Origin of the sequence: Roseovarius sp. MS2 (assembly GCF_051447875.1) — a bacterium.
Classification (GTDB): Bacteria; Pseudomonadota; Alphaproteobacteria; order Rhodobacterales; family Rhodobacteraceae; genus Roseovarius; species Roseovarius mucosus_A.
Map to the genome: position 1 here is coordinate 3,766,890 of NZ_JBKHVF010000001.1, position 57,671 is coordinate 3,824,560.

The following is a 57,671-nucleotide window of genomic DNA, read 5'->3' on the forward strand; positions in this document are numbered from 1 at the left end:
ATCCGAACCGACAGCGGGCGACAGCGCAACCGTCTACGTCTTTGACGAGGCCACCGGCACCGTGCGGGCGCGCCAAGTGCGCATCGACGGGGTGGTCGGCACTGACCTGCTGGTGACAGAGGGGCTATCGCCCGGCGAACACGTCGTGACCGCCGGAGTTGCTCTTTTGAGCGATGGTGAACCCGTGCGCCTCTGGAGCCTGCCGGAATGACAGGCTTGACCCGCGCCGCGCTGGATCGCTGGCGGCTGGTGCTGGCGGTGACGCTGGTGCTGATTGTGACCGGGGTGATGACCTATTTCACCCATCCCAGCCAAGAAGATCCAGAAATCACCATTCGCACCGCGGTGGTGACGGCCCGCTTTCCCGGTATGTCAGCAGAGCGCGTCGAACAGCTTTTGGTCAAACCCATCGAAGAGGCCGCGCGCCAGATTGCCGAGGTCGACACCATCGAGAGTGCCGCACAGACCGGCTTTGCGACCGTCAAGGTCGAGCTGCGATCTGAGGTGACGCTGGTCAAGCCGGTCTGGACCACGCTGCGCAACCGGATGGACGATCTCGCCCCCTCTTTGCCCGAGGGGACGGTGGGCCCGCAGGTCAATGATGACTATGGGCGCGTGGCCGTGACCACGCTCGCGCTGCATGGTGCGGATTTCTCTGCAGCTGAATTACGCGCAACGGCCAGATGGCTGCGTGATCGCCTGGCGACGGTGCCCCTGATTGGGCGCATTGACCTTTACGGCGTGCAGGACGAGCGGATCTGGATCGAGTTCGACCGCGCCCGTCTCGATCAGGCCGGACTAACGGTTGAGAGAATGCTCGATGCTGTAGCAGATCAGAACCTCATCCTTTCGGCGGGCGCGCTTCAGACCGAGGCAGGGTTTCGCTATGCGCTGAGCACCGATGGGGCCTTTGAGGATTGGCGTGCCATTGGTGACGTGCCAGTGCCTCTGCCTTCAGGTGGCACCACAGTCTTGCGCGACCTTGCGCAGATTTCGCGCGGCTATATCGAGCCGGTGCGCAATCCGGTGTTCTTCAACGGCAATCCAGCGGTGACGCTTGGGGTGTCGATGGTGGAAGGTGGCGCAATCCAAACCTTCGGTGCGGGCCTTGAGGCCGCGCTCACAGACCTGCGCAGCGCCCTGCCCCTTGGCCTTTCCCTTGATCTTGTGACCCATCAGCCGCCCATTGTGGCCGCCTCTGTTGCCGATGCCACCGAGAACCTGTTGCAAACCATCGCCACTGTGATGGCGGTGGTGATCCTCTTTCTGGGGATGCGCGCCGGGCTGATCGTCGGGGCAATCGTGCCGCTCAGTATCGTGCTGGCGCTGGTGGGCATGGCGCTCTGGGGTATTCCGCTGCACCGCATTTCGATTGCGGCGGTGATCATCGCGCTCGGCCTTTTGGTGGATAACGGCGTGGTCATGGCCGAGGATATAAAACGGCGCATCGACGGCGGCACCACACCGCGCGACGCCGCGCTCGAGGCCAGCCGCACGCTTGCGATTCCGCTTTTGACCTCGTCATTGACCACAATCCTTGCCTTTCTTCCTTTGATGCTGGCCAGCGACGCGACGGGCGAATTCCTGCGCGCCTTGGCACAAGTGCTGGCGCTGACATTGATGGCAAGCTGGCTTTTGTCGGTGACAGTCACGCCCCTTTTATGCGTGCGCTTTTTGCGATCCACGCAGGGCCCAACAGAAGCGGCGCCGGGTCGCGGTACGCGGCTTTATCAGGCGGCGCTGCGCCGGGCCTTGGGGGCGCGGGCACTTGTGCTTCTTGCCACGCTTTTCGCCTTTGCCGTGGCGCTTGCGGCGCTAGGCCGTGTGCCCACCGGCCTTTTGCCCCCCTCGGAGCGGGCACAATTCGTGCTGAGCCTTGAATTGCCCGCTGGCATCTCCGAAGACGAAACCGCGCGTGTCGCGCGCCGCCTCGCAGGCTTTCTTGGCGACACCACCGCCAACCCCGAAATCGTTGGCAATGTGGTCTATGTGGGGGCTGGCGGACCGCGCTTCTTTCTCGCGCTCTCCCCCCTAGACCCTGCGCCACATATTGCCTTTGCCGTTGTGAACATTGCTGATGCCACGTCCGTGTCTGTCGTGCGTGAACGTGTCGAGAACTGGATGGCCGCCAATCTACCCGAAGCGCGCGGCTGGACAGAGCTGCTATTCCTTGGAAAAACACCGCCCGGAACGGTCGAAATACGCCTCATTGGCGGCGATGCCGACGCCTTGTTCTCGACGGGTCGGGTGGTCGAGGGGGTCTTTCGCGACATAGACGGCACGCGGCAGATCCGTGGTGACTGGGCCAATCCCGTTCTGCAACTGACGGTCCTGATCGACGAGGCGCGTGCCCGGCGCGCGGGCGTCGCACCATCGGCCGTTGCCCGCACCCTCGCGGCGCGTTTTGACGGGGCGCATGTGACGGATTACCGCGAAGGCGACCGTGTAATTCCAGTGGTGATCCGCGCCGAACAAGAGGCGCGCAACAGTCTGGATGCGCTCGCCGATGTGACGGTGTTGTCAGGGGATGGCGTGGCGGTGCCCCTCTTGCAGATCGCCGACTACGGCGGAGAGTTGCAGCCTTGGGTGATCCGACGTGTGCAACAAGAGCGCGCCCTGACCATCTCGGCCCTGCGCCCCGGCCTATCAGCCGCAGAGTTGCTCGCCGAGGTCGCGCCAAGGCTTGAGGCGCTGGACCTGCCACAGGGCATCCGCTGGGAGCCGGATGGCGAAGTCGTCGCAAAGGCGGACGCCAATGCCGCGCTTTTTGCGACACTGCCACAGTGCCTGCTGGGCATCGTTTTATTGTTGATCTGGCAGTTCGCCAGCTTCCGCCGCCCGGCGATCATCTTTGCCACGATTCCGCTCGTGCTGGTGGGGGTGGCCCCCGGCATGTTGCTGATGAAGGGAACCTTGGATTTCAATGCGCTTCTTGGTGTGCTGTCACTCGCGGGGATCATCATCAATAACGGCATTGTCCTGATCGAGCGCATAGATGCCGAGCGGGCCCACAATGATGACCTTGGGCAAGCACTGGTCACGGCCTGTGCGGCGCGCCTGCGCCCTATTGTGATGACAACGCTTACCACCATCCTCGGACTGCTGCCGCTGCATCTCTTTGGTGGGGAACTATGGCGCGGCATGACCATCGTGATGATGTACGGTCTGGGCGTGGGCACGCTCTTGACCCTTTTCGTCGTGCCTTGCCTCTATGCAACGATCTTTGCCGACCAGCGACGCAGTCGTCACCGGCCTGCGGTGCCATAGACCCGCTGGACCGCAACAAAGATCATTGCCGTCGTCCAACCAACGATAATCGTGCCATTGGTCGCCGCAAAGGCACCCAGCAATCGCCAATCCGGTCCCAGAACCACATCGCCATAGCCAAGCGTGGTGAATGTGACGGTTGTGAAATAAAGCGCCTCTTCGACACCGCCAAGAGCGCCCAATCCGATCAGCAACATGGCCCAGAACCAGCACTGCGCGCAGATGGACAGAAAGAACCACATCACAACAGAGATCACGGCCAAGGCCTTGGTCACGGCTCTCTTTGGCATACGCGACGCCCTGCGCCCGAACCGCGCTGCCACCACCATAAACCCTGCATGAATGGCGACAGTGACCGAAATCGCCAACATTCCAATCGCAAGTTGGGGCAAGATCATGCTTGGGTCCAGATACTATGGCAGTCGCGGGCTTTCCCCCGCCGTGTCACAGGTTAGGGAGCACAGATTGCTTATGCGGCCCGCATCATAGGGCGGTCAATGCCCTTCTGATCACAAGGCCTTAGCGCGCCAAAGCTGCCTTGCGCGTGACGCGGCTGGCGTCCCACCCTTTGTGATGTCAGGCGCGGGCGTCCTCTAGAATCATCTGTGCTGCCTTTTCGGCGATCATCACGGTCGGCGAATTTGTATTGCCAGAGGTGATGGTGGGCATGATCGACGCATCGGCGATGCGCAGGCGCCTGAGCTGTTTCAGCCGCAGGCGTGGATCGACCACCGCAGCCTCATCCGCCCCCATCCGGCAGGTGCCGACCGGGTGAAAGATCGTGGTGCCGATATCACCTGCGGCGCGGATTAGGTCATCGCGGCTCTGATACGTGGGGCCGGGCCGATATTCCTCGGGGTGATACTGCGCGAAGGCGGGTTGCGCGACAATCCTGCGCGTCAATTGGATGGCGCGGGCCGCGACATCGCGGTCTGCCTCTGCAGACAGGTAATTTGGGCGAATAGAGGGGGCCGCACGGAAATCAGGGCCGGTCACATGCACACTGCCTCGGCTCTCGGGGCGCAGGTTGCAGACGCTGGCCGTCATCGCGGGAAAGGGGTGTACCGGATCGCCGAACTTATCAAGGCTGACGGGCTGCACATGGTATTGCAGGTCTGGCGTTTCTTTTTCCGGACCCGATCGGGTAAAGATACCCAATTGGCTGGGAGCCATCGACATTGGCCCCGAGCGGGACAGAAGATACTCCAACCCGATCCCCAGCTTGCCGCGCAGGCTGCTGGCCTTTTCGTTCAATGTCGGCACTCCGTGAACCTTGTAGACAAGACGCAATTGCAGATGGTCCTGCAGATTGCCCCCCACCTGCGGCACCTCGACCACGGGCGCGATACCTGCGTTCTGCAGCACCGCACCACCACCGATGCCCGACAGCTCCAACAAGGCCGGAGAGCCGATAGCGCCCGCGCATAGCACGGTTTCGCGGGCGGCGTGGGCGGTGATGCTGCGGCCCTCGTGGTGATAGACCACGCCCTTGACCTCGCCCTCTGCAATGATCAGCCGTTCCGCCTGTGCGCCGGTTAAAATATGCAGGTTCTTGCGCGCCTTGGCCGGGCGAAGAAAAGCCTTGGACGTGTTCCAGCGAATGCCAGCCCGTTGATTGACCTCGAAATAGCCGCCGCCCTCATTATCGCCGGAATTGAAATCGTCGGTACGCGGGATGCCCGCCTGTTCGGCCGCCTCAAGGAAACTATCCAGCACCTGCCACCGCACGCGGGTCTTTTCCACCCGCCATTCGCCCCCTGCCCCGTGCAAATCGCTGTCACCTGCGTGATGATCCTCGGCGCAGCGAAAAAGCGGCAGCACATCGTCCCATCCCCAGCCGGTGCAGCCCATCTGCGCCCATTGGTCATAGTCGCGCGCCTGACCGCGCATGTAGATCATGCCGTTGATCGAAGAGCAGCCCCCCAACACTTTGCCGCGCGGATAAAGCAGCGAGCGGCCATTCAAACCCGGCTCTGGCTGAGTGCGAAACCGCCAGTCGGTGCGGGGATTGTCGATACAATAGAGGTATCCGACCGGGATGTGAATCCAGTGGTAATTGTCGCTCCCTCCTGCCTCGAGCAAGAGCACACGGGTTGCCGGGTCTGCCGATAGCCGGTTGGCAAGCACGCAGCCCGCACTGCCCGCCCCAATCACGATGTAATCATATTGATCCATACGCCTACTCCATTCCCTGCCGCATGACGACACGAGTCACCGAACCGGACATGACCGGTCGTTCTTAGATCAGAAATGGGCCGGGCTGTTCAACGCAGCCCGGCCAATGGGTCAGTTTTCAGGATTGAATCCCAGACGCCGCCCCAGACGCGAGGCGTAGAATTCACCCACAAGACCCCGGCGGAACAGCAGCACGCAGACCATGAACACGACGCCCGTGATGATCGTCACCGGAAAGTCAGAGGTGGCGAGATAGTTCTGCAAGGTGACGACAATGCCCGCGCCAAAGATCGGCCCGATCAGCGTGCCGATGCCGCCCAGCAAGGTCATCAGGATGACTTCGCCCGACATTTGCCATGTGACATCGGTCAGCGTGGCGAATTGAAACACCAGCGCCTTGATCCCACCCGCAAGGCCGGTCAATGCCGCTGACATCACAAAGGCCGCCAGTTTGTAACGCGCCACCGAATAGCCAAGCGAGGTTGCGCGGCTCTCATTCTCGCGGATCGACTTGAGGATCATGCCAAACGGTGAATTGACGATCCGCCAGATGATCAACATGCCCAAGAGGAACACACCCAACACAAAGTAATACATGTTGGTGGCCTCTGAGAGGTCGATGAAGCCAAACAGCACTCCGCGTGGTACGGATTGGATACCGTCCTCACCCTTGGTAAAGCCCGCCTGCAAGCAGAAGAAAAAGAACATTTGACTGAGGGCAAGCGTGATCATCGCGAAATAGATACCCTGACGACGAATGGCGATGGCACCCATAATCAGCCCCAGAACTGCAGCCCCCACAACGCCCAAAAGGATGCCAAACTCCGGCGACCAGCCCCATTCCTTGACCGCATGGGCGGTGAAATACGCAGCCCCGCCGAAAAACGCGGAATGCCCAAAGCTGAGCAGCCCGGTGTAGCCCAAGAGCAGGTTGAAGGCAGCTGCGAAGAGAGCGAAACACAGGAGTTTCATCACGAAGATCGGGTAGAGATAAAACGGAGCCACCAGCAGAAAGGCCAAGGCAATCAAAAGCAGCACGATCCGCACCGTCCCTGCATTGGGCAAGGTGGCAATGGTTTCGTTTGCAACGGGTTCAGATTTGCCTGCCATGTCACGCATCCTTTCCGAACAGACCTGCGGGACGCAGGATGAGGACAATCGCCATGATGACGAAAACCACGATGTTTGAAGCCTCGGGGTAAAAGACCTTGGTCAAGCCCTCAGCGATGCCCAGCATATAGCCCGTCACAATTGCGCCGAGGATGGACCCCATACCGCCCACAACCACGACCGCAAAGACGATGATGATGATGTTGGATCCCATCAGCGGGCTGACCTGATAGATGGGCGCCGCCAGAACTCCGGCAAAAGCTGCAAGGCTCGCACCCAGACCATAGGTGAAGGTCAGCAACAGCGGCACATTGACCCCAAAGCTCTGAACAAGCGTCGGATTCTCTGTCGCGGCCCTCAGGTAAGAGCCGAGTTTCGTCTTTTCGATCAAAAGCCAGACAGCGATACAGACGATCAGCGAGGCGACAACGACCCAGCCACGATAGATCGGCAGGAACATGAAGCCGAGGTTCACGCCGCCCGAAAGGGCCGCCGGGGTTGCATAGGGCTGGCCCGCCGCCCCATAGAAATAGCGGAACGTACCTTCGATCGTCAGGGCAAGGCCAAACGTAAAGAGCAGGCCATAAAGGTGATCCAGCTTGTAGAGGCGCGACAGCATCGTGCGCTCGACCAGAGCCCCCAACAGGCCCACGATCACAGGGGCAAGGATCAGCGCCGACCAATAACCCAGACCAAGCCAGAGCGACAGCAGATAGGCCGCAAAGGCACCCAGCATATATTGCGCCCCATGGGCAAAGTTGATCACCCGCAAGAGACCAAAGATCACCGCAAGGCCCAGGCTGAGCAGCGCGTAGAACGAGCCATTGATGAGCCCAACCAGAAGCTGCCCAAAGAGGGCGGCTGTGGGCACTCCGAATATCGTTATCATCTCACACTCCCAGAGCTTGGTTCAGGTCTTCACGGCGCGCCTCAAGGTCGCCCACCGGGAATTCCATCGCCATCTGTCCGTGATCCATCAGGTAAAAACGGTCCGCGACCCGGCTGGCAAAGCGAAAATTCTGCTCGACCAGTACAACCGTCATACCCCGGCTCTTGAGTTCGGTCAGCACCTCGCCAATGGCGTCGATGATGACCGGGGCAAGGCCCTCTGTCGGCTCGTCCAAAAGCAGACAGCGCGCGCCCGTGCGCAGAATCCGGGCCATCGCCAACATCTGCTGTTCGCCACCCGAGAGTTTCGTGCCGGGGCTGTTGCGCCGCTCTTTGAGATTGGGGAAGAGGCGAAAGATCTCCTCGACCGTCATGCCACCTTCGGCCACCTTTGGCGGTAGCATAAGGTTTTCCTCGACGTTCAGCGTCGCGAATATCCCACGTTCTTCGGGGACAAATCCCAATCCGGTATGCGCTGTGCGATGCAGGGGCATGGTCATCAGATCCTGCCCGGCAAACCGCATCTGGCCCGTGCGCTTGCGCAAGATACCCATGATGGTGCGCAGCGTCGTGGTCTTGCCCATGCCATTGCGGCCAAGAATACAGATGGTCTCGCCTTCGTTCACATGCAGGTTGACGCCATGCAGAATATGGCTTTCGCCATACCACGCATGCAGGTCCGTGACCTTCAAAAGCGGTTCGCTCATGCCTCGCTCCCCATATACGCGCTGCGCACGACCGGGTCTTTCGAGACGCTATCGTAATCGCCCTCAGCGATGATCTCGCCCCGTTGCAAAACGGTGACATGGTGGCAAATGTCGGCCACAACCGACAGGTTATGTTCAACCATCAGCACGGCGCGGTGCTGCGCGACATCGCGTATGATATTCGCCACAAGCTTCACATCCTCGCGCCCCATCCCCGCCATCGGCTCGTCCAGCAACAGGACTTCGGGGTCGAGGGCCAGCGTGGTTGCGATTTCCAGCACACGTTTGCGGCCATAAGACAGATCAGACGCGCGGGTATCGCGGTATTCGCGTAGCCCCAGATCATCAATCAAAACATCCGCCCGCGCATTCAGACGGTCCAGCGCCGACATCGGCAGCCAGAATTGGGTTGCCAGATTGTTGGGGCGTTGCAGCGCAACGCGCACGTTTTCCAGCACCGTCAGATGCGGAAACACGGCGGAAATCTGAAAAGACCGGACAAGGCCCATCCGGGCGACACGGTCAGGCTTCATCTTTGTTATATCCGCCCCAAGCAAGGTGATCTTGCCCCGGGTGGGTTGCAGGAACTTGGTCAGCAGGTTGAACACCGTCGTCTTGCCCGCGCCATTCGGGCCGATCAGCGCGTGGATGCGCGCGTGCTGCACGTCAAGATCGACGTTGTTCACAGCGGTGAAACCCGAGAAGTCCTTACCAAGACCGCGGGCGGAAAGTACCACCCGCGGTTGGTCCTGCTTGCTCACAGGATGTGCGGTCATCAGCCTGAGATGCCTTACTGCGTCACGAGCGGGCAACCGCTCTCGGCAGGTTTGATATAGGCCACATCGCCGGGGATCGTGGAGAGGACGTTATAGTAATCCCACGGCTCGGTGATCTGATCGGGCGCTTTGACTTCCATCAGGTAGACGTCCTTGATCATGCGACCGTTCGCAGCGACAACACCGTTCTCAGCAAAAAGGTCCTGCACGGGCAGTTCTTTCAGCTTGGCGGCGACCGCTTCGGTCTCATCCGTACCGGCAGCTTCAATCGCCTTGAGATACGATGTCACGGCCGAATAGGTCGCGGCATGGATCATGTTGGGCATCGCCTGCGTGCGCTCAAGGAAACGCTTGCCGAATTCGCGCGAAGCGTCGGTGCGGTTCCAGTAGAAGCTCTCGGTCAGGGTCAGACCCTGTGCTGCCTCTGCACCCAGACCATTCACCTCGGACAGCGTGAACAACAGCGCAGCGAGACGCTGGCCCCCTTGCACGATCCCGAATTCAGCAGCTTGCTTGATAGCGTTCTGCGTATCGGCCCCGGCATTCGCCAGACCGATCACCTTGGCACCAGAAGCCTGCGCCTGAAGCAGGAAGGACGAGAAATCTGTAGACGCCAGCGGGTGGCGGACTGCGCCGACAACTTCACCGCCGTTCGCCTTGACGAAATTGCCGGTGTTCTCTTCCAGCGAATAGCCAAAGGCATAGTCAGCAGTCAGGAAATACCAGGTATCGCCGCCCTGCTCGACCAGTGCGCCACCGGTACCCACAGCCAGAGCGTGGGTGTCATAAGCCCAATGAAAGCCGTAAGGCGAACACTGAGCGCCGGTCAGTTCGGTGGTGGCAGCGCCAGTTGTGATGGTGATCTTGTTGGCCTCTTTCGAGAGCGCCTGAACAGCAAGAGCGACCGAAGATGTGGTCAGCTCCATGATGCTGTCGACCTGCTCGGTGTCATACCACTGACGCGCGATGTTCGAGGCGATATCGGCCTTGTTCTGGTGGTCGGCGGTGGTCACTTCGACCGGCGCGCCCAAAACGGTGCCACCAAAATCCTCGACCGCCATCAGGGCGGCTTCATAGGAATAGCGGCCGCCAAAGTTCGCATAGACGCCGGACTGATCGTTCAGGATGCCGATCTTGACCTTGTCGTCGCTGACCTGTGCCAGCGCAGGCGCGGCCAAAAGGCCGATGGCCGCCACGGATGTAAGCAGTTTACGCATGAGTATCCTCCCAAACCAACCTTCGGCTGCAACTCCCGTTCACCGGGCGCCCAAAGGTTGTGTCATCATTTCAATTCTAGTCCCCGACCGCCTCCCCAGACGCATCGGTGCCCTAGTGATACAGGTTTTAAAGTTTGACACAACAGTTCACTTTTATCTAATTTCATACACTATCTGTACGAAAATGAACAGGCTGGCGATATGGCGCATCTGACATGGGATGATCTGCAATTCTTTTTGGCAGTTGCGCGCGAAGGTCAGCTCTCGCGCGCAGCGCGGCAATTGCAAACCAGCCATGTGACCGTTTCCCGCCGGATAGACCGGCTAGAGGCGGGTCTTGACCTGCGCCTCTTTGAACGAAATCCACGCGGTTATGAACTGACCAGCAATGGGCGGCGGCTGGTTGAAACCGCCGAGCGCATGGAGGAAGAAGCAGAGCGTCTTTTGCTGGATCTTACGGGAGACATCAGCGCGCAGCGGGGCCTGCTGCGTGTGGCCATGCCCGAGGGCTTCGCCAGCTTCTTCAGCGAAAGCCTGCTGCCGGGGTTCATGGACAAATTTCCCAACATCGCGCTAGAGCTGATCACACTTCCGCAGGTCATGTCCCTGTCGCGCCGCGAGGCTGATCTGTCGGTCACCCTTGATCCGACAAAGGCGTCACCCTACCATTCCGAAAAGATCGTGGACTACGCGCTCAGGGTCTATGGCACCCGCCAGTATTTGGGCAACCACATCCCCATCACCACGCCCGATCATCTGCTCGACCATCCCTTTGCCGGATATATCGAGGATATGATCTTTGCCCGCGGCCTCGATTATCTGGGGGATGTCCACCCCAAGATCAGGCCAGTGTTCAAAAGCTCTTCGATCTTCAATCAACTGGCGGCCGTGCGGGCGGGTCTCTGCCTCTGCGTGCTGCCCTGCTATATCGCGCGGCATTATGACGATCTGGTGCCGGTCCTGCCGTCAGAGATCACCATCCTGCGCAGCTATTGGCTGACCTGTCACCGGGATGTACGCGCCATGCTGCGCGAGCGTGCGGTGATGGAGTTCATCAAGACGCATATGCAAATCCATCGCGATCATCTTTTGCCTTGGCCGGTAGTTTAACCGGGATTAGCCCAGCAAAACAATCAGATGCCCTCGGAGGCGCAGAGCGTCGCGTGATCTGCCCATATCCAAGACGTCACGCCACGCGCGAGGTTGAGCCTTGCATCAAGCGCAAAGAACTTGCTTGCGCATGTCTGGGCCAAGCTGCTTTTCAGCGGTCAGATAAAGGTGAAATCATCCACGGTAAGCTGCGCGGCGGTGATCCCCTCGACGAGAATGGTATTGCCATTCACCGTCATCTGCGCGCCCGCAGCTGAATTGACGATATTCATCGCCACCACGAACCCGGCAAGCCCATTGCCGCCGTTGTTGATATTCTCGACGCCAGTATCGGGATCAAAGCGGCGGATCAGGAAGCTGTCGATCCCATCTTCGAAATCTGTGATGACATCCGCCTCGCCGTCGAAAAAGGACGAAAAGACGAACTGATCTGCGCCCGTTCCACCGGTGATCACGTCATTTCCTGCACCTGCGTTGATCGTGTCATTGCCCGCGCCGCCGTCGATGGTGTCGTTACGGCCGCCACCAGCAAGGAAATCATTGCCCTCGCCGCCGAGGATGCTGTCGTCGCCTTCACCGCCGCCGACGCGGTCATCCCCCGCACCGGCATCAATCGTGTCGCGCCCGGTGCCACCGCCGATGTCATCCGCGCCGTTGCCTGCGTCAATCAGGTCGTTGCCAAAGCTGCCCGACATGCTGTCATTGCCATCGCCGCCGGACAGGGTGTCATTTCCTGCGCCACCAGCCACCACGTCATTGCCAGTGCCGCCGGACACGGAGTCGTCTCCGAACCCGGCCCCGATGATGTCATCGCCTTCACCGCCGCGAAGCGTATCATTGCCCAGCCCACCGCCCATACTGTCATCACCGGGGCCGCCGCTTACGTCGTCGTCACCATCCGCACCGGCGAGCGTGTCATTGCCCTCACCCCCCGACAGAGTGTCGTTTCCATCTTCGCCAAAGACGCCGTCATTTCCGCCAAGTCCATTGATCGAGTCGTTGCCGCCCTGTGCGCTCAACGTATCGTCACCAGAGCTGCCGATGATCGTATCGTCACCCACTGTTCCCGTCTCTAGCCGTCCGGCGGGCGGTAAGGTTAACACTTGCGCAAGGGTGAGCGTGCCATCCGAAAAGCGGAACTGCTCGATGCCATCGACCGTGTCCCGGCCTTCGGAAGAGACAAGCGACAAAGAGGTGCCCTCTTGAGCTATCCTGACCTCGGTTGAGGGGATTGTGAACACCGCCACATCAAAGCCTGCGCCCCCAATAAGGCGGTCATTGCCAAGGCCGCCCTCCAACGTATCATTGCCCTCCCCCGCGCTCAGCGTATCATCGCCCTCTCCACCGCTCAGCACGTCGTTCCCGGCTAAACCTGAAAGGCTGTCACGCCCGGCCCCACCCAAGATTTGATCGCCTTCGGATGTGCCCGAAACGGTGTCATTCCCATCCCCGCCGATCACGCGTTCAAACCCCGCAAAACTGCCCGATGTGGCAACTGCAACATCCACCAAGGCGATCTGAAACGCCGCAAAGCTGCTGTCTTGCAGCGTAGGCAAGACCCTGCTCAGGTCATCGGCGCTATTGGCTTGGCTCGGGTTGGCCTCGAACACGTCCAAAGGCGTCAGGGCGACACCACCAAAGATACGGGCCTCGGTGCCATCGCTCTCGGCGATGCCATCACCATTCGGGTCTAGCTCTGCCCAACGTGGGGCGCGGTCAATCAGCGTGCCGCTATAGATACCGGTGGCGAGGTTCAGGTTGATCGCGCCGGATGATGTGCCAAAGTCCAGCGTGTCAAAGCCAGAACCCCCATCAAGGGTCTTGCTGCCAAGTCCGACGACGACCGTATCATCCCCTGCCCCTGCAACGACGGTATCATCCCCTGCACCCGTGATGAGAATATCGTCACCATCTCCGCCCTCAAGGCTGTCATGGCCCGCACCGCCCGACAGCATGTTGTTCAGCGCATTGCCGATCAGACGGTCATCCGCGCCGGTGCCGATCACATTCTCTATGGAAATCAAAACATCAGTGCCAAAGGCACCTGTTGCGCTGCCGGTTTCCAGATTGACCGTCACAGCCCCGAAACTATCCGCAATAATCGCGCCGTCCAGACCGCCGGGACGGGCCCATGTGTAAGACGCGGTATCATTGCCTGCGCCCCCGTCAAGACGGTCATTCCCGGGACCGCCATGCAGCAAATCCTCGTCAGCGCCACCTTCGAGCGTGTCATTGCCCGCACCGCCATAAAGCTTGTCCCGGCCCTCTGCGCCGCGCAACGTGTCATTGCCGCCACGCCCGAGGATCTGCTCGGATCGGCTGCTGCCGTCTATCAGGTCGTTGAACTCTGTCGCGATGACCACCTCGAAGTTTTCCAAGGTCATATCGACCTGTTCCGAGTTGTTGACCGCCAGACCATTGAACGAAACTACCGTGCCCGCTGCAAGATTTGCGACGATCCGCGAGTTGAAATTCACATCGAAGGCAATCGTGTCATAGCCCGTGCCACCGTCAGCAGTGCCGCGAAACCGCTCGATCCGGACCACATCGTTATCCGCGCCCATGATCGCCGCATTGTCCCTACCGGCGTCGTCAAACACGGCAAAGTCATCCCCCGCACCACCCCGGAAAATACCGCCACCACCAGTGTTGAAATTGCCAATGTCATTGCCAAGCCCGGCATGCACATCGGCAAAGCCATTTTGCCCATCGAACCGATCGTTCCCGTCTTGCAAGAAGAAGAACGCCGTCGCACTGCCACCCGGGGCATAGATGGCGTGGTCGTCGAAATTACCGAGCGAGATTTCCTCAACCTCTCTGGGGCGCAGGGAAAAGAAAACATCCCCAGCATTGCGCAGGTCTTCGCCTTGAACGGTGGTTTTATGGGCCCGTAGGGTAAGGGAAATCGCGCTTTCCACACGGTAGAACCAACGCGCATCACCAACACCATCAAGTTGCAAGCGGTCAAAGCCACTGCCCCCCTTGACCTGAAGTGCCGTCGATCCGCCCTCAACCTCTTCGATCAGGATGAGGTCATCGCCTTCTCCGCCGTCGATGTTTTCCGTGCCCCCTGTGTGGATCACGTCATCGCCGCCCGCACCATGCAGCAGACGGGCGGTCGGCGCACCAAAGAGCGTATCCGCAAGATCCGACCCCATGAACCCTTCGACACCGTCAGTCGTATCCGTGGTGACGAGATTTCCCGCCAGATCAAACCGGCTGATGCGACCGGTGCCCGCATCAATCCGCACCGGGCCGCTGGCCTCGATCCCATCCATGTAGCTAAGAAGTTGTTGAAGGATCGACGGATCATCAGTCTGATCATTGATATCGAAACGGATCGTATTCGACGAGCTGGTGTAGGACACCACGTCAAAGCCGTCGCCGCCTATATAGTGATCGCTGATCCCAGCCTGTGCCGCGCTGCCCGAAATCATCACATCGGTATTGCCTGCGCCAGCATTGATCACATCCGCACCGCGCCCACCGATGATGTAATCATCCTCGCCGCCAGCGTCGATCGTGTCATTGCCGTCCAGACCCGTGATCACGTCGATCCCATCGCCTGTGTAGATCACGTTAGCCCCATCGGTCCCGCGGATCTTGTGATCCTGATCCGGAGAGGCAATGACATTTTCCACCGAACTCAGCGTGTCCTGCCCCTGCCCAAACGAAGTCCCCGCAATAAGATCGACTGTCAGTCTGGAATTGGCCCCTCTGAGCACCTGAAACGTATCCGTGCCCGCGCCGCCATTGGCTTGGTCGTCGCCACGCCCCGGCACCAGCACATCGTCGCCCGAACCGCCGTTGAGCTGATCGTTGAGGGTCGAGCCAAAGATCCGATCATTGCCACCAAGGCCATTCGCCACATGAAATCCGTTTACCGGAGTTCCCGTTGAATTGAGAAACAGAAGATCATCCTCGGCAAACCCATTTCGGTCACCATTCAGGACCGAACCGCCGATGAGCGCATTATTAAGGTCGGCCCCGCTAAAGGAGATATCCGTAAACACCACGTGGTCGCCATCCTGAAGGGCGACAAGAACGTCGATGCCGGTGTTGACCGCAGTTTGCGGCGCAAGATGGCTTACGATGATATCGCCGGTATCGGGATCACGGGCCAATTCGTACTCGGTGAAACTTGCCCCGAAATAGAACAGATCGTTGCCCGCGCCCCCCTCAAGCAGGTCAGAGCCAGCCCCGGCGATAAGCACGTCATTGCCGCCGCCGCCCAAGATCGTATCGCTTCCATCAAGACCATCAAGGATGTCATCGCCGCTGTCTCCGGCGAGCAGGTTCGCAACATCATTGCCCCAGCCGGTTGGCCCCTGATCGGCATTCCCCACGACGCCACCAAAAAAGGCATCCTCCACCGTGTCCAACAAGGGGATCGTGCCCAGCCCGTCAACGATGTATTCCAACAGGAAATCCTGAAGGGGCTGGATCAGCTGTTCGAAGGCATCCAACAGGTTGATCGAGGGAATAAGCGCATCAATCGCCGCTTCGGTGGCCTCGAGGATGCTGTCGAGGTTCAGGGTTTCGATGACGAAATCAATGATCGGATTGACGATCAGCCCAACCAGAAAATCGACCGCGTTCAACAGCGGTTGAATGGGGGCGAGAAGGGTTTCGGCGGCGCTGAGAGGGGCCTTGAGGAAATCAAACACCTTTCCGATTTCTTCAAGATCGACAAGCTCGCCAAGAATGCTTTCAAAATCAATGTCCACCAAGACAGCAAGAAACGCGTCCACCTCGGCCTTGACGTTGGTGTAGAGGGTCTGGACACCTTGGATCAGGTCGTTCCGCGCGGCCATTTGTGCTTCGACTGCCGCGTTCAATGCCGTGAAATTACCGCTCCAGCCTTCGGAGCCGCGGGTGGCCGCGTCAAGCGCGTCTGAAAAGTTTCCCGTCGCGGCAGAGGCGATTTCAAGTTGCCGCACGCGTAGGGTCAGCAAATCTGCCACGATGCTGAACGTGACCGCAGCACCTGTCAGCCCGGTCTCGATGGTCTCAACAAACTGGCCATCCGCTTCGGTCTCTGGGGTGGCCGTATTATCCTTGCCGCTGATTTGATCGAATTTGTCGTCGATCCTGTCAACGACCGGCTCGATGCGATTCAGCACTGTCTTGAGGGCCGTCACCGGCGTTTTGAGCGGAGAAACGAACCCGGCGACGGTCAAAAGATTGTTCACCGTGAAAAGGGAATCGTCGATATTCTCTGCTGTCTTATCCGCAGTCTTGTATTTCGTGACGCCGAACTGGGCTGCGGATATCAGCGTGCCAATGCGGAACGTCACATCCTGAAGCGCTTGTAATCTTAGGATTGTCTGATCTGTACGCGCCTTATAGGCGTCAAGTTCCAAGCCCATGAAAACGATCCTTTTGTCTCAGAGCCGAGAGAAATTCATCCCGGCAGAAACTGATATCATTGAAGAAAGGCGCAGATAATAATGACTGAGAATAGCATTTTGCACCCTTTCGGGCAAGCAAACCCCTCAGGGCTGCAGTCTGCTGATCGGAAATGGTCAGGGAGGCCGGCGTGGGGTGCCGTCGGTGCCTTGCCGCTCTGATTGTTGCCTCGAACCGAATTCATGTGACTTCCTTGCGACTAAATGTCTTGGACAGCTGCGGCATAAATGTCGTGGCAACATATCAACGGCAGAACAAAAGTGGGCCAAAGGCAGCGGAAAATGTTGCCACTTTTGGGCGTGCGAGATTGCGGCATAAGCGTGCGCCACCATCCGGGCGACCGCTCTTATCACAGAGCTGGTGGTTGCCCGGATGCTTTGGCCTGTCAGGGCAAATCTGTGCTAATTGAGGTTTAGGTTTTGGGCGTTGCCTGACGCGCTTTATTTTGCCCAGGTGTCCGGTCGAAAAAGGGGCCAGTTCAGCCGGGCAGAATAAGTTCATGATATTTTTTTTCCTATGCGCAGTGCTTTCACCTCAAAGACATTCGTTCAGAGCCTTGCGAAGCATGATAATAGTTGAAAAGCTCGACATCATGCGCGGTCATATCCCTGACGCGTAGGAGATGCTTTGCTAACGTGATAAGCTGTGCCTTGTGCTCTTTCATCAGAGCAAGAGCGTTTCGTTCAGCTTCCATCAGATGCTGTTCTGCACGCCGTCTCACATACCCGGGTACGCTCCAGATATTTGTTGCAGCTTCTCCGTCCCAAAGCAGGCCTGTTTCCCCAAAGCCCCATTGTCGCTCTATGAACATTGCGACAGAAGTAGCTTTCGCCAAATCACTTTTCTCACCAATACCAGCGCCCGAGCTCGGTGCCCCAAGCACACATATTTCTGCCGCCCTTCCCGCCAAGAGGACGACCAATCGTTCTCGAGCTTTACAGGGCGTCAGGAAGTTAAACGGTTCGTGCTCAACTTTTCCCCCCTCGCCGGTCAGACACACACGTTTTGGCAAGGGCCATCCGAGCTGTGTCATGGCGACCACATGTCCAGCTTCGTGTATTGCCGTCCGACGCAGAATTTCCTGGTCCAATTTGGGCACAATCTGGTCTGCTGCGCTTTCGAGGTGGTTTTGTCGAATGGTCGTTCGGTCCTCCCGTGCGCGTCCCAAAGCATCACGAACGATTGCCTCCGCCACGGCTCCGGACTGCCCCAGTAGTCTGGCGGCAAGATTGGCGAGATCGAGCCTTATGGCAGTCTCGGATCCGAGTTTTGCCGTCAGAATTGCCTCAAGCCCCTTCTTGTCAGGGAGCGGCAGATGCAGCTTGAGATCGAATCGACCGCTGCGAATGACTGCGGGATCGACAGATTCTAGCGAGTTTGTCGCCCCAAGCAGAACCAGCCCCTCAACATCTTTCGCTCGGTTGATCTGTTCGAGCAAGCCGTTGACGACACCGCGCATGTAACTTGAGTTGTACTCCGGTGTGTCTCGTTGCGTGAAGCTGTCCAACTCGTCGATGAACAACACAGCCGGTGCGGCCTCTTTCGCCGTGGCAAAGGCTTCGTCCAAGGCGCGCAGCATATCGCCTTGGTGGCCGTGCTTCTGGCAATCCGCGTAAGAGGTGGAGATAATTGGGATACCAGCTGAGCCCGCAAAGGCGTTCGCGAGCGTTGTTTTTCCGGTCCCCGGCGGGCCATAGAGTACGGCGCTTGACGTCACTTCAGCCCACGCAAGGTCCCCCGTTCGCCACGCGTTCAGATCATTGAGCACTCGGTTCAGATAGGTTCGCACCTCGCCCACGCCATGCACCGCATCGAGGGTCAGGTCTGGCTGCCCTTGCGTCATTTTCCGGGCGATTTCAGCGAGCCGATCTGCGACGTTCAACGTTGTTGATGCTGCGAAGGCTGCATCAATCTGGGCTGGCGTCACCCTTTTCAGAAGCGGCTCAGACGGCAACCTATTGCGAATGTCGGTCTCCGCAAGCTGTCCAGTTGTGCTGTGAGTCAAACGCAGGGTCTCGATCACGATATCCGATGTGGGCCCTCGCCAGTCGACCCGGCGCGTAACCAGTGCGCGCGTTGCAGCGGATAGCTGAGTTTCCGCCGTCGTTACGAGCAGAACGGAGGCCCCCAGGGACATGCTGCGTTCGATCTTTGCGTCCAACGGACCACGCTTTTGCCGCGCGGACTTGCCTGCTGTCCCTGCATCCGTGCCGACAGCGATGCTCTCGATCTGTGCCGTGTCGGAAGACGGCAGCAGACCGCGCCAATATATAGTGACGTTTGGTAGGATCTGTTCCATCACGTGCAGGAAGGTCAGGGAATGACAGCAAAAGTGCGTGATCTGCCCCGGGCTGAAAAGAGCTTGGAGGTGATCCTCGCTGTCAACCATCTGCGCCATGGCAAAAGCCGAGACGATGAGTGACGGCGGTGGGTTGCCTCTGCGCCATGAACGATCTTCATCCGGGGATGATCGGGCCCAAGGATCCACGCCATCCCGGATAAAGGCCGCGATTTCGGCGGCCCCCATACTGTCGGCCATCGGCGATCGCGGCCCAACTTCTGACATCTGACGGGAAGGTGATGGCGCATCAATCACGACGCCTTCATCGAAATCCGGGGCGTCTGGCTCGTCATAGTCTTCGCGGATTTCGATAGTTCCGTTCCAGATCGCGCTGAAGAGACTGCGGACCGTGGTGCTGGCGAGCGCAGAGGCAAAATCACTCGCGCTCGCGGTCTCGAAGATTGGTTGTGGGCTCATCGGCAACCTCCTCCAACCAAAATCGGCAACAGGCTGGAACCGGCGACTTTACCTACTGCAAAGCCCAACTCGCCAACAGCACGATCAAGGCTGGCGCAGGGATCCGCGCGCAAAGTTTCAATTTCGGAGATTGCAATCCTCTGCGACCCCTGCCGGTCCGCAGAGAACTTAACTGCGTTTTCGGACAATGCGACCAGCGCCACGAGATCGAAGTCGCTTTCCTGATAGCGTTTAACCCCCGCTGGGGAACGGTGGTAGCCTTTGGTCAAACTATAGTGAAAGTATCCGTCACGGGCCCGACAGCACGTCTTGATCTGCAGCCGCAAGTCTGCGGCTGGATGATAGACGATTCGATCTGCTGGCAGCATTTCAGGCAACTGCGATGTGTAGATACCAAAGCGCAATAAAATACTGTCGACCAGATACTCACCTGCGAGGCCAAACCATTTTGCGTTTCGGGTCATAGTGTCCCGCGACAGGTTCGGGAAATCGCGGATATCGTGGGTGGGGGTGCTGTCGATTTGAGACGCGCACAGCGTTTCAAATCCGCTCAATAGCGGTTGTTTACTCATGCTTTATTCCTTTTTGAGTTATGAGTTGAGCCGGACGGCGCTGGCGCGCCGACGGAAAAAATGACATTTCTGAAAATTCTGAAAATCAGGCAGCAAGGGGCAAGCGACGCGTCGACTTATCGTCGCAAGAACGAGCGGAGGCATGTTCAAGCATTTGCTCAATGCCGTCGCGCGCTTCACCTGCGAGGTCACGCACCGCCGGTGAAATGTCTTTATCCGCTTTTTGCATGTACCGCACCGCATGGGCCCGGGAAGCCTCGAGCACCTTCATGCAGTCGGCAGTGACGGCACATGACATGAGGACAGCCATACGATGCAGCAGCTTTTCATTTGCAGAGCGCGGTTTAAGGGCTGCGATCACATCGGCCTGAAGTGCGACCAGTTTCCAGGCCGCGTCGACTTCTGCACAATACGGCTGGTGGCAAATCATATGCCAACCTGCATTTGCAGCGAGTTCTTCTTCTTCAAGCGCGAGCAGCACCCGAAGCATCAGTTCGCAAAAGTGATCGAACAAATTGTCTTCTTGTTTTGCTGCGGCTTTCGCCGTCAGCGTGTGAGTGGTAGTAAAATTATTAGACATGATGATCTCCTTCATAGATCTTTGTGTTTAGAGCGAGGTAAGAGCGGCAACTCTTGTCTCGCTTGATATATTATGATATTATTTAATATATGTCAACGGGAAAATGGATATACTTGAAATGACACAACGTGGACGCCCCAAAACCGATTCTTCGGCAATTTTGGTTCGCCTAAATGGAAGTATGCTTGAAGCAATTGATGCAGAATGTGAAAAGCGTGCTGACCGGCCTTCAAGGCCTGAAATGATCCGCCGAATCCTTGCCGATTGGCTTGAGCAGAAGTCGCAATCCCAAAGATAGAAACGTTGCACCAATTGTTGAAACCAAGGGCAACATGTATTTGGAGCGAATATTTCCCCTTGCCTGAATATTCGCACGGCTCCCAAGGGCTTAGAAGCCAGATACTGCCCCTTGGCCCTTCGCGGATCATCTGTCCGCCCGCTTAGCGGTGACAACATGCCTTTGTCTGTCCTGCATCTGCGTTCTCCCGCTCGCAATTTGGCGGTCCGCAGGCAGGTGGCTTCAATGTCAGCGCAAGGCGGCGGATCAATTTTTCCTTTGAACTGGCGCGATCACGCCAGTTCCGAAGTTCCCGATTTGCCTTTTGCTAGGCGCGGCCTGTCAGGCGCACCTAGATGTGGACAGCGTTCTGGTCTGCGCACCGGGCTGAGCGCCGACACCTGAGTGATCTGCTCCGCCCTGTTGCCCGCCAGACCTCGAGAGGTGTTCGCACTGCCGTAATTTGATTGTGTGCGGGTACTTTGATGCCCAAGCATAACCGCGATTTTCTCAGTGCTCCACCGGCCTCCCCCAGATCGGAGGTCAGACGATAAGGCGTGCCGAAATACGTACGGCGACAATCTTTGCTGTAGACGCGGAAACGCTATCCGGCCAAGCCTCTCAGTCAGTTTGCCGAGCCTGTTCGTCACGCGACGCTGTCGCTCGGTCGGCATGAGTTGCATCCCAGTTTGGCTGTGAAACGGTGCAGCTAGCTTGATGAGCATTTGACCGCCGGAGTGATCTGAGACATGCGTAAAGAGCCAGTGTGCTTCAGGAGTTTGACAGCAAATCTCGATCTTACGCAGATCTTGCCCTTTTCCATGTCCCCCGGCATCATCCTCGGCGAGTTTTGCGCCGGAAATCTCAAATGCGAGGTGATCCAGGTCACCCCGCTCAAAAGCCATGATGAAAACGCCCAGGTCATCGGAAAGCTCGGACGGGCGGCATCCCGTGAGCATGAGCACCGCTATCGCCGCTCGCGCTTTATCATCTATATATCGATCTGGCAGTACCGCCCTAGCCCACAGGTGACTGCGCCAGTCGTATCCCGGGCTCTCCTTGGCGCGGCGTCGTTGATGTTGATTGAGCGCGTAGAGTGTTTGTTTCTTTGAGTTTTCTGTCCGAGGTTTCGGCGATCTATCTTGGCCGTTGTTTGAAGCCTGCCGAATCGCAGTGTGCTCAGGATCTGGCCGCACTTGAAACAAGAACGCGACAGCGCCCCTAAACATCTTGAGCTCAGCACGCGAAATTAAATGAGTGGCCGATTTGATTTGACACCACGTCTCTTCATCAAGATGACGAACAAGCACCCCGTGAGCCTCGGTGTCGGTGGTCTTCGCAAGCATGTGCCGCCAGTACCCAGGGGCAAGTTCGAGGACCGTTTGGGCTGCTAACCGCACAAGCGCTGAGCGATAACTTTGACGACTGTTTGCGCCTGCCCAGCCGCCATGCTCGGTCCAAGATAGATAGGCCGCAAAGGGATCCCGGGAGGGATGCTTGCGAGCCAACGCTGCCGCCCGCTGCTCGTATTTTTGCCAAGTCCCCGAGTGATAAAGCTCTGAAATCGAATACTTTACGTTCGAAATAAGGGCCAGGTGATAGGCTTCTATACTCTTCTGGAGAAAATCGGTTTCGAACCGGTCATAATCAGATACCTTTTGCAAGTCTGTGAATCGTTCTTCCATTTTCCTCTCGCAAAAGCTGCCTTCAAAATATGTCATTTTAGAAATCCCCTTGTTGTAAAAATTCGTGTGCGAATACCTCCTGCGACCAGCGGGTTCGAAATTGAACATCCCAGAAGCCTCCGTAGTGTTCCCCCTCTCCGTCCCGGGGAGGATGGTTATAAGCAGCCATTGACCAGTCATGAATTTGAACTGTCACGCGAGCGCCAAAGATGGCGGCGCAGTAATGAAAGCCCAGAACCCAGTCCCAAAAATATAAAGAATAGTAACAGATTTGTTGAAACATAAGCGCACCCCTAAGCCCCAACTGAACCGTCACGCCGGACCACTCGGAGGTGGCAAAAATGAGTTTTGCTTTTCCCACCGTAGGGTGCAGAAAACACATTGATGATCATGCGGGCGTCTTGCAGCTCGACGATCCCGTGGAACCATTCGTCGCTTTCGGGCATTGCGATCAAATCAAACGACCGCTTCTCGAGCTTTAACGGCAGACCCTGCAGCAACCCAAGGCGGCGGATATTGCCAGCCCTGTCGCGGGAACTCCATAATTTGACAAAAAGGCTCCGCTGAAATCCATCGAGCTTGATCTCTGCAAGCCATGCAGGTCGGTCGTGCCCCTCGATTTTCTGAAACACCGCAGCGTAATCAGATTTTCGAAGCCCCGCGAGGGCGTATTCTGTGAACTGCGCCCTAAGTTTGGTGCCGTGGCCCACATGTTGCTTGCGTGCAAAATTCCTATGTTCGTCCATAACTTTCTCCTGTTAATAAAAGTTACTTATGGCAGGAGCCTTATGGAAAATTAAAAATTGGAGTGATTTAGCGTTTCATTGCTTCTAGGCGTCGGAACTGGTTGGGCTAGAGTGGTCAGATGTCGGGAAAGTGCATGAGGTGCGGGTCCTGCAATTGTCACAGTCTAAAACCGGCCAGACAAACAAAGGCTGAAACATCGACGTCCCCATTGGTCATAAACCCATGCTGTCCAGTTGCCGCGCTGGCTGAGTTTCAGAAACCCAACTATTGCGAATGCGGCACGATCTTCCGCCTATTAGATTGCCACGGCGATTGCCAGCATCAAAGCCTGCGGGCCGATGGCGTTTCCACCATCCTGCAAGACCGCTTCACCGGAGCGGCGATCGAACCTGAATGGCACACTGGCCATTCCCTGCGGGCAATCCTTGCAAACAATAAGATCAAGGCCGGGGTTTGCCGACCCAAAAGGTAAGAGCACAGACTATATATGCCTCAGATCTGTCACGCGTCAGGTATGTACGGGATGAGACGACGTTCAACGACAGGGCTGCCGAGGCGCTGTTTTAGGCGATGTTACATTGCATTTATGGGCGAGGTTCGCGGAGCAATAGTGCCAAGGATCGGCGTAAAGCCAAATGAAAATGCGCTGGTGCATCAAAAAGAAGCCACGGAGTGCAGTCTTAACGCTTTGTTAGCAAACACAACCCTAACAATTAAAAGAAAGATAAAATTCTACTTTTAGATTCTGGGGGAAACATGGACAAGCTGGACGCGCACGTTTGGGTTTTGGATACCGTTTTGGACATGATCATCTACGCGGGGGTGAATGGGCTCCACCGGTCCAGTGAGGCTCTTCTTGCAATTTATCCAGAGCTTGAGCAAGAAGTGGAAGCGATGAAACCGAAGAATGTAGTTCGGTTCCCAACCCGTCAATTGCGTTGAGCATGGGTGTCCTGATCCGTGAATGCTTGGAGACGTCTTGTTTTTTGGTGTGCGCCAGATTGGGACATTAGGGATGGAGTTTTCGGCTTGGTAGCCATGTTGAATCAAAACCTTCCCGCCTTGTGCCACTTCACAAGAAGATGAAATCGTAATGCGACAGGCTGGCTGCCGTCACATCATCGAGCAGGATCTCATGGCCCGCATGGCGCAGGAGCGCGCCTTCGTCCGTATCCTGAATGGTGAGCGCTAGAAAGCGCCCGTTCAACCCCTGCCCCTCGATCCCAGCCAATCGCAGGTGATCCTCCCCGACCTGAAAATCAACAATCACGTCGCGCTCACCTGCAGTAAATTCGTTGAATATGAAGACGTCAGCCCCCTCTCTGCCGATCAGACGGTCATTACCTAGGCCGCCATTTAGGGTGTCGTCGCCCGTGCCGCCATCCAACAGGTCCTCGCGCCCGCCGCCGGCCAGAAAATCATCCCCGGCACCGCCTGTAACGATATCGTCGCCCTCTCCTCCACCAAGTTCATCATTGCCCTCTCCTCCTTCAAGAATATCACGCCCCGGCCCGCCTCCGATGCGGTCATTGCCGTTTCCGCCACGCAACGTGTCATGGCCGAAGCTGCCTGCAAGCCGGTCATTGCCCTCGCCTCCTGCGAGCAGGTCGTTGCCTTCCCCACCACTCAACACATCCGCACCGTTACCGCCAAAAAGGATGTCATTGCCGCCGCCGCCGCCAATTGTATCATTCCCGGCCTGCCCCTCAAGATGATCAGCCCCTAACCCGCCACCAAGATTATCATCCCCCTCCCCCCCCTCGATCAGATCATCTCCATCTCCCCCGGCCAGACGGTCGTTGCCCGAGTGGCCGAGTAGCGTGTCAGCACCAGTGTTGCCCGCAAGCGCGTCTGCTCCGGTTCCACCCTCAAGCAGGTCATCTTCTGTGCCGCCCACCTGCAAAACCGATGCGGCCCCAGGCATAATGGGTGTCGGCGGATGGAGTGATGCTGCAGGCGGCGAAACAGAAGGCGCAAGGGTGTTGTTTTCAACAGAACCAATGTGCTCGTCATCGGCATTAAGAATGAAGTTGTCGACGGAAAGTGACTCTCCTTCGCCCCGGCTCAAGTTGTCAATGAAGAAGAAACTGCCGACGGCGTCCTGAACAAAGGTCTGACCATCAATCCAGGAAATGATGATTTCTGAGAAGGCTTCTAACTGCCAGCGCGACAGATCGATCCTATCTACACCAATGGTGAAATCCGCGATGATATCACTGCTCATCGATGCGGGGTCGATTACGAAGATATCTGCGCCGTCACCCCCAATAAGCGTGTCGGCCCCCTCACCACCGTGCAGCACATCATCGGCGCTCCCTCCGGACAGGTAATCTGCCTGGTCGCCACCGCGCAGAGTGTCATGCCCATCCCCACCAAAAAGGTGATCGAACCCGCGCCCCCCAATCAAGAGATCATCGCCCACCTCCCCGACCAGCGTATCATTGCCGTCCTCCCCGCTCACGGTATCGTCACCCCAGACACCACTGAGATGATTGTTTCCGGAGTTGCCTAGAAGAGTATTATCCGCCGCATTGCCGATTCCGGTGAGATCATCAGAGCCGACAAAGTGCAGGTTCTCGATGTCCCGTCCAGCCGAAGCATGGCGGAGCACAAAGTCAACGGAACTTTGTACAGTGTCATTTCCCAAGCCGGCGTCAAACACTTGATCCTCACGATGATTTATGCGGAAGAGATCATCACCATCCGTACCCTGGAATGCGTCAACAACGCTCCGGTCCAGCGTGACACGGATAACCTCGAAATCATGGTGGAAGGAGAGGTCCAGGCGGGACCCGCTTCCGGTCACGCTCAAAGGGACATCTGCCTCATGGGCCATTTGCCCAATATGACCGATCCGTTCGTCAGTGCGGGGATGTAAGAATTGATTATCATCGTCCCAAAGCCTTGAGATACTGACAGTCTCGAAGGCCTCATCAAATTGGAGGGAATACTCAAGCGTCTCGGCCGCGAAATCCTTCGCGACCAAAAAGATGACAACCAGATCTTCGTTCTCGAACACATAGGAATTGACGCTATCATCGACGCGCAGAAACTCGTCCACGATCCGCCCATCTTGCCAGACAGAGTCGACCGGCGAGGTATTGTTTTGAAACCCATCATGGACAGCCAGTCCCGGTAGGCTCTCCACCATCATCCCGTAGAGTTGCCCGCCTAGAAAAACCTCGCTCCGAAATCCCAATGATCCATCCGTGCCAAAGCCCAGACCGAAGATGGTGCCATGATCCATGCCATTGGCAAGTAAGGCGGTCGTGAGCTGGAGAATGCTGGTGAGGCTGGGGGCATGGAATTCAATATCGTCGTCACCCTGTGCTGCAGGCGCAAGATGTCCCCCGACCAGCCCAAGGTCACGGCCTGCAGCACTTTCCCATTGATCGATCACCGTCTCAAGCGTGACCCCGCCCACAGGTGTCCAGAGGCCGCGTTCGATTCCCCAGAAGTTTGGCACATAGCGGTGGAAGATGACCGAATCCACCGCATCCAGCGCGCCGATGTCCTGCAAAGCCGTGATGAAGTCCTGATTGTCCGCGTGTTCGCCCCAGCCGCCGTTGATGTCGCCGTTGGCATCGAACCCCCGGCTGGGATCGTCATCTCTGGAAAAGGAACGCCCGAGTTGCACAGCAATATTGATGTCATAGCCCGTCGGGTTCAGGGTCGGATCGCGCAGCACTTTGTCAAGCTCATCCACCATGGCGGCAAAGACCTCGCCCGCCGTTCTCGCAATATCGATGCCGGGTCTTGAGAAGTGTTCGCGCCAAAGGTTAGCCACGGAATAGTATTCAGTTCCAACCTCAAGGATGAACTCCTTGGGCAAATCACCAAACTCACCGTTCAAGAGGCGGGTTGCAAAGACGCGAATGTCGTTGCGCGCCTGCTCCAAGGCCGATACCGGGTCGTCGAAGGCCACATCGATGTAACGCACCGTGGGCGCGATCATTGCGAAACTGGCATTATGCTCGACCGCGAATTGCATCATCTCCCGAATGCCTTCGCGCGGAACCGGATCATCAGAATAGCCATTTGAGACATTGCGGTCCCAGTCGACAATGTTTTCGAAGGTCAGGTCAAATACGACTTCGCGGGATCCATCCGGGCTTTCGTCTGTATTGATCCCCTCTTCGACGGGCAGCCCACCAGCCCAACGTACATGATCAAATCCCACTTGCTGCTGTCTGTTCTCGAACCCGGAAAAGAACTCCCAGCCCAGAAATTCTGCACCAAGCGCTGAAGAGGAAATCTGCCGTCCTTCATTTGCGAAGTTTTCCGAACCAAGCGCGATAGACAGGTTATTTCTCATGAAACGCTCCCACAGCTCACAAATGCCCATCGGGCAACTCAGAGAGAGGAGCAGGTCCTTGAGATGACCGCTTTGGTCCTTCAGGCGTCCCTGAAATCTCGGTCATTCTCAATTTTTGCAGTCGACGACCCGAAGTGCTGATGCCTCAGCCCTTCGGTTACTCATCTCTCACCCGAGATAGAGACTGCCAAAACAGGATTTATCTTATCTTAATGTTTACAAAGGAAATATTTAGGATTTTAATCTTCATGTGCCCCCAGGCTGCGCGGCTCTCGGTCTGATTGCGCTACTAAGTCCAAAAGCCACACATGAAAGTGGTTTAAGAGTGCAAATTATTGATATAATTTATTTATTCTTAATACTCTTTGGACCAAATGAAAGTATTGAGGCACCTAGTTTGTGTGAGTGAGCCACTAAACTTATCAAACCACCGAAACTGAGAAACAAGGATGTGGGGCAGAACCCACATCCTGGCTTCTACAGCCGGGATTGCCAATTTGTTTGCCCGCCGGCTTTTGCATAGGCAACCGGGATGATGATACCCTGCACGATGGCTGACCCGAAAGGCTACCGTTTTTTTCGCGAAGTCGTCGCTTATTCGGTCTGGGCGTATCATCGCTTTGCGCTCAGCGTGGCGGATGTTGAGGATCTGTTGGTCGAACGCGGCGTGATGGTCAGCCGGGAAGCCGTCTGGAACTGAGTGAACCGGTTTGGCCGCCATTTCTCCGAGTGCATCAAGCGAGACAGGCCGGGCACCAATAACAAATGGCACCTGGATGAAGTCGTCGTTCCGACTAATGGCGTGAAGTTCTGGCCCTAGCGGGTAGTCGACGCGAACGGGAATGTGCTCGACATGCGTGTGCAAAAGCAACGTAATGCGAAGGCCGTGAGACGGTTCCTGAAAAGGCTGATCGACCGGTTTGGCGCGTCGTGGGTCGTAATCACCGACAAGCTGCCGAGCTACATCCGGCCGATCTGCAATCTTGGCCCGCACGCTAATCATAGGGCGCACAAGGGCCTCAACGGTCGGATCGAAGGATCTCATCGGCCGACCCGAAAGCGAGAGAATCTCATGGGGCGGTTCAATTCACCCGGACAGGCGCAGAGATTTTTGGCCGCCAATGACCAGATCAACACCATCTTCCGCCCCCACCGCTACCGTCTCACTGCCACTTCGTACCGCCACACCAGAGCCGATGCCTTCGACCTTTGGAACGACTAAGCTCTCGAGACGACCGCCTGACGTTCTCGGATCAGGCCGCGTTCGGACAGGTGAAAATAAGTTGGCAATACCCGTAACGAAGATCGGGGATAGATCTATCCTGCTAAAATGAAGTTCTGAGCGCCAGATGACGTGCATAATCCAGCCACGGCCGCAATCAACTACGAGGATCCCCATGTTTTTTCCATTCCCGAGGCGTAAACCCGGTCCACTTTCTGAAGGCGCGCTGGAAAGCGTTTGGGTCGCGATAACCTACTAAGTGTGCGATCTGCTGGTTGTTTAGGTCGCTCTTGACCAGATAGCGGATCGCCAGTTCCTTTCGCGTTGCGTCCAGCAATGACTGGAATGTGACTCTCTCGTCGCCAAGACGCCGGAGAAGTGTGCTTCGGCTGAGTTTTAAGCGCCCGCAAACATGGGCGATCGTGGGTTCGGTGACCGAGAACGCCTCCATCATCGTTGCGCGAACCCGTTCCGACAGCGGCAGGCCCCTAGACTGGATCATGGCCTGGCTTTTCAGATCCGCCTCTGTGGCCTCCCAAAGCTCGGGATTGTCGGAGATGAACGGCATGCGCGCATCGGCGCGGGCATAAGTCAGCGTTGCGCCGCCATGCTCTGGGACTTGGCCGAAGGTCTCGGCCAGACGCTCGCGCTCGTCCTGCGGCAGCGGCAGGCACACCCGAAGCGGGCGGATCGAATGACGCGTCAGCGCATTGGCCTGAGCATGAAGATAGATGATCTGGGGACTGCTGAACGATCCGGGCAAAGGGGCGGTGGCCACGTCCGAGATGACACGCACGGTGAACTCGGACGGGCTGCGCGACACGACGAATTGCATCGGTCCGAACAGGCTCTTGAATTGGGCCATGCGCGTGATGCCGGTCTCGAAATCCGGAGCGGTGGACAGCGCGAAAAGAATCGGGATCGCCGGGCCGCCCGCCATCCGCAATCCGAGAAGCTTTGAGACGTCCTGCTGCCCCGAGAGATCCATCATAGCATTCCAGAGGCGCAGGTATTCGTCTGCGGTCGCCAGAAAGGCCCGGTCCTTGCGCGCGGTCGCCTCGATGCCTGCACGGGTCAGAACCGCGTCCCAGCCGACGCAAAGCATCCCGCAGATCGGGCCCGACAGGACGGCGGATGTGTAGATCGGGGATCGCTCTTGCGACTGCATTCGGGAGGCCTTTCGCGCGGGAATGCCGCTCATTCCACTAGAACCGCTCGTCCCGTCCCGCGCAACAGCCATGAGCCATGAGCCATGAGCCATGAGCCATGAGCCATGAGCCATGAGCCATGAGCCATGAGCCATGAGCCATGAGCCATGAGCCATGAGCCATGAGCCATGAGCCATGAGCCATGAGCCAATCTGCAAGTTATTGATACGATCTGCAAGTCCCAAACGGTGGTAGACGACCGTCCTCAAAGCCTAGCTTTGCCGTGACACTATCGCTTGGAGAGACCGGCTTGGACCTGACATCGAAGATCGTACTCGTCACCGGCGGCGGTTCGGGTATCGGCCTTGAACTGACCCGGCAGCTTGTAGCGCTCGGCAACACGGTCATCATCTGCGGTCGCGAAGCGGGCAAGCTTGCCGAGGCCGCGCGCCTGACCGGGGCGCAGGCGATCCCGGGGGATGTGACGGTTGCGGAGGATCAGGAGCGGATCCTGTCGGAAATCAAGGCGCAGCATAGCCGCCTCGATCTGCTGATCAACAATGCCGGCATCTTCCTGGCCTACGACTTCAAAATCGATCCAGACACGCTGCAAAAAATCGAGCGCGAGATCGCGATCAACGCGACGGCACCGCTGACCCTGACGCGGCGCGCCTTGCCGCTGCTGGAGCAGAGCGCGCAGCCCGGGGTGCTGTTCATCGGTTCGGGCATCGCCTTTGTCGCCTCGCCCGGAACGCCGGTTTATTCCGGGACCAAGGCGCTGATCCACCACTGCGCGCAGACCCTGCGCCACCAGTTGCAACCTCACGGGATCACGGTGTTCGAGGCCATGCCCCCCGTCGTCGACACCGACATGGCCAAGGTTCTGAAGTCCAGCAATTTCAAGCTGATGAAGCCCGAGGACCTAGTGCGCGAGATCCTCGACGGCATGCGCCGCAGCCAGACCGAGATGCTGCTGGGCCAATCGCGCCAGATCAAGTGGATGAGCCGGATCGCTCCCGCCTTCCTGTTCCGCCAGTTCGCAAAGACCGAGTTTCATTGACCTCCAAAGACAGGGCGACCCTAATGCCATCTGATACCTACCGCGCCCGCGTCAACGCGCTGGCGGTCATCACCTCGGCCGCCTTCTTCGGCGCCAATCTCTTTATCGGGCTGTCGATGGGGGTCTACTGGCTCAGTCTCTCGCCTGCTGATTTTGTCGCGCAATTCTTTCCCCAGTTCAGCAATTTCCTCTACACGATCATGCCACTGTTCCTGCTGATGCCGGTGGGCCTGATCCTGTCGGCCCGGCTCGATTGGGATAGCGCCCTGGCACGGCGGAACTGGGTGATCGCGCTGTGGTTTTACCTGGCCGTATCGCTGATCACGATTTTCTTCCACATGCCGCTCAACGTGCGACTTGCGGCGGCGATCGGGTCGCCTGTGGGGGACGCGCTGGATTTCTACAAGAGCATCGCCCTTGTCGGTAACGTGACAGAGGAGAACGCGGGCACAATCCGCGCCACTTGGCTGCTTGGTCACATCCCCCGCGTCCTGATCACCCTTGCAACTCCCGTCTATGTGCTGCGCGCGATGGGCGCGCGATCAGCTTAGGCCTACCCCCCTACAACAAGGAACGAAACTCCATGAACAACACCCCAACGATCCGCAATCTTATGACTCGCGCTGCGCTTGCCCTGACGCTCGCCACCGCAGCGCACGCGCAGGACCCGCAAGTGCCAGAAGCAAGCATCCGCGTTCCCGCCGATCAGGTCGCCTTCGCCCCGTTTCCCGCCCCCGGCGTTCAGAGCGTCGCGCTCTATGGTGGGGTCGGGACAGGGCAGCCCACGGCCATGACATCGCTGCTTGATCCCGAAACTTACGAAGTGCTGCCGCATACCCACGAACATGGATACTGGGCTATGGTCGTGAAGGGGCGGATGCAGCACTGGGAATTGTCCGAGCCGGACCGTGGGCCGGACCTCTTGCCCGGCTCCTACTGGTTCCAGCCCGGCGGCGTGCCTCATGCCGAGGATTGTCTGGGGCCGGAAATCTGCCAAGTCTTCGTCGTCTTCGACGAGCCTGCAGATTTCACGCCGGTTCAGTAAGCCAAAGCCGATAGCAGGGGGTTCCTCATGAAACCAGCTACCCGATGGGCCATCGCCACACTGATGGGCATTACGATCTTTCGCGCGCAAACCATCCTGTTCCTGCCGCAGGTGCAGATGTTCGGCGGCCCCGCGCCCGACGGCTGGTTCGGCCCCTGGCTCAGCGACACGATCATCGGCTTTGCCGTGCCAATGATGCTCTACCTGTTCTGGACCCGGCGCGGCATGGCGGTCTGGGGCGCACTCGTCGCCTACAACGCCGTTGGGGCGTTCGACTATTCGCAAGGCCTGATAACGCAAATAATCAGCCCCATGCCGGTCGAAATGGCCTCGGCCGCAACGGTCTATGTTGGGATTGGCCTGTTCATGTTCGCGCAGATCGTAGCGCTCGGGCTGCTGTTCAGCCGCGAGGTCATCACGGAATTCAAGGTCTGGGAATGATGCGCGATCACCCGCTTTCGCGCTTTGGGGCCACGCTGGCGGTCGACGGCATTTCCATAGAAAGCTCCGCGAAGGCTATTCATTCACTCTCGCCCGATGCGGATGGACGGTTGTCCACCTGCCGGAACGCCAACGGCGAAAGGCCCGTCCATCTGCGGAAGCTTCTCGAAAAGCTGTTGGCATCGCGGTAGGCGAGCACGCTTGCGATCTCGTCGGCTCGCAGGGTAGTCTTGGTCAGATACCGGATCGCCATATCGCGCCGCATGACGTCGAGGACCGCCTGATACGACGTACCTTCCTCGCGCAATCGCCGCTGGAGTGTGCTGCGGCTGATCCGGGAGTGGGCAAAACTTGGGGGTGTCTGTGTATGTTGGTGGTTCATTGAGAAGGGAACTGCCATGGAAGTGCGTAGAATAGTCGAGACGACCCTTGAGAACGGAACAACAAAGAGGCATCATCTCGGCCGTTTGTTCGGCCCGTTTCGACGCACGCAGCCTGAGGGGTTCGGGTTGTTGCTCGAAGATGCAAAGAAAATCCTCGGGCAATTGCAGAAGAAAGCGATCCTGCTCGACCAAATCGAGGAGGTCGAGGAGATTTCTCAAGCAAGCAGGATCTGTCCCGACTGCGACGGGGTCCGGGCCATGCATTATTATCGGTCTCGGGTGCTCGACACGCTCTTCACCAGGTTCGAGGTCAAGGTGCCGCGCATTCGCCGCTGTGCCTGCAATGCAAAATCCGATGTTGCGTTGGGCGGACCGCTTTCGCCTCTGGTGCACTTTTTTCCGGATCGATCGACCTCGGAACTGCGACGCCTTCAAGCCGAATTTGCGGCGCGTCATTCCTTCCGGGAAGCGGCGCGTATCCTGGATACCTTTCTGCCTTGCGCGAAGCAGGTGCACACATCGGTGCGCAATCGACTGGGTAAAGTTGCCCGGGAGATCTGCGACAGCGAGCAAACTGAGCCGCTGGTTCCTTAAGCCGCCGAAGAGGCGCCTGCGCTGACGGTTTTCCTGGACGGTGCGCATATCCGATGCAGGCCGGAATACCAGAAGCGACTCCTCGATGTTGTGGTCGGCAAGATTGAAAACCACGATAGGTGCCGTCGCTTCGGCTTGGTGCAACAGGCGGTCCTTTCACCTTCTAGTCAGCTTCGCCAGGACTTGAGGGCTCTCGGGTGGGATCACGAACAAGCCGTCACGGTAATTTCGGACGGGGAACAAGCCCTGCCAAACCTCGTCCGCAGTGCCGTCGGTGGGAAGGTCTACCACATCCTCGACTGGTGGCATATCTTGATGCGTATTCAGCATGTCGAGAACGCCGTAAAGGGCCTGCTGCAGAGCAGGAGTTTCTCCGGCATTCCAGTGCTGTTCAAACGTCCGGCCGAAACGCTGCGATGGTACCTTTGGCATGGAAAAGTTCTTACGGCCACGACCAGTCTGCAATGGTTGATGGTCGATTGCGCGCGGCTGGTTACAGATGACCGCGTGGAGACTGAAGCGGCTCGGCGAGTGCAAGCTCGGTGCCGAGACCTCTATTCCTACCTTGCGAACAACATGGATAACCTGACTGACTATGGTCGGCGGTACCGCACGGGTCTTCCGATTTCTTCGTCCCGGGGCTGAGGGCTGCGTGGACGACATCGGCAACACCCGCGTGGGAAAGCGACGCCGCATGAGATGGTCACCCAAGGGAGCCCACCGTGTAGCTGTTGTACGCGCCGCCGTTCTCGACGGTCAGCTAACCGGAGCCTACCAAAGAGCAACCGCATGACCCCCAAGTTTTGCCCACTCCCCAAGCGGCCCTTCATCTTGATGTCGGTCTCGCCCATCCGCCGGGACCTGGCCGCTGTCCCCTTCCTCGCCTGGGCCCGATCGGCAATGAGCGGCGCGAACTTCACCACCCAGCGGTTTAGCGTGGCGTGGTCAACCGTAACGCCGCGCTCCGCCAGGATCTCCTCGAGGTCTCGGTAGGACACGGCGTAGCGGACATAGAAAAACACCGCATGCAAGATCGCCGACTTAGGATAATGTACGCCTAGGAATCGATCAGGCCACAAGCTCCCTTCCAACCATCTGACAACGCTGACAGATCAACCATCGTCATGGAACCGGTAAGTTTGCGACAGAACTCTTCAAAGGAACTGGAAATCTTCTACGGCAAGTTGCGCCGCCGTGATGCCTTCAACCAAAATTGTGTTGCCATTCACCGTCATTTGCGCCCCGCCCTCGACATCGACGATGTTCATCGCCGCGACGAACCCCGCCAGACCATTGCCGCCATTGGTGATATTGGTCTCGCCGGTATCCGGGTCCACGCGGCGGATGAAGAAACTGTCCAAACCGTCCTCGAAATCGGTGATGATATCCGCCTCGCCGTCGAAGAAGGACGAAAAGACGAATTGATCGGCCCCGGTTCCGCCGGTGATCGTGTCATTTCCAGCGCCCGCATTGATCGTGTCATTGCCTGCGCCGCCGTCGATTATATCGTTTCGGCCGCCACCAGCGAGGAAGTCGTTGCCGTCACCGCCCGAGATGCTGTCGTCGCCTTCACCGCCGCCAACGCTATCATTGCCTGCACCGGCATCAATCGTATCGCGCCCGGTGCCGCCGCCGATATCATCCGCGCCGCCATTGCCAAAGATCAGATCGTTGCCAAAGCTGCCCGACATGCTGTCGTTGCCTTCGCCGCCTTCGAGCGTGTCATCGCCAGCGCCGCCAGCAACTACATCGTTACCAGCGCCGCCGGACATGAAATCATCGCCAAAACCACCGCCCATGACGTCATTTCCAACACCGCCAATCAGCGTGTCATTGTCAACGCCACCGCCAACACTGTCATCGCCAGCGCCCGCATCCACGAAATCGTTGCCTTCTGAAGCCGAGACATTGTCATTACCGCCGCCTGCCTCGATGCTGTCATCACCATCGCCCCCAGCGATCGTGTCGTTTCCTTCGCCACCAATAAGCGTATCGTTTCCGCCCAATCCCTCCAAAAGGCTACCCAACGGTCCTCCGACGATCAACTCGCCAGCGCTTGTTCCCGGTCTTGGGGCAACCAATGACCCTTGGGACAAGAGTGTTTCGTTTGCCCCATTGCCATCTGAATAGTTGACTCGGACAGTGATCTCTGAACCTATGTCGGGCAGTAAAAGCGTGTAAGTGATATCGTTCGCCGCAGCGATGGCAAGGCCGTTGCGAAACCACTGATAGCTAAAGGCCCCTAAGCCATCCGCGTCCGCAACCGCCGATGTGTCAGCCGTAAGCGTGCTACCCTCAACCGCAGAGCCGCTCAATGTAACTGCCCCGGTTGGTAAAGAATTTGAAAAATCGTTATCCAGGATTGTGCCTGTCGCGTTGAAGCCTGGCCCGCTGAACACTTGGTTTGTGGCCGGGGCAAAATTCATCTGGAACTCTTCAACAGCGTCTTCTTGAACGAGGTCTCCGAAGATAGGCACGAACACCGCACCAGTTGTCTGACCCGCTGCAAAGGTGAGTATCCCAGTCCTCGACGCGAAATCCGAACCTGCGGCAGCGCTTTGGCTGATCGTGGTGTAATCTACTTCAATGGCACTGTCAGAAGAACGCGATAGCCTCGGTTGAAACACCGCTTGGGCTGTCCCTGAATCTCCTTCGATTACCCTCGTATCAGGCACATAGAGCGCCCGATCCTCTGGTGCTCCATCATCGTCAAGTATCCAGCCCACAGCAGCCAGTTCCGAAACTCCCCCCGCAAGCACCGCACCCGATGGATCTGACAAGATCAACTCAAGGGCTTCATCGATCTCGTCGAGAGTATCGCCAGTCGTGTTTACGTTGATCCACTTTGTCGTTTCGCCTGCTGCAAAGGTCAGTGTTCCAGCGACACCGGTAAAATCCGTGGATGTAGACGCCGTGCCCTGCACCGTTCGATAGTCTACGGTCACGGTCCCGGTCGAGGGCTGCGAAAGGGTCACGGCAAATCGCAAGACCCCGCTACCAAAGAACGTTCGCTCCTCAATCGCAGCATCCGCAATCGAGATCGTGCGCGGGCCTGCATCGTCGTCAAGGATCGTCGCCGACCCGACTGCGCCACTCGAGCCGGAAAAGACACTCGCAGATGGCGCAACAGCGATTAAATCGAAGGTCTCGGCCGGTTCAGCAACGGCATCAGCTGTCGTCGCCACCGTCGTCGCGGTAAGCGTCTGCCCCGGCGCAAAGGTGAAATTGCCATTGGCCGCAGTAAAATCCTCCCCCGATTGAGCGGTGCCCCCCGACGTCGCATAGGCCACCGTTACCTCGTCATCGGCCGGACGCGACAGACGGGCGATGAATTGTGCCTCCTGCCCTTCAGTCACAATCGGATCGGAAATCTGCATCGCACGATCATCCGCCGTGCCGTCGTCGTCGAGGATCCAGCCGGTGGCCCGCACCTGATCCACACCGCCTGCCAACACAGCGCCAGTGGCGTCGAAGAGCTCGACTTCGAGGAACTCGTCTACTTCATCAATATCGTCGCTTGCGGTGCTGATGTTGATCCACTTTGTCGTTTCGCCCGCTGCAAAAGTCAGTGTGCCGGTTGCGCCAGTGAAATCCAAAAACTCTGACGCCGTACCCTGCACCGTTCGATAGTCTACGGTCACGGTCCCGGTCGAGGGCTGCGAAAGGGTCACGGCAAATCGCAAGACCCCGCTGCCGAAGAACGTTCGCTCCTCAATCGCAGCATCCGCAATCGAGATCGTGCGCGGACCTGCATCGTCGTCAAGGATCGTCGCCGAGCCGACTGCGCCACTCGAGCCGGAAAAGACACTCGCAGATGGCGCAACAGCGATTAAATCGAAGGTCTCGGCCGGTTCAGCAACGGCATCAGCTGTCGTCGCCACCGTCGTCGCGGTAAGCGTCTGCCCCGGCGCAAAGGTGAAATTGCCATTGGCCGCAGTAAAATCCTCCCCCGATTGAGCGGTGCCCCCCGACGTCGCATAGGCCACCGTTACCTCGTCATCGGCCGGACGCGACAGACGGGCGATGAATTGTGCCTCCTGCCCTTCAGTCACAATCGGATCGGAAATCTGCATCGCACGATCATCCGCCGTGCCGTCGTCGTCGAGGATCCAGCCGGTGGCCCGCACCTGATCCACACCGCCTGCCAACACAGCGCCAGTGGCGTCGAAGAGCTCGACTTCGAGGAACTCGTCTACTTCATCAATATCGTCGCTTGCGGTGCTGATGTTGATCCACTTTGTCGTTTCGCCCGCTGCAAAAGTCAGTGTGCCGGTTGCGCCAGTGAAATCCAAAAACTCTGACGCCGTACCCTGCACCGTTCGATAGTCTACGGTCACGGTCCCGGTCGAGGGCTGCGAAAGGGTCACGGCAAATCGCAAGACCCCACTGCCGAAGAACGTTCGCTCCTCAATCGCAGCATCCGCAATCGAGATCGTGCGCAAACCTGCATCGTCGTCAAGGATCGTCGCCGACCCGACTGCGCCACTCGAGCCGGAAAAGACACTCGCAGATGGCGTTACGCTTACACCGAAAGTCTCCGCCAGCTCTACGGCGTTATCGCCAGTTACATCCACATTCACGATGGTGCTTGTCTGGCCGGGCAGAAAAGTCGCTATGCCCGACGCAGCGGTGAAGTCCGACCCGGCTGTAGCCGTCCCGCTGACAGTAGCCCAGCCCATATTCGTCGACACGCCGAACTCTTCCGAGACTGATAGGGTGAAGCGCGCTGTGGTGGTGCCATTGTCACCTTCTTCGATTACGGGATCTGAAACGGCTAGCGCGCGATCATCAAGCGTGCCATCGTTGTCCTCGATCCAGCCAATAGCGCGCACGACATCCACGTCATTTGCGAAGGTGCCACCACCAGTCGGATCGAACAGTTCAACCTCGAGAAACTCATCCACCTCGTCAAGGCTGTCGCTTGTGGTTTGAATGGTGATCGTTTTTACGGTTTCGCCAGCGGCGAAGACAAGAGTTCCGCTCTCCCCCGTAAAATCCAGAAACTCGGAAGCCGTCCCTTGACGCGTGCGGTAATCAACTGTCACTGTGCCTGCCGAAGGCGCATCCAGCGTTACGATGAATTCGAGAACTCCACTCCCAAAGGCTACCCGTTCCTCGACCGATGCCGAGCTAATGTTAATCAACATAGAATACCCCCATATTCTAAAACGTGATTATCAACATGGACCAATCATCAATGTCTTTTGCGATCCGAACCTAGAAAATTTAAATTCAAAAGAATGATAACAGGATGAAACAAAATCGAGCAAACGAAACCTTATTAACTATTTCAGATGCTTACATCACATCCTTGCAACGCTGGGTAGAGTAGGGATCGATCAAATTGTCCGAGAAAAACTGCATTGATGCCTTTGCCTGAGCAACGCCTGTTCTGTCCGAGATTGTCAAATCAACGAAGGATGATGGCCTCGAACAAAACGTAAAACGGCGGATAGCGGCTAGCGCGAGATTTGTTACAAACACTTGCTAGGGGATAATCCCCACAATTTCGCCCCGTATCGCAGACCCCACATAAGAGATGTCGTTAAACACCTACCTTAAATCATTGTCCGAACGTCAGGCAGGCGGTGCAAATGGCGCGGTTACCGATCACAAGATCAACAGGCTGGACGAATTGCTCCCTTGGAACTGGGTGCCACTGGTATCCGTGACGCACAGTCAAGCCTCGTAAGCCGCGGTATCCATGAGGCGGTTACGACCCTCCCGCCTGCGCACACAAATAATCTCGGAGGCAGTTCATCCAGCGGACGAGTTCTGACCTGCCACGGGATTTTTCCTCCACCGTTGATTAGAGTCCGGCCCAACCTGAGGACGGACAATGAAGCGAACGAGATTCACGGACGAGCAGATCATCGGCATCCTGAGCGAGCATGAGGCTGGCGCGAAGTGCGCAGATCTGTGCCGCAAGCACGGCATGTCGGAAGGCACCTTCTACAACTGGAAGGCCAAGTTTGGCGGCATGACGGTGTCTGAGGCCAAGCGGCTGAAGGCGCTCGAGGATGAGAACGCCAAGCTGAAGAAGCTTCTGGCCGAGCAGATGCTGGATCTGGCGGCGATGAAGGATCTGGTTGCAAAAAAGTGGTAGGGCCCGCCGTGAAGCGTGAAGCCGTTGCGTATCTTCGGGCCGAGCATGGCCTGTCGGAACGGCGGGCCTGCCATATCATCGGCGCGGATCGAACGATGATCCGCTATCGCTCTCAGCGTGCCCCGGACACGGTTCTGCGCGGTCGGTTGCGGGATCTGGCCAACGAGCGCCGACGGTTCGGTTACCGGCGCCTGTTTGCCCTGCTGCGCCGCGAGGGTGAGCCCTCGGGGATCAACCGGATCTATCGGCTCTACCGCGAGGAAGGGCTGACGGTGCGCAAGCGAAAGGCCCGACGCAAGGCTGTCGGGACCCGGGCGCCAATCTTGGTCGAGGCACGGCCCAATGCACGCTGGTCACTGGATTTCGTCCACGACCAGTTCGCGGGCGGCCAGCGCTTCCGGGTGCTCAACGTGGTCGACGATGTCACCCGCGAATGCCTGGCTGCGATCCCGGATACTTCGATCTCGGGGCGGCGTGTGGCACGCGAGCTTACGGCCCTGATCGAGCGGCGCGGTAAGCCCGGCATGATTGTCAGCGACAACGGCACGGAGCTGACCAGCAACGCAATCCTGCGGTGGTGTTCCGAGCACCGGATCGAATGGCACTACATCGCACCGGGAAAACCCATGCAAAACGGCTTCGTGGAGAGTTTCAACGGGCGCATGCGCGACGAGCTGCTCAACGAGACCATGTTCCGCAACCTGGCGCACGCGCGGGTCGTGATCGCAGCCTGGGCCACAGACTACAACACCGCGCGCCCCCATTCGGCCTTGGATTATCAGACCCCTGCCGACTACGCGCGGACCCTGACCACCGCAATCGCCCGCCCCGCTGCGCGAGATGAAAGCTCCGCGCGTCGGGCGATTGCTCAACCTGCGCCAACCGGCGTAAATACAAACCGGGCTCCGGTCGCATCTGGATGAAAGTTCAGCGGCAGGTCAGTCGAGCTCAATGCGACCGTCGATCAGGAAGCGCCCGAAGATGTCCCGGCGCGTCATGGCATAGCGCAGCGCCTCGGCCAGTTTCGATTTGCCCGAGATGCGCGGCAGGGTGTGCTCCCAAAGGGTGAACAGTTCTGCAACGATCGGGGTCGAGACCGCCTGTCGTGCGGCAACGCGCGCTTCGGGGCTTTGCCCCCGCACCTCTGCCTCGAGCTTCCATAGCTCGGCCATCCGCTCAACCGTGGTCGTCGCGACTTGGCTGTCCCCAGATGCATGGAGTTCATAGAACCGCCGTCGGGAATGTGGCAATCAACACCTAGGCTTCCCTTATGACATTCCGGCTCTGTTCCAGAAACCACCGGTAGGTTTCCGTGATCCCCTCGCGAAGACAGATCCGCGCCTGCCAGCCCATCGCGGCCAGCCGCCCTACGTCCATCAGCTTGCGCATCATGCCGTCGGGCTTGGAGGGGTCGGTCTCGATCCGGCCGGTGAAGCCCGTCACCTCGGCGACAATCCGCGCCAGATCCAGGATCGTCACATCCGTTCCCGACCCGACGTTGATATGCCGCAGCATCGGCTGGGTGTTGGCCTCGTAGATCCTTCGGTCGAGTGTCATGACGAAGAGCGCCGCCTCGGCCATGTCATCGACATGCAGGAATTCGCGCCGCGGCTTGCCCGAGCCCCAGATCGTCACGACTTCCGCCCCGTCGCGCACCGCCTCGTGGAAGCGGCGGATCATCGCCGGCAGGACATGGCTGTTCTGCGGGTGGAAGTTGTCGCCGGGGCCGTAAAGGTTGGTCGGCATGACCGAGCGGTAGTCGGTGCCATGCTGCCGGTTGTAGCTTTCGCACAGCTTGATGGCGGCGATCTTGGCAATGGCGTAGGGCTCGTTCGTCGGCTCCAGCGGACCGGTCAGCAGGGCGCTTTCCGCCATCGGCTGCGCCACCTCGCGCGGGTAGATGCACGATGAGCCCAGGTTGAGCAAACGCTGCACCCCGGCGGCATGGCTCTCGTTAATGACATTGGCCGCGATCATCAGATTGTCATAGATGAAATCGGCAGGCAGCGTCATGTTGGCATAGATGCCGCCGACCCGGCCGGCAGCCAGAATGACCTGGTCGGGCTTCTCCTCGGCGAAGAAGCGCCGCACTGCCGCCTGGTCACGCAGGTCGAGCTCGGCATGCGGCCGGGTGATCACCTCGACCGGCTGCCCGGCCGCCTCGGCGGCGCGCAACCGGCGCAGGATCGCCGAGCCCACCATGCCCCGGTCGCCGGCAAGGTAGAGTCGCGTGCGTGTCTGGCCTGCGTTCATGGGCTTGCTCCTTTGCTGTTGGCGACCGGGCTGTGGACAGTGGCGAAGGATGGCAGCAGTGGACAAGTAATCGTGTGGGATGCCGCTATTCTGCCCCGGCCGCCGCCCGCAGTCATTAAGCAAGGGCGTCGTAGTCGAACTTCGCCATCATCTCGGCCAGCTGCTGCACCGTGGTGGTGGCCTTCCAGCCCAGCTTTTCCTCGGCCTTGGCCGGATCGCCAATCAGCAGATCGACCTCGGCGGGGCGGAAGAACTTCGGGTTGACCTGAACGATGCGCTTGCCCGACTTGCGATCGACGCCGAATTCGCTCTCGCCCTCTCCTTCCCAGGCGATGTCGAAGCCAAGCGCTGTAGCCGCCATGTCGACGAAATCGCGGATTGGTGTGGTGACGCCGGTGGCTAGCACGTAATCGTCGGCCGCGTCCTGCTGCAACATGCGCCACATGCCCTCGACGTAGTCGCCGGCAAAGCCCCAATCGCGGCGCGCATCCATGTTGCCGAGTTCGAGTATCTCATCCCCGCCGCGGGCCAACCTGGACAGCGCCAGGGTGATCTTGCGTGTGACAAATTCCTTCCCGCGCAGCGGACTCTCGTGGTTGAACAGGATCCCGCTAGAGGCGTGCGTCCCGAAGCTCTCGCGGTAGTTGATCGTCATGTAATGGGCAAAGACCTTCGCCACACCATAGGGCGAACGCGGATAGAGACGGGTGGTCTCGCGCTGGGGGACTTCCTGAACCAGTCCGAACATCTCCGAGGTAGACGCCTGATAATAGCGCGTCTCAGGCGACACCGTCCGCAAGGCGTCCAGCATCTGCACCACAGCAAGGCCATCAATCTCCGACGTGTAGATTGGCAGCTCCCACGAGGCGCCAACAAAGCTCTGCGCAGCGAGGTTGTAGAACTCGTCAATCTTCAGCTTGGTGAATAGGCGTAGCATCTGGTTCGGTTCGGAAAGGTCGAACTCGTGAGTTGTGACCTGACCCGCGATCCCAAGAATCTCGTGCCGCTCGAATTCAGAGTGTGAAATTCTGCGCACACCGCCGTGAACCTGATAGCCTTTATCAATAAGAAGCCGCGCGAGGTATGCTCCATCCTGACCGGTGACACCGGTGATAAATGCAGTTTTCATGATGCCCTATTCCTGATTCTATTGTCTGTTTGTGTCACCGGCAACTATAGCCGCGTCCGCATAGGCCGCTACAGTCCCTTCTACTTCTATTGGGCTTACACATAAGGTTTCACCGTCGTTTGTAAACGCTTGGCGCGATCAAATACTTTGATGAAATGAACGCGCAACGGATCTGCTTCTGCAAGTTGCTCAACGTAGTTAACGTTAAGCTCGAGAGCTTCCTTATCTGCTTTGCTATTAGTGAGGCATGAAGGGTTCAGGAGTAACCTCGACGACATCGCAAGTATTGCCGCAGCAGGATCACGCGGATCATCTATTCCCTCATCTCCGCTCATCGAACGCTCAGCTAATATGGGACGCGCTAATGTGCAGAGGACATCTGACAGTTCATCAACAGTACGGTCCCATGAAAAACGTGCGGCGGACGTCAGAGCTGCCGCACTAAGCTGTGCATACAGGCTGTCCGAGCGCTCCAGAGCAACAATAGCGTCGGCGATCTGATCTGGTGATCGAGGGTCCACATAGAGCGCCGCATCACGGGCGACCTCAGGCACCGATGTCACCGCCGTGGTTATGGATGGGCATCCACATGCCAGACTCTCCGCAATCGGCAATCCAAAGCCCTCTCCCAGTGAGACATAAAGAGTTCCTCTAGCCCCGGAATAGGCCAAAGCAAGCGTTTCATCATCTGGCGATGCAACGAAGCGAACGGTTTCGAGTGGCAAGTCTGCCCGCTCGAGTTCTCGCTGCATTGCTTCAGCATTGATACCACTTCCGACAATCAGAAATTGGGATTTAGATCCCTTGTCCAAGACTGCACGACGAATTGCAGAAAGAGTCGTTGGAACATTTTTTCGAAACTCAAACTGACCAAAGAGGACGAAATAGGGACGATTTAGGCCGTTCTCTTCCCGAAATCGCTTGATCGCGACTTCTGGCGCCGGCGTAAACGTATCTTCCGCTGCAAGGTAAACGGTGGTGATCTGCTTAGGCTTGGCAAAATTATGCATGACCAAATCCATACGCGTGTATTCGCTATCAGATATCAAATGGTCGTTTGCTGTTACCTTGGACAGGACGTTGTCGATATGTGCTCGCGACTTGGGATCGAGGTACCATTCGGAGGCGGAGATATGCAGAATGTCATGTACGGTCACGACACGCGGCACACCTGGTAGCGTGTTCTGCAGTTCATCATATGGAGAAAAATAGACAGCATTCTTGCCTGAAAGTAGAACTTTTGCTTCCTGTACAGTTACGACGTCATGACCGAGGAAGCGGGAGAAGCCGTTCAAGTCGTCCCGGAACAATCCCCGTGACAAAATATGTGGCTTAAACAAAACCGGTACAACCTCAAACTCAGGGCGCTTAGCAAGCCCGATAAGAACCCGTCGCGCGTATCTAGAGATCCCGCTATGCTCGAGCCGCGTGTTGGCCAGCCGGGAAACGTCGAAAGCGACGAAAACAGGCTCGGCAACCCTCTTGGGCCGGGCCGGTTCCTTAAGGCGTGCTGTCTTGATGGCCTCGGCAACATGGATGGCATTGCGCGACGCCGCCCCGCTCGCAGCACGACCAGGTGCTGAGTTTTCAATCCGCTCGAGGAGAGACTGCGCAGTCGGTTTGGCAAAATCAGCGGGCAGATCAGAGTTGACGTAAAAATTGCGATCCAGCCACCCTAGGAACGCCGCCATCTGTGTTTGGCGAAATTTAAGGTGCTCTTGTGAAAGTGCCAATGCCTGATCAATTGCCGCTGACCATTCCGATGGGTTTTCAACATGCACTGTTGCACCGGAACAAGCGGCCGTGTTCGGGGCCAAGGTTACCGTGGGCTTTCCAAAAGAAACCGCTACGAAAGCGACTTTAGTCAGGAACGTAACACAGACATCGCAGGCCTCCAGCAGACTACCAATCGATGCGTCTAAGACATGCAGATTTGGGGCGCTGACCGGATATGTCTCTTGATCGGAAGGATGACGCTTTACGAATAGTGTGCCGCCCTTCTCTGCCACGATCTTAGCGATCTTTTCGATTGCTTCAGTAGGTGATGGTGTCCCAGGGTAGTGATCGATACGCCCCTGCGGATGACCATCTTGAGCCCATCCAGTCCATAGCGTATTATCCAGAGGCAAGAACACGCGAGGTCCCGGATACTTCGTGCGGCTGTCGAGTTCCGGGGAATCATCGAATTCTTGTTTGCGAAACCCATCCGTGTTCTTTTGCAGAAACTGGACGCAGCTCTCTCCATTCCTCAGATACCTCAGGGCGCTGTCGAAACCAGGATACTCGGACCAGATAGCGGATTCAGCAAACATACCGTCTGTTTCGACAAGGAAACTCTCAAGCGGGGATCGTTCGAAGAACAGCTGCTGCGACCCAAAATGCTTAGCGGCCCAATAGAACAATGCGGTACCATGATCCACCTTATTTGTTACAATGGTTCCGGCCGGTCGCAATGTCTCGAACAAATGGTGAACGTGCCACGCCAGTTTCCGTAATCCGAGCCGCATGGACGGTTCGATTACCGGAAGGCGCCAACGGCGCATCTCCCAGTCTAGAATTCGGTCAAATTCTTCTTGAGGAAGCCAAGCCGGCAGCTCATCGGTTGCTGCACGACCGGTGGGATCGCCTAGAAATCGGGACACATCAGCGAGACGCGCGGGCATGACCAACGTCAGATCATCTGCCGGTATCTTCCTCATCGCATGCTTGAAAAGTGTCCAGCCTCCCCGCTGGCACAAGCGTTCGAAATGCACCCAGAAATCTCGTTCCTTTTCAGTCGCATAACTCGGATTTGCAGCGATAATGATGCGGGAGAATGAGCAGCGCAACGTTCTACCTCTCATGATTCGTCTAAAATTTGAAAGAACCCAGCCAAGCGCGCAATAGCCTCATGACTCGCGCGGATCACGGCATCGACGGTATTCGAACCATTGTGCGACCCGAAGATGCAGCGCTCCATGCTGCGTAGGGGGCTGTCCATCGGCAGCGGCTCGATCTCGAACACATCTAGGGCCGCTGAATGAACATGGCCAGATTGCAGCGCCGCGATCAGCGCCTGCTCGTCGATCAGCGGGCCACGCGCCACGTTGACGATCCGCACCCCCGGCATGCAGCGTGCAAGCGCGTCAGCGTTGAGCATGTGGAAATTGTGCTTGTTCAGCGCGCAGGTGAAGACGAGGAAATCGCAGTCTCCCACCCGGTCGGGCCAAGCCGCGCGCTCGAGCCCGGCAATCTCTGCGTCGCCGTCAACGCCCGGATCATAGGCAATCGCCTTGAGCCCGAGGGCCTGTAGCCGCGTGACCGTATTGCGACCGATGTCGCCCAATCCGATCACGCCCACGGTGCGCCCCGCGAGGCTGATGCCCGCCGGTTTCGGCCAGCCGCCTGCGCGCACCCCCCGGTCGATCAAGAAAAGCTGACGGGCAAGCCCAATCACAAGCCCCGTGGCCACATCAGCCACCTCGGCCCCGAACATCTGCGGCGTGTTGATGATGGGAATACCCAGATCCTTGCAGGCGTCGAAATCGACGTTATCGACACCGATGCCCCATTTCACCACAGCCCGCAGGCGCCCGGCGCGGCCCGCCGAGAACACCTGCCGCGTTGCGGGATCGTCGCCGATGATCCAGCCGTCAAAACCCGGCAAGAGGTCCATAAGTTCGGCTTCGGTCATGACTTGCGTCACCTTGGCCGGATGCAGGCGCAGGCCCTTTTCTGCTGCGGGTTCCATGAAAAGGTCGATTTGACCCAGCATGGGGGGCAGGTTACAAGCACGTCTTTCATGAGGTCACGCTGTCTTTTGGTGTTGCATTTGCAGACTGGCCACCGCCTCGGCCAAGGCCCAGTCTTCGGGGGTGTCGATGTCGACTGCTTCCATTTTGTTCATCTCGTGCAGGATCGGCTTGCGCCCGATCCGTGCATTGGTCGAGGCAAAGCTATCCAGCGAGAAGATGAAAAGGTTCGAGTTTTCTTCGAACCACGGTTCGAGATCCTGAGTCTGGACCAGATTGTCCGGATCATGGTTCACCGGGCTGGCATCGGCGCGGTAAAAGCGCGTCTGGATCTTGTTGACGGTAAAGAGCGAATCCGCCGTGCCATCCGCAACCCCCGCCCGATAGGCCGTCAGAGCGGCGCGGATCGTTTCCGGCCGCAGCATCGGGTTGGTCGTATGGGTCATCAAATAGGTCTCCGCTTCTACGGCGGCGATATCATCGGCCAGAATGAGATTCATCGAGACCGTATCTCCGCACAACTCTGGCTTGCGATCCCGGATTCGCACCCGATTCGACTCTACCAGCCCATTCTCTGCAAGAATGTGACGGGCATCCGTATTGATGACGACCTCATCAATTTCATCAAGCGCCAGAAGAGAATCCAGTATCCAAGCAAAGAGCGGCTTGCCGTGCAGAGGACGGAAATTCTTGCCCTTAACTCTTTGACTGTTGGCTTTCATGGGGAGGAGTGCGACGCAGCGGCCTGAGCCAGTCATCTTGTGCGGCCTTTTCATTTACTTGTGGAAAGAAGAAACGTTCCTTGGCATGTTGTGACAACAGCCGGTGTTCGTGATTGCCCTTGTAGGATCCGATATACTGGTTCCAGCGATACCGCAGCATATCCATGCGGCTGGTCGAGAGAATTTTGTTGAGCGAGGCCGCCCGCCAATCCCCCGTCACGCTGCGAACCACGTAACGCAGCACGTCGAGGCGCGACAAATGCACCTCTGGCATGATCGAGCGCAGCGCCAGCGCCTCGCGCTCGAACCGCCGACGGACCTGCGCCCAGCTTTCCTGATGGTGGTGGAAGACTGGGGCTTCGGCGACATAGGCAATCTTGTGCCCTGCTCCTACCAATCGCTTGGCCAGTTCCATATCCTCAAGCCCGGTCAGGGCCTCGTCGAACGGATGCTTTTCCCATGCGCTGCGCAAGAGCGCCGAATTGGCATTGTTGCAAAAGAACCCCTCCTGCGGCACCGCCGAGACATCCGGGAAGTACTTGGCAAAGATGCGACGCTCGCTGTAATTGCTGTCGTCATCCCCGATCTGGCGGCCGTAGCTATAGCTGGCCACCCCGTCGATCAGCGGCTGGCAGAGCGTTTGCAGCCAAGTCGCATCGACCGGAACGCAATGGCCGGAGACGAACACAAGGATATCGCCCTTCGCATGATCACACCCCCGGTTCAACGACCGGCCAAAGGAGAATTCGGACTTCTTGATCGTGGTGATCCGGCAGCCGTGCCGCTCGGCAATCTCGAGTGTTCCATCCGTCGAACCAGAGTCGATAAGGACAACCTCTATCCCGAGGCCGTCCGTCAATTGTGCGGCGATCATCACAAGGAGATCTTCGAGGTGCTGCGCTTCGTTCAATGTTCTAATCACAATGCTTGCAAGCATTTAAACCATCCTATGCAAGTTGCTGCAGCACACAGCAGTTAGGAACGCCGATACCATTTGAAAAAAGCCAGAGACAGACCCCAAGAAGCGGCAACACTTTCGACACCTGCCGACCTCTACCGACTCGGGGCTGGGATGTCTACCCGGACCACAGGGGCCATCGCTCGAAATTCGCGGAAATCCGCGCGCGATCGCTCAAAAAAGAAGCGAAATTCCAGCTTGCATCCTTGGCTGAGCACGTTAGCAACAAAGACCTGATCCGACAAAATCAAGGTGAACTGCGCGATGTCCGATACCCGCTATCCTGACTTGAACGGTCGCTCTGTGTTAATAACCGGTGGCGGCTCTGGTATCGGGGCCGCCCTGACCGAGGCCTTTGTCGCGCAAGGGGCCAAGGTTGCCTTTGTGCAACGCTCTGATGCCACAGCATTTTGTGACGTCATCGCCGACCGATACGGGGTCCGGCCCTTGTATCTGCCCTGTGACATCACGAACCGCGCGGCGCTGCATGGTGCGCTGGAGGCGGCGCAAGAGGCCCATGGGCCGGTGCGGGTTCTGGTCAACAATGCCGCGAATGATCAGCGTCACCGCACCGAGGAGCTGGATGAGACGGGATGGAATGCCAATCTCGCCATTAACCTTTCTGCCTATTTCTTTGCCATACAGGGAGTCGTCGCTCAGATGCGGGCCGCAGGGGGCGGCTCGATCATCAATTTCTCGTCGATCAGCTATATGATGGGCAATTCGGGTTATCCCGCCTATGTGACGTCCAATGCCGGGATCACAGGTATGACCCGCGCGCTTGCGCGCGAATTCGGCCCCGACCGTATCCGGGTCAATGCGCTGGTCCCCGGCTGGGTGATGACGGACCGCCAACGCGCACTTTGGGCCACGCCCACCAACCTTGCGGCGCATCTGGACAAGCAGTGCCTGAAAGAGCACCTCGTTCCCGAGGATATCAGCGGCGGAACGCTGTTCCTCGCCTCTGAGGCAAGCCGGATGATGACCGGTCAGGCGCTGGTCATAGACGGCGGCGTGGTTGTGACGGGATGAGCGGACAGATGCTTGATCTGCCCCATGCTCAGGTCATTGACCGACGCACCTGCGATTTGGGCGAAGGTCCGTTCTGGCATCCACAGCGAGACCAGTTTTTCTGGTTCGATATTACCGGGCGGCGTCTCTTGTCGCGCGACTACACCGGGGATCAGGCGTGGCATTTTGATGCTTCGGTCTCTGCGGCGGGCTGGCTTGATGCCGACACGCTGTTGATCGCGGCCAGCCACCATCTGTTGCGATTCGAGATTGCCTCGGGGGCTAGCACGCCTGTGGCCTCTCTCGACTGTGCCGCTGGACGGCTGCGCCCCAATGACGGGCGCGCCGATCCTTGGGGGGGATTCTGGATCGGCACCATGGGCCACACGGCCGAGGCGGAGGCGGGCGCAATCTGGCGCTATTACCGGGGCGAGATGCGGTGCCTCTTTGACAGGATCACCATTCCGAACGCCATCTGCTTTGACGCGGAGGCAGGTTTTGCCTGTTTCACCGACACGCCGAGGCGGATTGTCTATCGGCAGCGTCTTGATCCGAGAGAGGGATGGCCATTGGGAGAGCCCGAGCCATGGCTCGACCTGCGCGCCGAGGGGCGCTGTCCTGACGGGGCTGTGATGGATGCCGACGGGCGGCTCTGGCTTGCAGAATGGGGGGCAAGCCGCGTCGCGGTTTATGGTCCTGACGCCCGGTATCTGGGCGCGGTTTGTCTGGCAGCGCCGCACGCCTCTTGTCCGGCGTTTGGGGGCCACGCCCTATCCGTGCTGCACATCACGACCGCCCGACAAGGGATGGATGCCGACGCTTTGGCCAAGGCACCGGGGGCGGGTATGACCTTTGCCGTTGATCTGGACGCGCTTGGCCTTCGTGGCCAAGCCGAACATCAGGTCATTCTCTAATTCCGTGATCGCGGGGCAAACCGAAAACCGTGCGGTAATCGGCCTTTTCAAAGACGGGACAGGCACCGTCCAGAGTGGCATCCACGATCTGCCGCCCCGCCGCCTCATAAACCTCGCGCGCAACCTTGTACGAGGCCTCTGAGCGCGCAAGGTCGGGATTGTCCCAGACCTGTCCCCGAAAATACTCGGGGCTGAAGTGATTTGGGTCTGGGCCCTCCATCACATGCGCTTCATGCGGCGCGCCGTGATAGGTGAAGCGGTGATCCATGCCGATGATGACAACTTTTGAAAACCCCATGTAATAGGCAATCTGGAGTGCGGCATGGGTCACGGTGCCGCCCTCACGCAGCCCTGTGCAGATGTCGGTCGAGAATGTGACGGGCGGTGCGAGGATGGGCACATGAAAGGTGCGCAGCCCCTCCTCGAGGTGCCCGGCGGCGCGCGCGCCGATAAAGCGGATGGCGGGCAAAGCCGCTATCGCATCACGCGCCTGCTCGACCACCTTCGGATTGACCGCCACCAGATAAGTCGGCTCGAACCCGAATTGTTCCAGGCCGAGATGGATCTTGTTCAACCCGATCACTGTATGCTGGCGTAGAAACCGCAGATCCATGCGGTTGAGGGACGGGCCATTGCAGACGATGACACAGCTTTCGCCTTGGTGGAGATTGTGGAATTGGTTTAATCGCTCGTTACTCATAACGAACCCCGGCCCAGCAATGCAGCCCTGTTCGTTGCGTCAAGGACAGAAAACCCACTTTCGAGCAGCAATGGCATAGCTGTTTTGCCTTTTGCCGTCCATTTACCCTCTGAGTCAGTCCAAGTGTCATCGAAACATATAACACCATCCTGTGCCAGTTTTCGGATCAAACTGGTCGCACAGTCATAATGCATTTTATGGCATGCCGCATCGTCGATGCGCTCGCCTAGGAAACTTTCATAGCGGCTTTGACGTAACTCGCTGTGCATACCATGATCAAAATCATAGGCATCAAGAAAACAGTAATCAATAGGTCCGGTCCACTGTGCCAAGAAGTCTTCGCCCTTGGAGGTAACTGCTCGAAACGCGTACCCTTTGCGTCGGAACATCCGCCGCGCCTGCGCCGAATTTCGAGGGTCCATATCGACCGTGACAAAATCTATGCCGAGTTCGGCGCAGCGGTCGGCCAGCTTCTCCGTCGAGCCTTGGCCCGGTACGGTTTCGCGCGTCGTGCCAATTTCTATGAGCACCTTACGCCCCGCCTCCTCTTCAGGCGGGAGCCGCTCGAGATAAGACAATAACAACGCATGTCCGTGTTCTGCCTGCGTCCCGGAGAAACTTTTTGCTAGATGGTTCCGCAAAGCCACCTGCGCCTTTTGTCCAAAAGCCTGTGGCCCCGAAAAAGCGCCTGCAATCAAGGTATTCAGCCCAAGATCGCCCTTGCCCATACTAAACATCAACTCTGCACTGAGAGAGCGTAGCACTTGGTCTTGCGGCAAGACGAGATGATCCGCCTCTGCAAGCAGGCTAAGAGCGACTAGGTTTTGCTTGCAAGCTCTGAAATGCTCGGCCGCAACAATCTGGAGCAACGCTGCGTCCCGAGGGGGCAACTGATCAACGTAGGCATCCAGTCTTTCCAGCGTCCCGTCTGGATGACCAAGACAATCTTCAAGCCGTATGATGATATCCGATGCACCAAGCGTGAAGGGCGGAACATGCGAGTTCCGCGCCGAAGCCTCGACGCAACCAAAAATACGAGGCATGAGGCTGGCAACACGGCTGGGATCACGGTCTGATCGGCGCGCTGGCAGATCAAAGAAAACATCTGAACCCGGATTTGCAATTGCTCCAGAGATACTTTGCGATACATAGCCCAAACGCTCGCATAAGCCAACATAAGCGGGCGTATCCAGCGGTTCATCGGTTGCGGGTGATCCGTCTGCATATTGCATTGTTGTGGCTTGCCAAGGTTCAAGGGATGACGGGGCGAAAGGCGGAATATAGTCTGGCATCCTAAGCCGCAGAGTGGCGGCGATGTTATATAGCCCGTCTTTATTAATCTCTGTCACATTTTCGGCTTTTGCATGCACGAGATCTGAATTGGCCTCGAGGAACCGGGTGTAATGCTCGCAGTACACCTGAAGCGATGTAAACTCCGGACGAATTTCGCCGGTGTTACGCGCCACAAGGTAAGTTTGCAAAGGATGGGTGGTCAAAACCATGCTCAAACAGGGAAAGTCACATGCTGGCGGCAGTTTGCGTGTCACGGCATCCTTATGTCCCACATCAATCAACAAGAGCAAATTTCGCCCCATGGCCAGTTCGGAATCTCTCAGGGTCTGCAATGCCCCCTGCGCCGCTGCGACCCGTGCAGCGTCTGATAGACCGGAGTCGCGCGGAGCAACCAAGGCCGCAAAATCCACGACGCTCATATTCGGAAAAGAATAAAGGGCATGTCTAACTGCCGTTGGCACTGAACCAAAAGCATATACGGCTCTTATACTCGGACTTTCATCCTCTTGTTGCGCCAACAGGGATTCACAACGCTCAAGAAGGCTCGGCAAAGGCTCGGCAAGATCCAACTCCATGCCGCAGTCCCGAACGCCGTGTGAAGCCAACAGTGCAAGCGCCGAGTCGATTAATCCAGACAGCTCTGCGACGGACCGGGGCTTAATTTCGCTCATAAGCTGACTTTATCCTCTGGCGCGCTTTCGCGCGGCAGTCTTACTCTTCCTCGTGCCGACGCTCTGCGAAGTGACGCTCTTCTTTTGCGCCTGGTGCGGCAAGAGCATGTTTTCATCGGCAAGCGCCTTTATTTCCTGAGCAGCGCGTTGCAGCTGTGGGGTCAATTGCCGCAACAACTCATCTTGTTGCTGCTTTATGCCGTGAATATGACCGTACCGCTCCTGAAGGTCTCGAAAGTCCACGTCCAACCGATTTTGTGCGCGAAGAGCGAGACTCAAATCCTGCCGCAATTTGGTCTGTTCGAATTCGTTTCGCTTGAGATCATCTTGGAGTTGCGCAACGCGATCCAAGAGTTGCGCCCTTACTTTCTCACTGGTTTTGGCCGCGGCCGTCGTATCCGCAAGGGTCTTTTCAAGCCCCGTCGCACGCTCCTTTTCCGCCTTGAGCGCCGCATCGCGCTCGGCCAGCGTCTTTGATTTCGCCTCTTCGGCGGCCTGCGCCTCGGTCAGCACCGCTTGCAGCCCCTCGGACCGAGCCTTCTCCGCCTTGAGCGCCGCATCGCGCTCGGCCAGCGTCTTTGATCTCGCCTCTGCGGCGGCCTGCGCCTCGGTCAGCACCGCTTGCAGCCCCTCGGACCGAGCCTTCTCCGCCTTGAGCGCCGCATCGCGCTCGGCCAGCGTCTTTGATCTCGCCTCTGCGGCGGCCTGCGCCTCGGTCAGCACCGCTTGCAGCCCCTCGGACCGAGCCTTCTCCGCCTTGAGCGCCGCATCGCGCTCGGCCAGCGCTTCGGTCTTGGCCTCGGTCGCGGTCCGCGCCTCGGCCAAGGCAGCCTCGGCCCCTTCGGCCCGGTCCTTGGCCGCCTTTAACGCGGATTGTGTTTCGGCCAGAGTGATTTCACCAGCCGCAATGGTCTGGCTCAGCGCGTCGATACGGGCTTTGGCCTCGGACAAGGCGCGGGCCCTATGATCCGCTACGAGGTGCAGAACGGTCCAGTCCGCGTCCGAGTTATCCCGCGCCGTGACGGCAAAGCCCTCGTGAGTCAGCCACGCCTCCAATTCCGCACGGGTTGCTGCGCCGTTGTAGAGCGCATCTTCCGGCGCGTGAATTTCGATCTGGTCTATCTGATCCAGCACGGCGTCGGCCTTGGAGGCCGTTAAAAAGACCATCTCGTTACCGGGCGTCTCGATGATGACGGCCAGAGGTCTGGCCACGTCGCCGACCGTGGCGAATAGCTCTGCCGGCGTGATCATGGGAACGATCTGACGATCTTTTCGGATCAATCCCGGATAGAGGTCTTTCAGATCGGGCGTCGGCTCTTGCAGGCTGTTCAAACGCGAAAAATTCCACACAGACAGCTCTGCATCACCCGCCTCTGTGCCAAGCGCCGCCTGCACCACCTGCACATTCGGGGCTGTTGCACCTTTTTTACTCAGACGCACGGCTGCAGAGCGTTCCGCCTCGACAAGCACGATCTTGTCTGGGCCATCCGACTGCCACTCTGCCAGACGTTTGCCCGTACCTGCCCCGACGTGGATGATCGTGCGTGCTTTGGTCTTGATCACAGGTTGCTCTCTCATGCCAGTTTCGCCCGGACACTCTTGTTTTCTCTTGATCTCGCACGCGAGATTTCATGATATGTGCGCGAGAGGATGGTCATGCCCCAGCGAATAAAAGGATCATCTGGACACCAAGCGCTTGACGCCCCGCAACGGAGCCGTGACACGCCAGGATGTGGATTCGTAGACCATGGCAAGCAAGGTGGTCAGTTCCTCTACATCCCGCACGAGTTTGGTGTTCTGAGCCTCCAGATCGTCGCGCGCGGCCGTCAATTCCCTAAGGTCTTGGACGGATTTGGTCAACGCCCGATCCTTGACGCGCAGCGCCTCGCTGTGCCGGGTCTCGAGCGCGGTTTGTGCCGCTTTCAGACGCTCGACCTCTTGGGTCAGACGGCGCAGTTGCTCTTGCAGAGATGCGTGCTCATTACACACCTTTTGAAACTCTTTGTCTTGGAGTTGCACCTGTTCGCGGAACAGATCCAGTTCCTCTTGATCGCGGTCGTGCGCCAGTCTTTGCGCGGCAAAGGCACTCTCCACCTCACTCAGTCGCTGCATCTCGCGCGTGAGAAACGTCACCTGACTTTGCAGCAGGTCGCGCTCGTCGCTACTCTCTTGCGCCTCTTCGATCTGAAACCCGACCTGCGCCGCCATCAGCGTCAGATCATCTTGCTGGGAGCGAAGCGCGGCGAAATATGCGGCCGCTGCGCCAAGATTTGACAGCCCCACGTCTTCGGTCAGGTAGGAAACCCCGCTGGCGCGCAACTCTTCGAGAAGCTCTCGCAGGCTGTCGATCTGCGGCACAGCGAGGCGCGCAACGGTCAGAGACAGCGCAGCGGTTGATTTCGCCTCTGACGAGGGGCGCAAGAGATCCCTCGGCAGGTCCAGCCGCTTGCTAAGGGCATCCCAGGCGGGGTCGTTGTCTGGCGCGGCCAGCATATCCGCGTCGATCAGCGTGAGTTTGCGGCGGTTCTTGCGCACAAGCTCCAACACGTCTTCGGCGCGCTCTCGCCAACCCTCAATTGCCTGAGCAATATCGGTGCCCTCTTTGATGGCGCTGGCAATACAATTGGCCGGATCACTCCAAACCAAGGCACAAGGCGCTTTTGCGGCGTCAAGCGCCTTTGCAATGGCCTGCTTTTGCAGAGGCACCACCTCGAAACCGGCTGCGTCAAGCGCGTCTTTGACGGAGGGGGTCACGTCCGCGGTCACGAATGCCAAAGCGGATGTCAGCCGTTCCTCCGTGACTTTGGGCGCAGGTTTTAGAGCAGACACGGCCTTGGACCGCGTGGCACGCGGCGCACTCTTCACACGTAGGCTCGCCCGTTTTGCGCTGGTCTTCATGAGTTCTTCTGCCCGCTGCTCATAGTGGAAATCTACGCCTCAATGTCTGCTACCAGCTACCCTACCTTTTTATCAAGCCTTTTTGCCACCTTGCCGCCCGCCCGCCACCGGACGGCGTTCCTCACGCTATCACACTCTATCTTGTCATCCGCGCGCGTAGACATCCTCGTACCGGACGATGTCATCCTCGCCCAGATAAGAGCCGGTCTGCACTTCGATCAGCACCATGGGCACCTTGCCGGGGTTCTCCATCCGGTGCACCGCGCCCAAGGGGATATAGACCGATTGGTTCTCGCTCACGAGCTTGACCACGTCATCCACGGTCACTTTGGCGGTGCCTTCCACCACGATCCAGTGTTCAGAGCGGTGGTGATGGCTTTGAAGGCTGAGGGCAGCACCGGGGTGAACATGAATGCGCTTGACCTGAAACCGCTCGCCGATCACCAAGCTCTCGAACCAGCCCCAAGGGCGGTGATCCTTGGGGAAACTCTCGGCCTGTTTCCGCCCCTTGGCCTTGAGCGCGGCGACGGCCTGTTTCACATCCTGCGCCCGGCTGACATGCGCCACCAGAACCGCATCGGACATGGCCACCGTGATGATATCGTCAAGCCCGATCCCCACCACCTCAAGCCCTGCGTCTTCGGACCGCAAAAGCGTGTTGTCGCAATCAATCGCCGTTGCATGGCCAGAGGTCGCAACGCCGCGTTCATCCGGCCCGGTTTCACGCCAGACCGCATCCCATCCCCCCAGATCCGACCATCCGGCAGCAAAGGGAATGACCGTGAGGTTGCGCGCCTTTTCCATCACCGCATAGTCGATCGAGATATCCTCGGCCTCGCCCCAAGCCTCGGGATCAAGGCGGTAAAAGCCCAGATCAGGGGTAGTCTTTTCAACCGCAGCCTCGACCGGTGCCAAGAGCTGCGGCGCATGGGCCCGGAATGCATCAAGGATGGTCGCCGCTTTGAAGAGAAAAATCCCCGCGTTCCACAGATATGTGCCCTCTGCCAGCATCGCCGCTGCTGCCTCGGCATTCGGCTTTTCAACGAACCGCTTGAGGCCAATGGGGCGCGGGGCCAGATCGCCGGGCACGCCGTCAAGTTCCAGATAGCCATAGCCGGTTTCGGCATGCGTGGGCTTGATCCCGAAGGTCACAAGCTGCCCTGCCTGCGCAGGCCCGACGCCCGCCGCGACCGCCTGCCGAAACGCCTCGGGATCGGGCACGACATGGTCTGAGGGCGCGACAAGCATCAGCGCCTCGGGGTCTTGGCGCGCCTGCCAGAGCGCCGCTGCCAGAACCGCAGGCGCCGTATTGCGCCCCGAAGGCTCGATCAGAACCGCGCCCGGAGTGATCCCGATGTCATCCAGTTGCTCGCCCACGATAAAGCGGAAATCGGCATTGGTCAGCACCATGGGGGCCGCAAACTCTGGACCAGACAACCGCTGTGCCGAAGCCTGAAAGAGCGTGACATCGCCCAAGAGCGCTACAAATTGTTTAGGATAGGATTTGCGAGACAATGGCCACAGCCGTGTGCCAGAGCCGCCGCAAAGGAGAACCGGAGTAATCATCTGATATCCTTTTCAATCCTGACTTAAATCACCAGAGGTATCCCCAATCCGGCACGGTCTATCAAGGCGAAACTTGGCACTTGGCACGTTGAGTGGACCGAAAGCCGCCCCTGTTTCAGACGCGCCGCGCGCGAGACCTTTCAGGCTGGGATCTTGAAGGGTCAGAAAACACCGCCGGTCACGTGGCCGCTGGCGTCGCCACGCACGGCCCCGCCCCTGCCCCGCCCTTGTCG

40 protein-coding genes and 4 pseudogenes (1 of these 44 only partly in view) are annotated in these 57,671 nt (G+C 58.2%); 14 read left to right on the forward strand and 30 right to left on the reverse strand.

Annotated features, from left to right (window positions below):
* A protein-coding gene (locus ACLGGT_RS18455) for an efflux RND transporter periplasmic adaptor subunit (protein WP_437197158.1) crosses the window boundary here: on the forward strand, positions 1-211 show its end. The gene continues 887 nt to the left of window position 1, outside the view; 211 of the gene's 1,098 nt are visible here — the last part of the coding sequence; the start codon falls outside the window, past its left edge; it ends in the stop codon at positions 209-211.
* The gene (locus tag ACLGGT_RS18460; RefSeq protein ID WP_437197161.1) at positions 208-3,267 is read left to right on the forward strand and encodes an efflux RND transporter permease subunit; all 3,060 of its coding nucleotides are present in this window, start codon (positions 208-210) and stop codon (positions 3,265-3,267) included. Before ACLGGT_RS18455 ends, ACLGGT_RS18460 begins: the two co-directional genes overlap by 4 nt.
* Here ACLGGT_RS18460 and ACLGGT_RS18465 read toward each other — a convergent pair.
* The 7 genes from ACLGGT_RS18465 to ACLGGT_RS18495 form a co-directional block, all read right to left on the reverse strand.
* Complete coding sequence (locus tag ACLGGT_RS18465; protein WP_050775790.1) at positions 3,246-3,665, reverse strand: ion channel; 420 nt, start codon at positions 3,663-3,665, stop codon at positions 3,246-3,248. The genes ACLGGT_RS18460 and ACLGGT_RS18465 overlap by 22 nt on opposite strands.
* 178 nt (positions 3,666-3,843) lie before the next feature.
* The gene (locus tag ACLGGT_RS18470; protein WP_437197163.1) at positions 3,844-5,442 is read right to left on the reverse strand and encodes a GMC family oxidoreductase; all 1,599 of its coding nucleotides are present in this window, start codon (positions 5,440-5,442) and stop codon (positions 3,844-3,846) included.
* Positions 5,443-5,553: 111 nt separating this feature from the next.
* Positions 5,554-6,552 carry a branched-chain amino acid ABC transporter permease gene (locus tag ACLGGT_RS18475; RefSeq protein WP_437197164.1) on the reverse strand — a complete coding sequence of 333 codons (999 nt, stop codon included), beginning with the start codon at positions 6,550-6,552 and terminating at the stop codon, positions 5,554-5,556.
* A 1-nt stretch (position 6,553) separates the two neighbouring features.
* Positions 6,554-7,441 (reverse strand): branched-chain amino acid ABC transporter permease, encoded by an 888-nt coding sequence (locus ACLGGT_RS18480; RefSeq protein ID WP_008283020.1) that lies wholly within the window; start codon positions 7,439-7,441, stop codon positions 6,554-6,556.
* Position 7,442: 1 nt separating this feature from the next.
* Positions 7,443-8,147 (reverse strand): ABC transporter ATP-binding protein, encoded by a 705-nt coding sequence (locus ACLGGT_RS18485; RefSeq protein WP_437197166.1) that lies wholly within the window; start codon positions 8,145-8,147, stop codon positions 7,443-7,445.
* On the reverse strand, positions 8,144-8,923 hold the full coding sequence (locus ACLGGT_RS18490) for an ABC transporter ATP-binding protein (RefSeq protein ID WP_008283023.1): 780 nt from the start codon (positions 8,921-8,923) through the stop codon (positions 8,144-8,146). Before ACLGGT_RS18490 ends, ACLGGT_RS18485 begins: the two co-directional genes overlap by 4 nt.
* 14 nt (positions 8,924-8,937) lie before the next feature.
* Positions 8,938-10,140, reverse strand: a complete 1,203-nt coding sequence (locus tag ACLGGT_RS18495; RefSeq protein ID WP_008283024.1) for an ABC transporter substrate-binding protein — start codon at positions 10,138-10,140, stop codon at positions 8,938-8,940.
* 201 nt (positions 10,141-10,341) lie between these two features.
* Here ACLGGT_RS18495 and ACLGGT_RS18500 point away from each other — a divergent pair, with 201 nt between their 5' ends.
* Positions 10,342-11,250: a LysR family transcriptional regulator gene (locus ACLGGT_RS18500; protein WP_437197168.1), complete on the forward strand. Its 909-nt coding sequence runs from the start codon at positions 10,342-10,344 to the stop codon at positions 11,248-11,250.
* A 158-nt stretch (positions 11,251-11,408) separates the two neighbouring features.
* On the opposite strand, the gene ACLGGT_RS18505 is transcribed toward ACLGGT_RS18500, so the two are convergent.
* From ACLGGT_RS18505 to ACLGGT_RS18520, 4 genes are all read right to left on the reverse strand, one after another.
* Positions 11,409-16,619, reverse strand: a complete 5,211-nt coding sequence (locus ACLGGT_RS18505) for a calcium-binding protein (protein WP_437197170.1) — start codon at positions 16,617-16,619, stop codon at positions 11,409-11,411.
* 569 nt (positions 16,620-17,188) lie between these two features.
* The gene (locus ACLGGT_RS18510; RefSeq protein WP_437197172.1) at positions 17,189-19,417 is read right to left on the reverse strand and encodes an AAA family ATPase; all 2,229 of its coding nucleotides are present in this window, start codon (positions 19,415-19,417) and stop codon (positions 17,189-17,191) included.
* Positions 19,414-19,989: a hypothetical protein gene (locus tag ACLGGT_RS18515; RefSeq protein WP_437197174.1), complete on the reverse strand. Its 576-nt coding sequence runs from the start codon at positions 19,987-19,989 to the stop codon at positions 19,414-19,416. Before ACLGGT_RS18515 ends, ACLGGT_RS18510 begins: the two co-directional genes overlap by 4 nt.
* Positions 19,990-20,074: 85 nt before the next feature.
* A complete protein-coding gene (locus ACLGGT_RS18520) occupies positions 20,075-20,569 on the reverse strand; it encodes a hypothetical protein (RefSeq protein WP_437197175.1) in 495 nt (164 codons plus the stop codon).
* Between the two features lie 118 nt (positions 20,570-20,687).
* On the opposite strand from ACLGGT_RS18520, the gene ACLGGT_RS18525 reads away from it, so the two are divergent.
* A complete protein-coding gene (locus tag ACLGGT_RS18525; protein WP_151979537.1) occupies positions 20,688-20,867 on the forward strand; it encodes a ribbon-helix-helix protein, CopG family in 180 nt (59 codons plus the stop codon).
* Positions 20,868-21,139: 272 nt separating this feature from the next.
* Here ACLGGT_RS18525 and ACLGGT_RS18530 read toward each other — a convergent pair whose 3' ends face one another.
* Both ACLGGT_RS18530 and ACLGGT_RS18535 read right to left on the reverse strand, forming a co-directional pair.
* A complete protein-coding gene (locus tag ACLGGT_RS18530; RefSeq protein ID WP_437197177.1) occupies positions 21,140-22,639 on the reverse strand; it encodes a hypothetical protein in 1,500 nt (499 codons plus the stop codon).
* A 185-nt stretch (positions 22,640-22,824) separates the two neighbouring features.
* Positions 22,825-23,277: a hypothetical protein gene (locus ACLGGT_RS18535; RefSeq protein WP_437197178.1), complete on the reverse strand. Its 453-nt coding sequence runs from the start codon at positions 23,275-23,277 to the stop codon at positions 22,825-22,827.
* A gap of 757 nt (positions 23,278-24,034) precedes the next feature.
* On the opposite strand from ACLGGT_RS18535, the gene ACLGGT_RS18540 reads away from it, so the two are divergent.
* Positions 24,035-24,220, forward strand: a complete 186-nt coding sequence (locus ACLGGT_RS18540; protein ID WP_437197180.1) for a hypothetical protein — start codon at positions 24,035-24,037, stop codon at positions 24,218-24,220.
* Positions 24,221-24,350: 130 nt separating this feature from the next.
* Here ACLGGT_RS18540 and ACLGGT_RS18545 read toward each other — a convergent pair whose 3' ends face one another.
* On the reverse strand, positions 24,351-27,593 hold the full coding sequence (locus ACLGGT_RS18545) for a calcium-binding protein (RefSeq protein ID WP_437197182.1): 3,243 nt from the start codon (positions 27,591-27,593) through the stop codon (positions 24,351-24,353).
* A 532-nt stretch (positions 27,594-28,125) separates the two neighbouring features.
* Between ACLGGT_RS18545 and ACLGGT_RS18550 the strand changes: the two are divergent.
* Positions 28,126-28,815: pseudogene (locus tag ACLGGT_RS18550) on the forward strand (IS6 family transposase).
* A 157-nt stretch (positions 28,816-28,972) separates the two neighbouring features.
* Here ACLGGT_RS18550 and ACLGGT_RS18555 read toward each other — a convergent pair.
* The gene (locus ACLGGT_RS18555) at positions 28,973-29,983 is read right to left on the reverse strand and encodes a helix-turn-helix domain-containing protein (protein ID WP_437197183.1); all 1,011 of its coding nucleotides are present in this window, start codon (positions 29,981-29,983) and stop codon (positions 28,973-28,975) included.
* 290 nt (positions 29,984-30,273) lie between these two features.
* On the opposite strand from ACLGGT_RS18555, the gene ACLGGT_RS18560 reads away from it, so the two are divergent.
* Genes ACLGGT_RS18560 through ACLGGT_RS18575 form a run of 4 tightly spaced genes read left to right on the forward strand, consistent with a single transcriptional unit; the run spans position 30,274 to position 32,509 of the window.
* Positions 30,274-31,023 carry an SDR family oxidoreductase gene (locus ACLGGT_RS18560; protein ID WP_437197185.1) on the forward strand — a complete coding sequence of 250 codons (750 nt, stop codon included), beginning with the start codon at positions 30,274-30,276 and terminating at the stop codon, positions 31,021-31,023.
* 23 nt (positions 31,024-31,046) lie between these two features.
* Positions 31,047-31,574 (forward strand): anthrone oxygenase family protein, encoded by a 528-nt coding sequence (locus ACLGGT_RS18565; protein WP_437197186.1) that lies wholly within the window; start codon positions 31,047-31,049, stop codon positions 31,572-31,574.
* Positions 31,575-31,606: 32 nt separating this feature from the next.
* Positions 31,607-32,068, forward strand: coding sequence for a hypothetical protein (locus ACLGGT_RS18570; RefSeq protein ID WP_437197187.1), 462 nt, complete (start codon positions 31,607-31,609; stop codon positions 32,066-32,068).
* Between the two features lie 27 nt (positions 32,069-32,095).
* Positions 32,096-32,509 (forward strand): hypothetical protein, encoded by a 414-nt coding sequence (locus ACLGGT_RS18575; protein ID WP_437197190.1) that lies wholly within the window; start codon positions 32,096-32,098, stop codon positions 32,507-32,509.
* A gap of 79 nt (positions 32,510-32,588) precedes the next feature.
* On the opposite strand, the gene ACLGGT_RS18580 is transcribed toward ACLGGT_RS18575, so the two are convergent.
* Positions 32,589-32,909, reverse strand: a complete 321-nt coding sequence (locus ACLGGT_RS18580) for a helix-turn-helix domain-containing protein (protein ID WP_437197191.1) — start codon at positions 32,907-32,909, stop codon at positions 32,589-32,591.
* On the opposite strand from ACLGGT_RS18580, the pseudogene ACLGGT_RS18585 reads away from it, so the two are divergent.
* A pseudogene (locus ACLGGT_RS18585) lies at positions 32,908-34,279 on the forward strand (ISKra4 family transposase). The gene ACLGGT_RS18580 and the pseudogene ACLGGT_RS18585 sit on opposite strands and share 2 nt — an antisense overlap.
* Positions 34,280-34,304: 25 nt before the next feature.
* On the opposite strand, the pseudogene ACLGGT_RS18590 reads toward ACLGGT_RS18585, so the two are convergent.
* A pseudogene (locus ACLGGT_RS18590) lies at positions 34,305-34,565 on the reverse strand (IS6 family transposase); the annotation flags it as partial.
* 75 nt (positions 34,566-34,640) lie between these two features.
* Complete coding sequence (locus ACLGGT_RS18595) at positions 34,641-38,633, reverse strand: Calx-beta domain-containing protein (RefSeq protein WP_437197192.1); 3,993 nt, start codon at positions 38,631-38,633, stop codon at positions 34,641-34,643.
* 692 nt (positions 38,634-39,325) lie between these two features.
* On the opposite strand from ACLGGT_RS18595, the gene ACLGGT_RS18600 reads away from it, so the two are divergent.
* Positions 39,326-40,515 (forward strand): IS3 family transposase gene (locus tag ACLGGT_RS18600; protein WP_437197193.1). Its coding sequence is split into 2 segments (ribosomal slippage): positions 39,326-39,578 and positions 39,578-40,515, totalling 1,191 coding nucleotides; the frame shifts between segments, so codons are not numbered across the junction.
* An 18-nt stretch (positions 40,516-40,533) separates the two neighbouring features.
* On the opposite strand, the pseudogene ACLGGT_RS18605 reads toward ACLGGT_RS18600, so the two are convergent.
* The 7 genes and pseudogenes from ACLGGT_RS18605 to ACLGGT_RS18635 all read right to left on the reverse strand — a co-directional run.
* A pseudogene (locus tag ACLGGT_RS18605) lies at positions 40,534-40,836 on the reverse strand (IS66 family transposase); the annotation flags it as partial.
* Positions 40,837-40,849: 13 nt separating this feature from the next.
* Entirely contained in the window at positions 40,850-41,845 is a 996-nt protein-coding gene (locus ACLGGT_RS18610) for a GDP-L-fucose synthase family protein (protein ID WP_437197195.1), read from the reverse strand.
* 115 nt (positions 41,846-41,960) lie between these two features.
* Complete coding sequence (gmd, locus tag ACLGGT_RS18615) at positions 41,961-42,974, reverse strand: GDP-mannose 4,6-dehydratase (RefSeq protein WP_437197196.1); 1,014 nt, start codon at positions 42,972-42,974, stop codon at positions 41,961-41,963.
* A gap of 95 nt (positions 42,975-43,069) precedes the next feature.
* Positions 43,070-45,817 (reverse strand): glycosyltransferase, encoded by a 2,748-nt coding sequence (locus ACLGGT_RS18620; protein WP_437197197.1) that lies wholly within the window; start codon positions 45,815-45,817, stop codon positions 43,070-43,072.
* The gene (locus tag ACLGGT_RS18625; protein ID WP_437197198.1) at positions 45,814-46,728 is read right to left on the reverse strand and encodes a phosphoglycerate dehydrogenase; all 915 of its coding nucleotides are present in this window, start codon (positions 46,726-46,728) and stop codon (positions 45,814-45,816) included. The genes ACLGGT_RS18620 and ACLGGT_RS18625 overlap by 4 nt, the downstream gene beginning before the upstream one ends.
* Positions 46,729-46,761: 33 nt before the next feature.
* Complete coding sequence (locus tag ACLGGT_RS18630) at positions 46,762-47,427, reverse strand: cytidylyltransferase domain-containing protein (protein WP_437197199.1); 666 nt, start codon at positions 47,425-47,427, stop codon at positions 46,762-46,764.
* Positions 47,402-48,364: a glycosyltransferase family 2 protein gene (locus tag ACLGGT_RS18635; RefSeq protein WP_437197200.1), complete on the reverse strand. Its 963-nt coding sequence runs from the start codon at positions 48,362-48,364 to the stop codon at positions 47,402-47,404. Before ACLGGT_RS18635 ends, ACLGGT_RS18630 begins: the two co-directional genes overlap by 26 nt.
* Before the next feature lie 285 nt (positions 48,365-48,649).
* Between ACLGGT_RS18635 and ACLGGT_RS18640 the strand changes: the two genes are divergently transcribed.
* Positions 48,650-49,417: an SDR family NAD(P)-dependent oxidoreductase gene (locus ACLGGT_RS18640; RefSeq protein WP_437197201.1), complete on the forward strand. Its 768-nt coding sequence runs from the start codon at positions 48,650-48,652 to the stop codon at positions 49,415-49,417.
* 8 nt (positions 49,418-49,425) lie between these two features.
* Positions 49,426-50,310 (forward strand): SMP-30/gluconolactonase/LRE family protein, encoded by an 885-nt coding sequence (locus tag ACLGGT_RS18645; protein WP_437197202.1) that lies wholly within the window; start codon positions 49,426-49,428, stop codon positions 50,308-50,310.
* On the opposite strand, the gene ACLGGT_RS18650 is transcribed toward ACLGGT_RS18645, so the two are convergent.
* The 5 genes from ACLGGT_RS18650 to ACLGGT_RS18670 form a co-directional block, all read right to left on the reverse strand.
* The gene (locus ACLGGT_RS18650; RefSeq protein ID WP_437197203.1) at positions 50,300-51,010 is read right to left on the reverse strand and encodes a 6-hydroxymethylpterin diphosphokinase MptE-like protein; all 711 of its coding nucleotides are present in this window, start codon (positions 51,008-51,010) and stop codon (positions 50,300-50,302) included. The genes ACLGGT_RS18645 and ACLGGT_RS18650 overlap by 11 nt on opposite strands.
* Positions 51,007-52,878, reverse strand: coding sequence for a hypothetical protein (locus ACLGGT_RS18655; RefSeq protein ID WP_437197204.1), 1,872 nt, complete (start codon positions 52,876-52,878; stop codon positions 51,007-51,009). The genes ACLGGT_RS18650 and ACLGGT_RS18655 overlap by 4 nt, the downstream gene beginning before the upstream one ends.
* 105 nt (positions 52,879-52,983) lie before the next feature.
* The gene (locus tag ACLGGT_RS18660) at positions 52,984-54,552 is read right to left on the reverse strand and encodes a hypothetical protein (protein WP_437197205.1); all 1,569 of its coding nucleotides are present in this window, start codon (positions 54,550-54,552) and stop codon (positions 52,984-52,986) included.
* 99 nt (positions 54,553-54,651) lie between these two features.
* On the reverse strand, positions 54,652-55,872 hold the full coding sequence (locus ACLGGT_RS18665) for a hypothetical protein (RefSeq protein ID WP_437197207.1): 1,221 nt from the start codon (positions 55,870-55,872) through the stop codon (positions 54,652-54,654).
* Between the two features lie 144 nt (positions 55,873-56,016).
* Positions 56,017-57,438, reverse strand: a complete 1,422-nt coding sequence (locus ACLGGT_RS18670; RefSeq protein WP_437197209.1) for a mannose-1-phosphate guanylyltransferase/mannose-6-phosphate isomerase — start codon at positions 57,436-57,438, stop codon at positions 56,017-56,019.
* Positions 57,439-57,671: the final 233 nt, after the last annotated feature.

Excerpts from the sequence above, each read along its gene's own strand:
- ACLGGT_RS18460 (WP_437197161.1), top strand. The coding sequence starts at position 208 with ATGACAGGCTTGACCCGCGCCGCGCTGGATCGCTGGCGGCTGGTGCTG.
- ACLGGT_RS18465 (WP_050775790.1), bottom strand. The coding sequence starts at position 3,665 with ATGATCTTGCCCCAACTTGCGATTGGAATGTTGGCGATTTCGGTCACT.
- ACLGGT_RS18470 (WP_437197163.1), bottom strand. The coding sequence starts at position 5,442 with ATGGATCAATATGATTACATCGTGATTGGGGCGGGCAGTGCGGGCTGC.
- ACLGGT_RS18475 (WP_437197164.1), bottom strand. The coding sequence starts at position 6,552 with ATGGCAGGCAAATCTGAACCCGTTGCAAACGAAACCATTGCCACCTTG.
- ACLGGT_RS18480 (WP_008283020.1), bottom strand. The coding sequence starts at position 7,441 with ATGATAACGATATTCGGAGTGCCCACAGCCGCCCTCTTTGGGCAGCTT.
- ACLGGT_RS18485 (WP_437197166.1), bottom strand. The coding sequence starts at position 8,147 with ATGAGCGAACCGCTTTTGAAGGTCACGGACCTGCATGCGTGGTATGGC.
- ACLGGT_RS18490 (WP_008283023.1), bottom strand. The coding sequence starts at position 8,923 with ATGACCGCACATCCTGTGAGCAAGCAGGACCAACCGCGGGTGGTACTT.
- ACLGGT_RS18495 (WP_008283024.1), bottom strand. The coding sequence starts at position 10,140 with ATGCGTAAACTGCTTACATCCGTGGCGGCCATCGGCCTTTTGGCCGCG.
- ACLGGT_RS18500 (WP_437197168.1), top strand. The coding sequence starts at position 10,342 with ATGGCGCATCTGACATGGGATGATCTGCAATTCTTTTTGGCAGTTGCG.
- ACLGGT_RS18505 (WP_437197170.1), bottom strand. The coding sequence starts at position 16,619 with ATGGGCTTGGAACTTGACGCCTATAAGGCGCGTACAGATCAGACAATC.
- ACLGGT_RS18510 (WP_437197172.1), bottom strand. The coding sequence starts at position 19,417 with ATGAGCCCACAACCAATCTTCGAGACCGCGAGCGCGAGTGATTTTGCC.
- ACLGGT_RS18515 (WP_437197174.1), bottom strand. The coding sequence starts at position 19,989 with ATGAGTAAACAACCGCTATTGAGCGGATTTGAAACGCTGTGCGCGTCT.
- ACLGGT_RS18520 (WP_437197175.1), bottom strand. The coding sequence starts at position 20,569 with ATGTCTAATAATTTTACTACCACTCACACGCTGACGGCGAAAGCCGCA.
- ACLGGT_RS18525 (WP_151979537.1), top strand. The coding sequence starts at position 20,688 with ATGACACAACGTGGACGCCCCAAAACCGATTCTTCGGCAATTTTGGTT.
- ACLGGT_RS18530 (WP_437197177.1), bottom strand. The coding sequence starts at position 22,639 with ATGTTCAATTTCGAACCCGCTGGTCGCAGGAGGTATTCGCACACGAAT.
- ACLGGT_RS18535 (WP_437197178.1), bottom strand. The coding sequence starts at position 23,277 with ATGGACGAACATAGGAATTTTGCACGCAAGCAACATGTGGGCCACGGC.
- ACLGGT_RS18540 (WP_437197180.1), top strand. The coding sequence starts at position 24,035 with ATGGACAAGCTGGACGCGCACGTTTGGGTTTTGGATACCGTTTTGGAC.
- ACLGGT_RS18545 (WP_437197182.1), bottom strand. The coding sequence starts at position 27,593 with ATGAGAAATAACCTGTCTATCGCGCTTGGTTCGGAAAACTTCGCAAAT.
- ACLGGT_RS18555 (WP_437197183.1), bottom strand. The coding sequence starts at position 29,983 with ATGCAGTCGCAAGAGCGATCCCCGATCTACACATCCGCCGTCCTGTCG.
- ACLGGT_RS18565 (WP_437197186.1), top strand. The coding sequence starts at position 31,047 with ATGCCATCTGATACCTACCGCGCCCGCGTCAACGCGCTGGCGGTCATC.
- ACLGGT_RS18570 (WP_437197187.1), top strand. The coding sequence starts at position 31,607 with ATGAACAACACCCCAACGATCCGCAATCTTATGACTCGCGCTGCGCTT.
- ACLGGT_RS18575 (WP_437197190.1), top strand. The coding sequence starts at position 32,096 with ATGAAACCAGCTACCCGATGGGCCATCGCCACACTGATGGGCATTACG.
- ACLGGT_RS18580 (WP_437197191.1), bottom strand. The coding sequence starts at position 32,909 with ATGGCAGTTCCCTTCTCAATGAACCACCAACATACACAGACACCCCCA.
- ACLGGT_RS18595 (WP_437197192.1), bottom strand. The coding sequence starts at position 38,633 with ATGTTGATTAACATTAGCTCGGCATCGGTCGAGGAACGGGTAGCCTTT.
- ACLGGT_RS18610 (WP_437197195.1), bottom strand. The coding sequence starts at position 41,845 with ATGAACGCAGGCCAGACACGCACGCGACTCTACCTTGCCGGCGACCGG.
- gmd (WP_437197196.1), bottom strand. The coding sequence starts at position 42,974 with ATGAAAACTGCATTTATCACCGGTGTCACCGGTCAGGATGGAGCATAC.
- ACLGGT_RS18620 (WP_437197197.1), bottom strand. The coding sequence starts at position 45,817 with ATGAGAGGTAGAACGTTGCGCTGCTCATTCTCCCGCATCATTATCGCT.
- ACLGGT_RS18625 (WP_437197198.1), bottom strand. The coding sequence starts at position 46,728 with ATGCTGGGTCAAATCGACCTTTTCATGGAACCCGCAGCAGAAAAGGGC.
- ACLGGT_RS18630 (WP_437197199.1), bottom strand. The coding sequence starts at position 47,427 with ATGAAAGCCAACAGTCAAAGAGTTAAGGGCAAGAATTTCCGTCCTCTG.
- ACLGGT_RS18635 (WP_437197200.1), bottom strand. The coding sequence starts at position 48,364 with ATGCTTGCAAGCATTGTGATTAGAACATTGAACGAAGCGCAGCACCTC.
- ACLGGT_RS18640 (WP_437197201.1), top strand. The coding sequence starts at position 48,650 with ATGTCCGATACCCGCTATCCTGACTTGAACGGTCGCTCTGTGTTAATA.
- ACLGGT_RS18645 (WP_437197202.1), top strand. The coding sequence starts at position 49,426 with ATGCTTGATCTGCCCCATGCTCAGGTCATTGACCGACGCACCTGCGAT.
- ACLGGT_RS18650 (WP_437197203.1), bottom strand. The coding sequence starts at position 51,010 with ATGAGTAACGAGCGATTAAACCAATTCCACAATCTCCACCAAGGCGAA.
- ACLGGT_RS18655 (WP_437197204.1), bottom strand. The coding sequence starts at position 52,878 with ATGGAGTTGGATCTTGCCGAGCCTTTGCCGAGCCTTCTTGAGCGTTGT.
- ACLGGT_RS18660 (WP_437197205.1), bottom strand. The coding sequence starts at position 54,552 with ATGAGAGAGCAACCTGTGATCAAGACCAAAGCACGCACGATCATCCAC.
- ACLGGT_RS18665 (WP_437197207.1), bottom strand. The coding sequence starts at position 55,872 with ATGAAGACCAGCGCAAAACGGGCGAGCCTACGTGTGAAGAGTGCGCCG.
- ACLGGT_RS18670 (WP_437197209.1), bottom strand. The coding sequence starts at position 57,438 with ATGATTACTCCGGTTCTCCTTTGCGGCGGCTCTGGCACACGGCTGTGG.